General features: G+C 45.9%; 54 protein-coding genes and 2 pseudogenes (1 of these 56 running past the window's edge). 5 read left to right on the plus strand and 51 right to left on the minus strand.

Annotation, left to right across the window (positions count from 1 at the left end):
• Nucleotides 1-77 precede the first annotated feature (77 nt).
• The 3 genes and pseudogenes from Q1A70_RS01010 to prmB form a co-directional block, all read right to left on the minus strand.
• Nucleotides 78-335, minus strand: a pseudogene (locus tag Q1A70_RS01010) (protein adenylyltransferase SelO family protein); the annotation flags it as partial.
• 561 nt (nt 336-896) lie between these two features.
• Nucleotides 897-1538 carry a LysE family translocator gene (locus Q1A70_RS01015; RefSeq protein ID WP_299686095.1) on the minus strand — a complete coding sequence of 214 codons (642 nt, stop codon included), beginning with the start codon at nt 1536-1538 and terminating at the stop codon, nt 897-899.
• Nucleotides 1539-1799: 261 nt separating this feature from the next.
• Nucleotides 1800-2732 (minus strand): 50S ribosomal protein L3 N(5)-glutamine methyltransferase, encoded by a 933-nt coding sequence (prmB, locus tag Q1A70_RS01020; protein WP_299686100.1) that lies wholly within the window; start codon nt 2730-2732, stop codon nt 1800-1802.
• A gap of 62 nt (nt 2733-2794) precedes the next feature.
• Between prmB and smrB the strand changes: the two genes are divergently transcribed.
• On the plus strand, nt 2795-3325 hold the full coding sequence (gene smrB / locus Q1A70_RS01025; protein WP_299686103.1) for an endonuclease SmrB: 531 nt from the start codon (nt 2795-2797) through the stop codon (nt 3323-3325).
• A gap of 122 nt (nt 3326-3447) precedes the next feature.
• Here the strand turns inward: smrB and sixA are convergent, their stop codons facing one another.
• A complete protein-coding gene (gene sixA / locus Q1A70_RS01030; protein WP_299686108.1) occupies nt 3448-3912 on the minus strand; it encodes a phosphohistidine phosphatase SixA in 465 nt (154 codons plus the stop codon).
• 304 nt (nt 3913-4216) lie between these two features.
• Between sixA and Q1A70_RS01035 the strand changes: the two genes are divergently transcribed.
• On the plus strand, nt 4217-6994 hold the full coding sequence (locus Q1A70_RS01035) for an insulinase family protein (RefSeq protein WP_299686111.1): 2778 nt from the start codon (nt 4217-4219) through the stop codon (nt 6992-6994).
• A gap of 208 nt (nt 6995-7202) precedes the next feature.
• Here the strand turns inward: Q1A70_RS01035 and fadJ are convergent, their stop codons facing one another.
• Both fadJ and fadI read right to left on the minus strand, forming a co-directional pair.
• Nucleotides 7203-9419: a fatty acid oxidation complex subunit alpha FadJ gene (gene fadJ, locus Q1A70_RS01040; RefSeq protein ID WP_299686114.1), complete on the minus strand. Its 2217-nt coding sequence runs from the start codon at nt 9417-9419 to the stop codon at nt 7203-7205.
• On the minus strand, nt 9419-10726 hold the full coding sequence (gene fadI / locus Q1A70_RS01045; protein ID WP_299686116.1) for an acetyl-CoA C-acyltransferase FadI: 1308 nt from the start codon (nt 10724-10726) through the stop codon (nt 9419-9421). Before fadI ends, fadJ begins: the two co-directional genes overlap by 1 nt.
• 758 nt (nt 10727-11484) lie before the next feature.
• On the opposite strand from fadI, the gene Q1A70_RS01050 reads away from it, so the two are divergent.
• The 3 genes from Q1A70_RS01050 to Q1A70_RS01060 all read left to right on the plus strand — a co-directional run bounded on the left by Q1A70_RS01050 (nt 11485) and on the right by Q1A70_RS01060 (nt 14315).
• Nucleotides 11485-12033 carry a sigma-70 family RNA polymerase sigma factor gene (locus tag Q1A70_RS01050; protein WP_299686276.1) on the plus strand — a complete coding sequence of 183 codons (549 nt, stop codon included), beginning with the start codon at nt 11485-11487 and terminating at the stop codon, nt 12031-12033.
• Nucleotides 12026-12754 carry a DUF3379 domain-containing protein gene (locus tag Q1A70_RS01055; protein WP_299686120.1) on the plus strand — a complete coding sequence of 243 codons (729 nt, stop codon included), beginning with the start codon at nt 12026-12028 and terminating at the stop codon, nt 12752-12754. The genes Q1A70_RS01050 and Q1A70_RS01055 overlap by 8 nt, the downstream gene beginning before the upstream one ends.
• 304 nt (nt 12755-13058) lie before the next feature.
• A complete protein-coding gene (locus Q1A70_RS01060) occupies nt 13059-14315 on the plus strand; it encodes an OmpP1/FadL family transporter (RefSeq protein ID WP_299686123.1) in 1257 nt (418 codons plus the stop codon).
• Between the two features lie 101 nt (nt 14316-14416).
• Here the strand turns inward: Q1A70_RS01060 and Q1A70_RS01070 are convergent.
• The 45 genes and pseudogenes from Q1A70_RS01070 to flaG all read right to left on the minus strand — a co-directional run.
• Nucleotides 14417-15231, minus strand: a pseudogene (locus Q1A70_RS01070) (ISL3 family transposase); the annotation flags it as partial.
• A gap of 146 nt (nt 15232-15377) precedes the next feature.
• Nucleotides 15378-16163 (minus strand): MlaA family lipoprotein, encoded by a 786-nt coding sequence (locus Q1A70_RS01075; protein ID WP_299686130.1) that lies wholly within the window; start codon nt 16161-16163, stop codon nt 15378-15380.
• A gap of 130 nt (nt 16164-16293) precedes the next feature.
• Nucleotides 16294-17514, minus strand: a complete 1221-nt coding sequence (gene ccmI, locus Q1A70_RS01080; protein ID WP_299686132.1) for a c-type cytochrome biogenesis protein CcmI — start codon at nt 17512-17514, stop codon at nt 16294-16296.
• Complete coding sequence (locus Q1A70_RS01085; protein ID WP_299686134.1) at nt 17514-18002, minus strand: cytochrome c-type biogenesis protein; 489 nt, start codon at nt 18000-18002, stop codon at nt 17514-17516. The genes ccmI and Q1A70_RS01085 overlap by 1 nt, the downstream gene beginning before the upstream one ends.
• A complete protein-coding gene (locus Q1A70_RS01090) occupies nt 17999-18550 on the minus strand; it encodes a DsbE family thiol:disulfide interchange protein (protein WP_299686136.1) in 552 nt (183 codons plus the stop codon). The genes Q1A70_RS01085 and Q1A70_RS01090 overlap by 4 nt, the downstream gene beginning before the upstream one ends.
• Nucleotides 18550-20520, minus strand: coding sequence for a heme lyase CcmF/NrfE family subunit (locus Q1A70_RS01095; protein ID WP_299686138.1), 1971 nt, complete (start codon nt 20518-20520; stop codon nt 18550-18552). Before Q1A70_RS01095 ends, Q1A70_RS01090 begins: the two co-directional genes overlap by 1 nt.
• Nucleotides 20517-20999 carry a cytochrome c maturation protein CcmE gene (gene ccmE, locus Q1A70_RS01100; protein ID WP_299686140.1) on the minus strand — a complete coding sequence of 161 codons (483 nt, stop codon included), beginning with the start codon at nt 20997-20999 and terminating at the stop codon, nt 20517-20519. The genes Q1A70_RS01095 and ccmE overlap by 4 nt, the downstream gene beginning before the upstream one ends.
• Nucleotides 20996-21202: a heme exporter protein CcmD gene (gene ccmD / locus Q1A70_RS01105; protein ID WP_299686142.1), complete on the minus strand. Its 207-nt coding sequence runs from the start codon at nt 21200-21202 to the stop codon at nt 20996-20998. Before ccmD ends, ccmE begins: the two co-directional genes overlap by 4 nt.
• Before the next feature lie 14 nt (nt 21203-21216).
• A complete protein-coding gene (locus tag Q1A70_RS01110; RefSeq protein WP_299686144.1) occupies nt 21217-21957 on the minus strand; it encodes a heme ABC transporter permease in 741 nt (246 codons plus the stop codon).
• Between the two features lie 306 nt (nt 21958-22263).
• Nucleotides 22264-22932, minus strand: a complete 669-nt coding sequence (gene ccmB / locus Q1A70_RS01115; protein ID WP_299686146.1) for a heme exporter protein CcmB — start codon at nt 22930-22932, stop codon at nt 22264-22266.
• A gap of 1 nt (nt 22933) precedes the next feature.
• Nucleotides 22934-23551 carry a cytochrome c biogenesis heme-transporting ATPase CcmA gene (gene ccmA / locus Q1A70_RS01120; protein ID WP_299686148.1) on the minus strand — a complete coding sequence of 206 codons (618 nt, stop codon included), beginning with the start codon at nt 23549-23551 and terminating at the stop codon, nt 22934-22936.
• 500 nt (nt 23552-24051) lie between these two features.
• A complete protein-coding gene (locus Q1A70_RS01125; RefSeq protein ID WP_299686150.1) occupies nt 24052-24561 on the minus strand; it encodes a DUF2802 domain-containing protein in 510 nt (169 codons plus the stop codon).
• Nucleotides 24561-25055: a chemotaxis protein CheW gene (locus tag Q1A70_RS01130; RefSeq protein ID WP_299686152.1), complete on the minus strand. Its 495-nt coding sequence runs from the start codon at nt 25053-25055 to the stop codon at nt 24561-24563. Before Q1A70_RS01130 ends, Q1A70_RS01125 begins: the two co-directional genes overlap by 1 nt.
• 92 nt (nt 25056-25147) lie before the next feature.
• Entirely contained in the window at nt 25148-26221 is a 1074-nt protein-coding gene (locus tag Q1A70_RS01135; RefSeq protein WP_299686154.1) for a chemotaxis protein CheW, read from the minus strand.
• A complete protein-coding gene (locus tag Q1A70_RS01140) occupies nt 26208-26990 on the minus strand; it encodes a ParA family protein (protein WP_299686156.1) in 783 nt (260 codons plus the stop codon). Before Q1A70_RS01140 ends, Q1A70_RS01135 begins: the two co-directional genes overlap by 14 nt.
• Nucleotides 26991-26999: 9 nt before the next feature.
• On the minus strand, nt 27000-28160 hold the full coding sequence (locus Q1A70_RS01145; protein ID WP_299686158.1) for a chemotaxis response regulator protein-glutamate methylesterase: 1161 nt from the start codon (nt 28158-28160) through the stop codon (nt 27000-27002).
• 13 nt (nt 28161-28173) lie between these two features.
• On the minus strand, nt 28174-30411 hold the full coding sequence (locus tag Q1A70_RS01150) for a chemotaxis protein CheA (protein ID WP_299686160.1): 2238 nt from the start codon (nt 30409-30411) through the stop codon (nt 28174-28176).
• Between the two features lie 9 nt (nt 30412-30420).
• The gene (locus tag Q1A70_RS01155; protein WP_299686162.1) at nt 30421-31149 is read right to left on the minus strand and encodes a protein phosphatase CheZ; all 729 of its coding nucleotides are present in this window, start codon (nt 31147-31149) and stop codon (nt 30421-30423) included.
• Nucleotides 31150-31261: 112 nt separating this feature from the next.
• Nucleotides 31262-31630, minus strand: coding sequence for a chemotaxis response regulator CheY (gene cheY / locus Q1A70_RS01160; RefSeq protein WP_299686164.1), 369 nt, complete (start codon nt 31628-31630; stop codon nt 31262-31264).
• Between the two features lie 42 nt (nt 31631-31672).
• A complete protein-coding gene (locus Q1A70_RS01165; protein WP_299686166.1) occupies nt 31673-32407 on the minus strand; it encodes an RNA polymerase sigma factor FliA in 735 nt (244 codons plus the stop codon).
• Entirely contained in the window at nt 32400-33287 is an 888-nt protein-coding gene (locus tag Q1A70_RS01170; protein ID WP_299686168.1) for a MinD/ParA family protein, read from the minus strand. The genes Q1A70_RS01165 and Q1A70_RS01170 overlap by 8 nt, the downstream gene beginning before the upstream one ends.
• Before the next feature lie 12 nt (nt 33288-33299).
• Nucleotides 33300-34844 (minus strand): flagellar biosynthesis protein FlhF, encoded by a 1545-nt coding sequence (gene flhF, locus Q1A70_RS01175; RefSeq protein WP_299686170.1) that lies wholly within the window; start codon nt 34842-34844, stop codon nt 33300-33302.
• Nucleotides 34845-34871: 27 nt separating this feature from the next.
• Nucleotides 34872-36974, minus strand: a complete 2103-nt coding sequence (gene flhA, locus Q1A70_RS01180; protein ID WP_299686172.1) for a flagellar biosynthesis protein FlhA — start codon at nt 36972-36974, stop codon at nt 34872-34874.
• Between the two features lie 216 nt (nt 36975-37190).
• On the minus strand, nt 37191-38321 hold the full coding sequence (gene flhB, locus Q1A70_RS01185) for a flagellar biosynthesis protein FlhB (RefSeq protein ID WP_299686174.1): 1131 nt from the start codon (nt 38319-38321) through the stop codon (nt 37191-37193).
• Nucleotides 38322-38330: 9 nt separating this feature from the next.
• On the minus strand, nt 38331-39113 hold the full coding sequence (gene fliR / locus Q1A70_RS01190) for a flagellar biosynthetic protein FliR (RefSeq protein WP_299686176.1): 783 nt from the start codon (nt 39111-39113) through the stop codon (nt 38331-38333).
• Nucleotides 39114-39119: 6 nt separating this feature from the next.
• The gene (gene fliQ, locus Q1A70_RS01195; protein WP_299686178.1) at nt 39120-39389 is read right to left on the minus strand and encodes a flagellar biosynthesis protein FliQ; all 270 of its coding nucleotides are present in this window, start codon (nt 39387-39389) and stop codon (nt 39120-39122) included.
• An 11-nt stretch (nt 39390-39400) separates the two neighbouring features.
• Nucleotides 39401-40330: a flagellar type III secretion system pore protein FliP gene (gene fliP, locus Q1A70_RS01200; RefSeq protein ID WP_299686179.1), complete on the minus strand. Its 930-nt coding sequence runs from the start codon at nt 40328-40330 to the stop codon at nt 39401-39403.
• Complete coding sequence (gene fliO, locus Q1A70_RS01205) at nt 40317-40751, minus strand: flagellar biosynthetic protein FliO (protein ID WP_299686278.1); 435 nt, start codon at nt 40749-40751, stop codon at nt 40317-40319. The genes fliP and fliO overlap by 14 nt, the downstream gene beginning before the upstream one ends.
• Nucleotides 40752-40774: 23 nt before the next feature.
• Nucleotides 40775-41185, minus strand: a complete 411-nt coding sequence (fliN, locus tag Q1A70_RS01210) for a flagellar motor switch protein FliN (protein ID WP_299686181.1) — start codon at nt 41183-41185, stop codon at nt 40775-40777.
• A gap of 29 nt (nt 41186-41214) precedes the next feature.
• Nucleotides 41215-42258, minus strand: coding sequence for a flagellar motor switch protein FliM (gene fliM / locus Q1A70_RS01215; RefSeq protein WP_299686183.1), 1044 nt, complete (start codon nt 42256-42258; stop codon nt 41215-41217).
• A 7-nt stretch (nt 42259-42265) separates the two neighbouring features.
• Nucleotides 42266-42754 carry a flagellar basal body-associated protein FliL gene (gene fliL, locus Q1A70_RS01220; RefSeq protein ID WP_299686185.1) on the minus strand — a complete coding sequence of 163 codons (489 nt, stop codon included), beginning with the start codon at nt 42752-42754 and terminating at the stop codon, nt 42266-42268.
• 52 nt (nt 42755-42806) lie between these two features.
• Nucleotides 42807-44090: a flagellar hook-length control protein FliK gene (locus Q1A70_RS01225; protein WP_299686187.1), complete on the minus strand. Its 1284-nt coding sequence runs from the start codon at nt 44088-44090 to the stop codon at nt 42807-42809.
• Nucleotides 44091-44288: 198 nt separating this feature from the next.
• Nucleotides 44289-44726, minus strand: a complete 438-nt coding sequence (gene fliJ / locus Q1A70_RS01230) for a flagellar export protein FliJ (RefSeq protein WP_299686189.1) — start codon at nt 44724-44726, stop codon at nt 44289-44291.
• 14 nt (nt 44727-44740) lie between these two features.
• Nucleotides 44741-46060 (minus strand): flagellar protein export ATPase FliI, encoded by a 1320-nt coding sequence (gene fliI, locus Q1A70_RS01235; RefSeq protein WP_299686191.1) that lies wholly within the window; start codon nt 46058-46060, stop codon nt 44741-44743.
• A complete protein-coding gene (fliH, locus tag Q1A70_RS01240; RefSeq protein WP_299686193.1) occupies nt 46053-46853 on the minus strand; it encodes a flagellar assembly protein FliH in 801 nt (266 codons plus the stop codon). The genes fliI and fliH overlap by 8 nt, the downstream gene beginning before the upstream one ends.
• A 115-nt stretch (nt 46854-46968) precedes the next feature.
• A complete protein-coding gene (gene fliG / locus Q1A70_RS01245) occupies nt 46969-48030 on the minus strand; it encodes a flagellar motor switch protein FliG (protein WP_299686195.1) in 1062 nt (353 codons plus the stop codon).
• On the minus strand, nt 48023-49765 hold the full coding sequence (gene fliF / locus Q1A70_RS01250; RefSeq protein ID WP_299686197.1) for a flagellar basal-body MS-ring/collar protein FliF: 1743 nt from the start codon (nt 49763-49765) through the stop codon (nt 48023-48025). Before fliF ends, fliG begins: the two co-directional genes overlap by 8 nt.
• A 16-nt stretch (nt 49766-49781) precedes the next feature.
• The gene (gene fliE, locus Q1A70_RS01255) at nt 49782-50093 is read right to left on the minus strand and encodes a flagellar hook-basal body complex protein FliE (RefSeq protein ID WP_299686199.1); all 312 of its coding nucleotides are present in this window, start codon (nt 50091-50093) and stop codon (nt 49782-49784) included.
• A gap of 132 nt (nt 50094-50225) precedes the next feature.
• On the minus strand, nt 50226-51635 hold the full coding sequence (locus Q1A70_RS01260; RefSeq protein WP_299686200.1) for a sigma-54 dependent transcriptional regulator: 1410 nt from the start codon (nt 51633-51635) through the stop codon (nt 50226-50228).
• Between the two features lie 30 nt (nt 51636-51665).
• Complete coding sequence (locus Q1A70_RS01265; RefSeq protein ID WP_299686202.1) at nt 51666-52709, minus strand: ATP-binding protein; 1044 nt, start codon at nt 52707-52709, stop codon at nt 51666-51668.
• Between the two features lie 187 nt (nt 52710-52896).
• On the minus strand, nt 52897-54363 hold the full coding sequence (locus Q1A70_RS01270; protein ID WP_299686204.1) for a sigma-54 dependent transcriptional regulator: 1467 nt from the start codon (nt 54361-54363) through the stop codon (nt 52897-52899).
• Nucleotides 54364-54590: 227 nt separating this feature from the next.
• Nucleotides 54591-55001, minus strand: a complete 411-nt coding sequence (gene fliS, locus Q1A70_RS01275) for a flagellar export chaperone FliS (RefSeq protein ID WP_299686206.1) — start codon at nt 54999-55001, stop codon at nt 54591-54593.
• 12 nt (nt 55002-55013) lie between these two features.
• Nucleotides 55014-55319, minus strand: coding sequence for a flagellar protein FliT (locus Q1A70_RS01280; RefSeq protein ID WP_299686208.1), 306 nt, complete (start codon nt 55317-55319; stop codon nt 55014-55016).
• A gap of 3 nt (nt 55320-55322) precedes the next feature.
• Complete coding sequence (fliD, locus tag Q1A70_RS01285; protein WP_299686210.1) at nt 55323-57374, minus strand: flagellar filament capping protein FliD; 2052 nt, start codon at nt 57372-57374, stop codon at nt 55323-55325.
• A 22-nt stretch (nt 57375-57396) separates the two neighbouring features.
• Nucleotides 57397-57671 carry the 3' portion of a flagellar protein FlaG gene (gene flaG / locus Q1A70_RS01290; RefSeq protein WP_299686212.1) on the minus strand. Its footprint extends 151 nt past the window's final position, so the window shows 275 of its 426 coding nt (coding positions 152-426); its start codon lies off the right edge, out of view; its stop codon occupies nt 57397-57399.

Here is a 57671-nt window from a genome sequence, read left to right on the forward strand (position 1 = left end):
GTGAAGTACACCTAAACCCAGAAAGAGAAGCTGCTTAATAAGTAAGCAAATGATGACAACTACCTTGAAAAACGCCGGTTGTAAGACCCGAACTGATGGCCTGCGTATTTCATTGCGATAGGGAAAAATTGCTCAGGTTCAACCTGACCAGATAACGTATCAAGCAACTCCTCAGCGGCATTATCGAAAGGTGGTAAGCCAAGATCGCTGGCAAGGTTATGGTTCCATGCAAGCCATTGGACATTGTTTAGAGGCGTCGCTTGAACTGGGGTATAGAAGGGCTGAGGCAGTGTCGCAAATCGATTGTTAAATGAAATTGAATCCCAAACAGACATGAGAGGCACACGGTAGAGAAAAGATAACCTAAGATTATCACAACTTTATAACAACTTCAGACGCACGATGCAAAAGGCTTGTTAATAGCGGGTAACTTGGTGACACGACGAAGAGAAAGGTCTACGGGAAGCAGATGGATACGAAAAAAAGTGTAAACGAGAGAAAGCGGTGTCTAAGATAAAAACAAAACAGAAACTCAGAAAAGGTTAAGTGGCTAGACTGATGAGCAGAGCCACATTTAAAATCGGAAGAGTTCTAACTTTGAAAACGTTTTAACAAATGTATTCATAATAAAAACTAAAAATCGAGCCATAAAGCTGACTACATTAGAGCAAGAATACCCACAAGAGAAAGGGTAGAGAAAATCCAAGTACGACTAATAACGCCAAAATTACTGTGTTGAATCATTTCTTGATGCTGCATATATCTCTCCTAGAGAATGTGATGGTGTCACTATAATATATCGGCTTTTCGCCAAAATCAGCAAGCACATTAATGTTAACCTTTTATGACAACACCAAGAAATTTCCGCAACACTTAGCTATTGATAGCTCTATAATTTACGATCGACTGGTTGTAGAAAGCAGCGCTCCTGCCCCAATAAAAACACCGCCAGTGACACGGTTAAACACCTTGGCGCGACCTTTCGCAAACAACCAATTTGACGACTTCACGCCCAAGTAGCCGTACACCAGCAACCAAGAAAGTTCCATCACAGCAAACGTCATGGCAAACACCATAAACTGTGGCAACAGGGCTATCGACGGGTCAATGAACTGTGGAAAAAGTGCGGTAAAAAACAGGATAGCTTTGGGGTTGCTCGCGCCAACAATAAAGCCACTTAGGTAATGCGCAGCCGCGCTTTCTTTGGCAGGTTTACCCGCTGTATTTTGATTCGGTAACTGAGCATAATCTTGTTGATTAGAACGCAGAGATTTCCAGCCAAGGTAGATAAGATACGCAGCGCCAGTCCATTTTATGACACTAAACACCACTTCCGATGAAGCAATGATCACCCCTAAACCGGTGAACGATAACGTTAAGATTCCGGTGATCGCAGTTAAGCTGCCCAGCGCAGTAAATATTGATAATTTAAAACCCGATTGCACACCTTTGGTCATGCACAACAACGAACTTGGGCCGGGTGATGCCGTTAAGATCAGCACCGCCAATAAATAGTAAATCCATATATCAAAGCTCATCGAGAATTCTCCTTAACTCACGAAAATGATTAAACATTAAGCACCAATATGTAGTATCTATGACGATTAATCAATACAATCTTGAACAAAGCTTTTTTAGGCGAAATGGAAATGCCCTTTAACGTAGGCAATAAAAAACGCCATGCATTGCTGCATGGCGTTTAAATACAAACGTTTTAAATCGAATGTCTAACCCAGTTTCAAGCTCTAAGCTATAAGTCCTAAGTCCTAAGCTATACGCGACAAGGCTAAAAGTGCAAGCTAGTCTTTGTAAATAGAGAACTCATCAGCGCAAGCAAGAAGCTGCTCGCGAGTGATCATAAATACACCGTGACCACCGTTTGAGAATTCAATCCAAGTGAATGGGATCTCTGGGTACTGATCCATCATATGAACCATTGAGTTGCCTACTTCACAGATCAAAATACCATCATCGGTCAAGTAATCTGGTGCGTTAGCCAAGATGCGGCGAACCAATTTCAGACCGTCAGAGCCTGCAGCAAGGCCAAGTTCTGGCTCATGAGTAAACTCTTCTGGCAAGCTGTCCATATCTTCTTCGTCCACGTAAGGTGGGTTAGATACAATCAGATTGTAACTCTCTTTTGGCAAATCACGGAAAAGATCAGAGCGGATTGGGAACACCTGTTGCTCCATACCGTGATCTTGAACGTTCTGCTCTGCCACTTGCAATGCATCCGTCGAGATATCAATCGCATCAACTTCAGCATCAGGGAAAGCATGAGCACAGGCGATAGCAATACAGCCACTGCCAGTACAAAGATCCATGATACGTGTAGGCTCTTCTGTTAACCATGGTTGGAATTGCGCTTCGATCAACTCACCAATTGGCGAGCGAGGCACAAGAACACGTTCATCAACAAAGAACTCAAGCCCACAGAACCATGCTTTGTTGGTTAGGTATGCCGTTGGTGTGCGCTCATTGATACGCTTAATCACGCGCTCAACAATACGCAAGCGTTCACTGCTGGTTAAACGAGAGTTCATCACATGTGACGGAACATCAATTGGCAGATAAAGAGTTGGTAAAATAAGTTGTACCGCCTCATCCCACGCATTATCAGTGCCGTGACCATAAAATAGGCCCGCTGCGTTGAAGCGGCTAACAGTCCAACGAATCACGTCTTGAAGCGTGTGTAGTTCTGATACCGCTTCTTCTACAAAAATCTTATCCAAAATTATCTCCGAAAAGCGCTACAATACTGCCAATTCCGTTTCAAATTAGAATTGATAACCTGATGAGCAAAAAAGACACCGATTTCGATGACGATTTCGCCTTATTCAGCGATGCAGTAAAGGGCGTTAAAAAGTTGCGACAGGATACCATAGTCCAGCCGCCAAAAAGAAATACCAAACAAAAAGAAATTACTCGCACAGCAAGACAAGCCAGTGATAGCGAGTTTTATTTTTCAGATGAGTTCATTCCACATCTGAGTGAAGACGGTCCAACACGCTATGCGCGTGATGATGTCTCTAAGTATGAAGTCAAGCGACTGCGTCGTGGGGTTTACGTACCAGACGTGTACCTGGATATGCATGGTATGACCCAGCAAGAAGCCAAACGTGAGCTTGGCGCGATGATCGCACACTGTGTCAAAGAAAGCGTTGCGTGTGCTAGCGTTCAGCACGGCATCGGCAAACACATTCTAAAACAGAAAGTGCCGCTGTGGTTAGCACAACACCCAGACGTGATGGCCTTCCATCAAGCGCCTTTAGAGTTCGGCGGTGACGGTGCCTTGTTAGTGCTGCTTTCCATTCCTGAGAAGTAACACGGGGACTGACTACCCCACATCAAAAACAACAAAGGCCATCTCAATTATATTGAGATGGCCTTTGAGCTTATTTGCAAAGGCATGAGATTATCTAAGCAAGATCACGAGCGTTAGCTCGCCTATGGATTAATGTTCCAAAGTAACTCACCTTTTTGTGTTTCAAGGTCAAAGTCGATACACGCTAGTCCAGAAGTCGGGAACATCGGCGGGGCAATGCCTGTCGCAAACTCCGCAGTTAAATAGCCAACCAGCGGTAAATGAGACACAAATAAAATACTCTCCAGTTGCTCGACTTCAGCCATTGCTAAGGTCAAGTCGAACACATCGTCGGACATGCCATAAGGCGTGATGTCATCACAGCTTTCGACTTGCTTTCCAGAAAACGCCTGTGAGATCTCTAACCACGTTTCTTGTGCCCTTAAATATGGGCTCACAAGCACTTTATCGAATTGATGAATCCCTTGCTCATTGGCGGCTTGAGCCACCGCAAGAGAAGCCATTTTTCCGCGTTTGGTTAACGCTCGTTCTGCATCCGAGTTAGCAAAATGCTCTGCTTCTCCATGACGCATAATAAATATTTTCATGTTCAATCCTGTTTACGTAGCATGTCAAAGGTCGATATAGCCAATATCTCTGCGATACGCCACTTAGGTTTGGCTTCCAACTTTAAGAAACCGCAATCAATATTAATAATTATATCAAGTCACTTGCCAAAGACTTCGACTTTCTTAACAATCCTATTAAAAGAAAATAAATTACTGATAAAAATCGATAAAAGTGATTTAGACATCGCCAAAAAGCCCTTTATATCCCAAAATATGATCACAAGGTTTGCACGTCGAACCATCGGGTACATAATTTATAAACCCCCTTCTCTGGAGATGCCCCGTGCACTTAAGCCCAAATGATGAACATCAATACCGCTACCTAACCTTAAATAATGGGTTACGCGTACTGTTAGTTCAGGACGAAAATGCTCAAAAAGCAGCGGCTGCATTAGCCGTCAATGTCGGGCATTTTGATGATCCAGAAGACCGAGAAGGTTTAGCTCACTACCTAGAGCATATGCTATTTTTGGGCACTGAAAAATATCCAAAGATCGGGGGATTTCAAAGTTTCATCAGCCAGCATGGTGGAAGCAACAACGCTTGGACAGGCACCGAGCATACCTGTTTCTTTTTTGACGTCGAATTGAATGCCTTTGAAACAGCACTCGATCGCTTCAGCCAATTTTTCACCGCTCCCCTATTCAATGAAGAAGCATTAGATAAAGAGCGCCAAGCCGTTGATTCAGAATACAAAATGAAACTCAACGACGATTCGCGACGTTTGTACCAAGTGACCAAAGAGCTGGTCAATCACAACCACCCATTTTCGAAGTTTTCAGTGGGTAATCTCGAGACATTGGGTGACAGGAACGGAGCCACGATTCGACAAGAAATTTTATCCTTCCATCAACAGCAATACTCTGCTGATCTTATGACGGCAGTGCTTTCAGGCAACCAATCTTTAGATGAGATGCAAGCTTGGGTAGAACAGCTCTTTGATGCCATTCCCAACCATGACCTGCAAGGCAAAAAAGTAACGATGCCTATCGCGGGTGCATTGAGTACTGGCGTGCAAGTCCACGTTGAGCCAATAAAAGAAGTGCGAAAACTTATCTTAACCTTCCCAATGCCTAGCATGGATGAGCATTACGGCATTAAGCCACTGTCATTCTTTGCGCATCTTTTAGGGTACGAAGGTGTTGGCAGCTTGATGATGCAGCTCAAAGAGAAAGGCTGGATCACCTCGCTCTCCGCTGGCGGTGGCGCAAGCGGCAGTAACTACCGTGATTTTACGGTCAGTTGCTCATTAACCATCGCAGGTTTAACCAACACCGATCACATTATCCAAGCGGTGTTCCAGTACATCAAACTCATCGAGCAACAAGGTATTGAAGAGTGGCGCTACCTAGAAAAACGGGCGGTTTTAGAATCGGCGTTCCGTTTTCAAGAACCCGCAAGGCCGCTTGATGTGGTCAGCCATCTGGTGATCAACATGCAGCACTACCAAGAGCAAGACGTAGTGTATGGCGACTATAAAATGTCGCATTTCGATGAAGCACTGCAACGATCTTTGCTGCCCTATTTCGCCGTCAGTAATATGAGGGCGACCATCATTGCCCAAGGGTTTGAATATGACAAGCAAGCCAAGTGGTACTTTACACCCTACTCAGTTACCCCTTTTACGCCTGAGCAAACGCAATCGTTCCAATGTATTAATCCCGGTTGGCAGTTTGAACTGCCCGATAAAAACCCCTTTATATGCTATCACTTAGAGCCAGCACAGCTCGAAGATGATGCCGAGCAGCCACAGCTGTTACAAGAATTAGATGGCTTTAAGTTATGGCACCTACAGGACCATCAATTTAGAGTGCCAAAAGGTGTAGTGTACATCGCCATCGATAGCCCACACTCAGTAGCCAGCCCTAGAAACATTGTCAAAACACGCTTATGTGTCGAAATGTTTTTAGAATCGCTCGAACAAGAGACTTATCAGGCTGAAATTGCGGGTATGGGCTACAACATGTATACCCACCAAGGCGGCGTAACACTAACGCTTTCAGGGTTCAGCGAGAAACAGCCACAGCTACTCAATATGATCCTTGAACGCTTTCAAGCGCGTGATTTTAATCTATCACGCTTCGAAACGATCAAGCAGCAATTGCTAAGAAGCTGGAACAATGCCTCGCAAGATCGTCCTATTTCACAGCTGTTTAATGCGATGACGGGGATATTACAGCCAAATAACCCTCCCTATGCCGTGCTCATTGAGGCGTTGGAGACCATAGAAGTCGATGAATTGCCCTCATTTGTTCAATCGATATTGGCTGAGCTTCATGTTGAGATGTTTGTGTACGGTGACTGGAAAAAAGTCGATGCTCACAAGATGGCTGAAACGTTAAAAGATGCCCTTCGTGTTCAAGATCAAGCCTATGAAGAGTCACTTCGTCCGTTAATTATGCTGGGTGAAAATGGCAGCTTCCAGCGTGAGGTAAAATGCAACCAAGATGATTCTGCTATCGTGGTCTACTACCAATGTCCGGATGTATCGACGAAAAGCGTGGCGCTTTACTCCCTCGCCAATCACCTGATGTCGGCCACTTTCTTCCACGAAATACGTACTAAGCAACAGTTAGGTTATATGGTGGGTACAGGGAATATGCCGCTTAACCGCCACCCGGGGGTCGTCCTTTACGTGCAATCTCCCAACGCGGCACCAGCAGACTTACTGGCCTCAATCGATGAGTTCCTCAATGCCTTTTACATGGTGTTGTTAGAGCTTAACGATTACCAGTGGCACAGCAGTAAACGCGGCCTGTGGAATCAGATCTCAACGCCAGATACCACCTTGCGCGGGCGTGCTCAGCGTTTATGGGTTGCAATAGGCAATAAGGATGTTGAATTTAACCAAAGAGAGCATGTGTTAGAGGAGCTCAAAGGGCTCACTCGCTCTGATATGATGCGCTTTGTGGTCAACCAACTCAAACCACGTACTGCCAATCGCCTGATTATGCATGCTCAAGGCAATACACATGATGAAGCGAAGAAGCTATCAGCAGGTATCGAGATTGGCTCGATTGATGAATTTCAGTTGCGCCCGAAAGACTGCGAGCTAGGCTGATAAAGCTGCAATAAAAAAGGTTGATGTGAAAGCATCAACCTTTTTATTGAATGCAGCACAATAGCTTACTTTTATCTCTCGATCGTCATTTCCGAGAAGGGGAATGGAACGACTGAATCGGGAATCTCCCTCCTTTCGCCAGTTCCCATAAAAAATATAGCCCGCATCAATTGCCTGATACGAGCTTCGAAATCAGTAAGCCAGAGAGTTACTTATAAAAAGACTCGCCCAAGCCAGCACGTGTCAGTAGGCCATCACATGGCGCAAAACGATCACCGTACTTCTTCGCAAAGTCGTTCATCATCTCAACCAATGACTTAATGCCGATTTGATCCATATAACGGAACGGACCACCTAAAAATGGCGGGAAACCGATACCGAAAATCGCGCCGATATCACCATCACGAGGGCTGCGAATAATACCGTCGTCGAGACAACGAACCGCTTCATTCAACATAGGTAACACACAGCGCATCGCGATATCGTTATCGCTCAATTTAGGCTCAGGTTGCAGCTTAAGCAGTTTGTAAACTGACTTATCGACTTCCTTCTTCTTCCCTTTGTAAGTGTAGAAACCTTTACCACTCTTACGACCTTTACGATTGTCGTTCAAAAGGATGTCAAACACATCCGGACCTTGGAAACGAACGCCTAATTCATTGACCAGAATCGGAATGATCTTAGCACCGATATCCACCCCCACCTCATCTAGCAAGGTAATTGGGCCAACCGGGAAACCAAAATCTAGCAGTGCACTATCCAGTTTTTCAATCGGCTCATTCGCTAGTAGCAGATGTGCCGCTTCATTCATATATGGAGCAAGAATACGGTTTACATAGAAACCCGCCGTATCTTTAACCACAATCGGCGTTTTGCCTTGCTTCTTCGCTAATGCAACCACCGTCGAGATCGTCTCTTCTGAGGTTGTTTCATGAGGGATAACCTCAACTAGCGGCATTTTCTCTGCTGGGCTGAAGTAGTGAAGACCAACCACATTTTCTGGGCGCTGTGCCTTCTCTGCAATCTTATGGATTGGCAGTGATGAAGTATTCGTCGCGAAGATAGTCTCTGGCTTGGCGTTGGCTTCAATATCGGTAACCATCGACTGCTTAAGATCGAGATCTTCAAAGACAGCTTCAATCACCACATCGGTATGATTAAAACTGGTAAAGTCGATACCACCAGAAAGTTGAAGCATCTTACTTTCTAGGCCAGCACGGCTCAGAATACGACGCTTACGCTGCTTATCGAATAACTTGTAGTTGTAGTTAAGCGCGTTCAACACACCTTCATTGGATACGTCTTTAATTCGCACTGGTACCTTTGCTTTAGCTACACTGACATGGCTGATACCTGCGCCCATAAGGCCACCGCCAAGCACACCAACGCGCTTAACCGCTTTCGGTTCTGCATCTGCACCGTGTTCTTTCTTCATTTCAGTGGTTGCAAAGAAGATAGAACGAAGTGCTTTTGACTCAGAAGTCATTACTAACTCAGAGAAACGCTTCGCTTCGTACTGAAGACCTTTTTCAAAGCCGTTTTCTAGACCGTAGCGAATCACATCCAGAATCGCGTCAGCTGCTGGGTAGTTACCACGAGTTTTCTGATTGGTCTTCTTGGCAGCTTGTTCAAAAATCACTTTACGACCAACGCTGTTGCGAGAGATAAGTTTCTCTTTAGTAGATGCTTGGCTCTTAGAAGCAAGACGCTTACCTTTTTTGCTGCCAGTATTCTTCTCAACATAGCTTTTCGCTACTTCAAGCAAAATCGTATCTGGGACACAAGCATCTACAACACCAAGCGATTTCGCTTTCTTAGCGCGCAGCTGCTTACCAGTAAGAATCAGGTCGAGAGATGGCAGCAAACCAATTAAACGAGGCAGACGTTGTGTACCACCAGAACCTGGTAGTAAACCTAGCTGAACTTCAGGCAAACCAAGGCGCGTCTTATCTGAATCGCTACATACGCGGTAATCACATGCTAGAGCAAGCTCTAAACCACCACCTAAACATGGACCATGAATGGCTGCGACCACTGGGAAAGGTAAGTCTGACAGCGCTTGGAACATCTCCTGCCCTTGTCGTGCTAGAGATTGTGCTTCATCAGCAGTTTTACACGCATCCAGCATTCGAACGTCTGCACCCGCGATAAAGTTATCTGGCTTAAGAGAGTGAACAATTAGGCCTTTAACGCGGCTTTGTTTTTCTTTTAGCTGTTCAAAGATCGCTTTCATTTCTTCAGCAAAAGCCGCTTGTAGCGTGTTCATTTTCTCGCCCGGTACATCAATCGCTAGCCAAGCAATGTCTTGGTCATCGATGTTAAGAGAGAATGCGGTCGCTTTCTTTTTCGGTGCTTCAGTCACTGGAGTTGGCTCCGCGTTAGTGACTATCTCTTTTTCTGTTGTTGCATCAAGAGTCGTAGACATTATTCTACCTCCAAGATCATTGCTGCACCTAAACCACCAGCCGCACAAGCGGTGTTCAGTGCCAAGCCGCCACCGCGACGTTTTAATTCACGTAATGTTTGAGTCATCATGCGCGCGCCCGTCGCTGCGAACGGGTGCCCATAAGCAATTGAGCTACCTAGCACGTTAAACTTATCCATATCAATCTCCCCGATCGCTTTATCTCGGCCAAGATTTTTCTGAGCAAACTCATCGCTGGCAAACATTTTTACATTCGCCAACACTTGAGCGGCAAAGGCTTCATGCATCTCGATAAGGGTTAGGTCGGACAGTTCTAAACCGGTATTTTTCAAAACTTGCGAGGTCGCGTACGTCGGGCCCATCAACATATCGGTTTCAACACCAATGGCGGAGAATGCGTAGCCACGAATATAGCCAAGCACCTCTAAGCCTAGCTCTTCGGCCTTGCCTTCGCGCATCAACATTATCGCTGCACCGCCATCGGTCAACGGCGTTGCATTGGCTGCCGTGACGCTGCCGTATTTTCTATCAAATGCTGGGCGTAATTTCGCGTAGCCTTCAACCGTTGAGTCATGGCGAATGTTATTGTCTTCAGCTAAGTACTTTTTATAAGGCGCAGGGAATGCCGTCATCACTTCGTCTTTTATTTTGCCCTCTTTCCATGCTTGAGAAGCCAGAGAGTGAGAACGGTGGGCCAGTGCATCTTGATCTTCACGCGTAATACCGTGGGTCTTGGCCATCTGCTCGGCCGTTTGCCCCATAGATAAACCCGTCGAGTATTCAGCAACGGCTGGCGGTACTGGCATCAAGTCCTTCACTGAAAGCGTTTTAAGAATCTTGAGTTTTTGACCCATGGTTTTGGTTTTGCTCAACGCTAATAGGTTTGCCGCTAACTTTTTCGAAACACCAATCGGCAATACCGAAGAAGAATCCGCACCGCCGGCAATACCCACATCAATCGTGCCAGCCATAATGCTCTCTGTTACGTTGACAGCCGCTTGAAAACTGGTCGCGCACGCTCGCGTCACACTGTAGGCATCGGTATTGATGTCCATGCCAGTGCCTAACACAATCTCACGTGCAATGTTCGGCGCTTCCGACATTTGCACAACTTGGCCGAACACAACTTGTTCAATCAGCGCAGGATCGACATCCGTTCTTGCAAGCATTTCACTGACAACCATTTTGCCTAGGTCAACCGCAGGCACTTGACTAAATTCGGTGCTCTGACGAGCGAATGGGGTTCGTAATCCAGCAACAACGGCCACACGTTCTCCAGAACGCGTTTTGACTTCCTGTTTGCCCATGGTTTCTCCTTAAAGTTAAGAGGTCTGACCTGAAGTATTGTAAATGAATTGTTAATTAAATCAAACGGGTGTTTAAATAAACGTGATACGCGTTGCTTACCGCAGGCAATAGAAATGGTTATTCAGCGAAACCTTTTGGAGGGAACAAGTGATAGTTAGAAGCTATCCTCTAAGAGCTTAGACGCTAAAAAATTAGACCATAATAACTTAGACTATAAAGAACTATGCCTATAACAAGCCATGGTTATAACAAACTATAGCTATAACAAACTATAGCTATAACAAACCAAAGCTATAACAAACGACAGCTATAACAAACGACAGCTATAACAAGCTATGACCGAAAAATTGGTCGCTAAACCAGAGTATTGCTGTGGCGTGAACGGGGATGTTTTGTTACGGCAAAAAGCTTGTGGCAAAAAAAAACCACACAAAACTGTGTGGTCGGAATATATAAAGCAATTAACGTAACGCCAATTGAAAATAATCAGTTTCCTGATTAGGAGAAAGTAAAGTCAGCCTTCAAAAGGAAGTGCCGTCTTGCTCAACATGCTAGCCACGAATGACTAACTAGACGACAGGGTGTACTATAACTTGTTCGAAGGGTTAAATTTTGAAGTAGATCAATTTTAATGTGATTTTACGATTTCCTGCCTATCGTTGGCCCGAATAACAAAACCGAAGATCACAACAAAACACAACGTATAGAAAACCATTATACGCAGAGCAATATGGAGGCTCGTGTGTCAATAATTGAAATGTTTGGAAAGAAAAAAGCCAAGCGTCCGGTCAACTCTGATATGGACAAACAAAGAAAATATGAAGCACTTGTACGCGCCTATCATCGTGACCTGTTTCGCTATGCCTATTGGTTATGCAAAGACAAAACCATTGCCGAAGATTTAGTGCAGGAAACTTGCCTTCGAGCATGGAAGTCACTCGATAGCCTTCAAGATGAAAAAGCCGCTAAATCTTGGCTGATCACGATCTTGAGACGCGAGAATGCTCGGCGTTTTGAACGCAAACAGTTTGACCTGGTTGATATCGACGATCATGGTAACGATGCCAGTATCAGTGATGATCCGCACCATCAACACCAATGGTTACAAAACCAGATCATGAAACTTGAAATCGATTACCGTGAACCTCTCTTCCTACAAGTGATTGGTGGTTTTAGTGGTGATGAAATCGCTGATATTCTCGATCTTAACAAGAATACGGTGATGACCCGTTTATTCAGAGCTCGAAATCAGTTGAAAGAGATGTTGGACACAGAAGAGGCAGAGAGGGGGCAACATAATGGATGATTTGGAATTTCGTCGCCGTGTATTGTCGGAACCTAAACAGCGTACGCAAGACATTATAGATGCGGCAACAAACAGTGAAGCCAACCGTCATTTCTTAGACGATGTACTCTCGCTCGATAAACAGATCCACTCAGCGATGAATGTGGATGTGCCAGATGATCTGGCTGATCGTATTCTATTCAATCAGACCTCTAACGAAGAGAGCAAAACCATCAAACCGACGTTTGCTCGGCGTGCCATGGCTATGGCGGCTTCAGTGGCGTTCGTCGCAGGCTTACTGGTCGGGCAAATCAACTGGGGAAATGCGTTGGTATCGCCAGCACAAGCCAGCTTAGCTGACACCGCAATGCAGCACGTTGTTGATGAAAAGAGTTTTGTCAGTGCTTTAGATGAGAAAGTGACCGCTCAGCAGATCAATGCCAAAATGATTCCGTTTGCCTTCCAGTTTGATCAACCATTCCCTTACCATGTGTATTACTTAAATCACTGTGGTTTTGGGCAATCCAATGCTGTGCATATGGTATTCCAAGGCGAGAAAGGCAAGGTCACGCTATTTTTAACGGGCATTGCAACGGATAAACCCGTTCATTTTGATGAACAAGGGATGTCTGGCTCAGTCACTCCCCTTGATCATAGCAGCCTAATCTTAGTCGGTGAAAAAGATGAGAATGTGTCTAAAATCGCCGAAAAACTAACAAAAATGATTAAACCCATGGGCTAATTCGCTCTAAAAATTCCGTGACAACAAGCCCAGCAAGTATACTGTTGATATTGCTGGGCTTAATTTATAAATCCACCAGAAAACCATTCATCACATCAATATCACTAGAGTCAAAACTCTAAAAAAGAGCATTTAGCACCATTTTCCTGCCAGATAGACGTCATTTCCATAATTTTCCACTCAAAATCACCAATGGTCGGATTTGTATATCGTATACTTCCGACTAGGATCAGCCCCCATTGAGCAGTGGCTCAAATATATTGCCCATCTAGAGGCGAATATGACAAAAAAGGAAAAAGCAACTATGAACAATTCGCGTCTGTTTAAAAAATCTCTTCTCGCAGTCACTATAGCTTCTGCTTCTCTTGCTTCTACACAAGCAGCAGCAGCAGGCTTCCAACTTAACTCACAATCAGCAACTGGTCTTGGACGAGCAGCTGCTGGTGATGCAGTAATCGCAGATAATGCGTCAGTAATGGCTCGTAATGCTGCAGCAATGTCTCTATTTGACTCATCTGAATTTTCAGTTGGTGTAAACTACATTGATACTGATATTTCAGTTTCAGATATCGAGTATGCTGGCAGCTCTGTTGACGATGCAAGCAACGGTAGCGGCACACCCGTTCCAAACATTTATTACGTTCACCGTTTAAATGATAAATGGGCATTTGGTGCAGGCATCTATTCAAACTTTGGTACTACTAACAATTTCGATGATGACTTTGGCGGTTCAACACCTATTGGCTTGACGGCTAAACAATTTGGTGGAACGACTGAAGTTAAGAGCATAAACTATGCATTAGCAGCGTCATACCGTATCAATGATCAATGGTCTGTGGGTGCAGGTTTAGATATTATTCAAGGCAGTGGCAAACTAATCCGAGAGACTGGTTCAGAAATTGCATTTCCAGGAGTCGTTCCCAAGAAAGGCCTAGATGTCGATGCTGACGGTATCGGTTTTGGTTGGAATGTGGGTGCGGTATTCGAGCTAGACGAACGTAACCGTTTTGGACTGTCTTACCACTACAGTCCAGAAATTGAAGCGGAAGGCGATATGATCTACTTGGATCAAGATATTAGTGACCAAAAACTTCTAATGCCTTTACCTAGCATGGCTGAATTTTCTGGTTACCACGAGATCAAAGATACCAAATTTGCAGTTCACTACTCTGTTCAATGGATCGGTTGGAGTGTATTTGATGAGCTGAACACCTCTGGTGGGACAACACTTAACAACTACGAATGGCAAGATGGCTGGCATTATGCCATTGGTGGTACATATTTCCTAGACGATTCGTGGACACTACGTGCCGGTTATATGTACGATACAGCGGCGCAAAATGAGAAAAAATCTATTTCTGTACCAGATTCAGACCGTCAATGGTTCTCTGCTGGTGTGAGCTATGCATTCGAGAAACACCACACTATTGACTTCGGTTTCACTTACCTAATGGGTAAAGATGCTGATGTTACGGAAATCGATCCATTAGGAAGTGCACTAACAGCAACAACTAGAGCAGACGCTTTCTTAGCTGGTCTTCAATATAGCTACAGCTTCTAATATAAGCTAAGTGATAAATCCCAAAGGGTCGCATTATGCGACCCTTTTTTATGGTTCATCGCGGCTTTCCGGGGAAAGCCGCGATGAACCTTTTAATTACCTCTGTTCTTCAGCAGTACCCAGCGTGAGCGCTTGACCCATTGTCTCGCTTTTTTATCTTGCTTGAGTTTGTTGGCTTTGTCGACTCTGACTCTATCCATCACTTCACGACCGAATTTAGCGACAACATGGAACAAGTCGTAAACGATTTTTGCGTTCGGGCAGTGCGCTTGAACTTCAAGGTCAAAGCCGTATTCATGTCCATCGCGACCGCCTCGATATTATTGCCATGCTTACTTAACTGCTCGAAGAACGGTCGTATGTCCTTGCGGCTACGCCCTAACCTTATCCAAATGACTTGGTGAATCTTAGCATCAGCGATGACAGTGGCATACCGATGTCCTTTAAAGATGGCGAACTCATCCATGACGAGTTGTCTTAGTCCCACCCATTTCACTGGCGGTACCACTTGTCTAAGTCGGCGTTTATCTATCTCTTTAATGGTGTGCCAATGAACGCTAGTTAGCTGAGAAATATGTTTAATGGGAAGAAGGGGTAAAAGTTGTTCTATATAGCTTTTTAGGCGCTTCGTTATACGAACATAAGGCTCTAACCAAGATAGCGACTCTGTTTTTATACCGCAGTTACGACACTTAATCCTTCGTGTTTGAACGGAAAGTTCAACAGGAACACCGAGTAACATGGCCTCCTTCACATGGAGCCATTGATACTCATGGATGGCTTCGGCTTCAAGACCACAAAGGCATTTAGCCTCAGAGTTAGGTTTAAGAGTCAGGGTAATAAGTGATGCTGTCTGGTGAGACTTTACTATTTGAAAGCCTTCCCAGAATGAAGATAGGAAAGTATGATTCGGCATGAAAACGGTAGTTTTTGTTTTTAGTTCCCGTTAATCCGCGATGAACCTGAAAAAAGCTCGATGTTCTACTGACATCGAGCTCCTTACATAAAAATCCTACATTAAACTCCCGGCATCGAGCCTGGTCTATCGGTGATTCACTGTCGTTAGTAGTCTTCTAAATAGCCATCAATGAAGTCTTCTTCTTCAAGGTCGACCTCTTCAGGCTCGATCTCAGCTTTGAAGTCACGACGCTGAATATACACATCACGAGTCAAGGCGTATGGGTCAGGCGAGTCATCCAACAAAGCTTCTTGCGAGACTAACTGAGCACGCGTCTCCATCCCTTCAAATGCCCACTTTCCAGCACTAGCCCAGAAGTTCAAAAACGACAGTGGGACATACATACCATCGACGGTTTCCGTCAATTCACGCGTGGTCAGCGGCCCATACCCCGGCACCACAAAGTAAGGGCCATTCCCTACCCCATAGTGGCCAATTGCATCAGAAAACGACTTGTCATCGTATTTGGTGATGCCCGCTTCGGTCGCGATATCAAGCAAGCCCAGTAAGCCAAAGGTTGAGTTAATCCAAAATCGATTGAAGTGGTCGAGCGCTTTATTGCCGTTGCCCATAATGAGGTTGTTCAGCATACTAGAGGGCTCATCTAGGTTGGATAGAAAGTTGGAGATGCCCGTGCGAATAGGAACTGGCGTATAGTCAACATAGGCAAGAGAAACCGGACGAACCAGATAAGGATCTAGGTATTCATAATTGAGATCCCACATTGCCCGGTTAAAGCCCTCAAAGGGATCATTGGGGTGCCCTTCCTCGGCATATTCATAACTTGCTTGGTTCTCTTCGTTGCCGTCCTCTTCGGGCACGCTGGAACAGCCCATGCCAAAGCTTGCAATGAAAAGTAAACTTGAGAGTCTTAAAACACTAACAGCCATATCACCTTGTCCATAAGGATTTGACATCATAAAAAAGGCCAGCAATCGCTGGCCTCAATTGTTTGCGTAAGTTTATACCGTTTATTGCTAAACAGGAATAGCTAACGCCTATGCAAGGTGATGATTATTATCAATATTGCTTATTGATATTAATGGTCACTGGAGAACCTAATTTAACCACTTCACTCTCGCCGTACCAATCTCCACCGCGAGTTGACACGTTGCCATCAGTATCAAGTCTAGCTCTTACCATCAAAGTCTCAAGGCTAGACAGCTCTTGTCCCTCTAGCATGCTGTTGCCATCATCGAGCACAACCGTACGAGGGAAAGTGCCTAATGGGTAGCGAGCCGCTGCAACAGGCATTGGTGAACCATCGGCTCTGTGCACTGAAACAACCAGCACAGACTTAGGATCCGCATTAACATCCGCTGCAAGTTCAAGTGTTACTGCAACACTCTTACTTTGATCAGCCCCCATGACATTACCCATTTTCTGCTGCGCACTTTCAATACTGCGTGACAACATTTCATAACGACTGTCTTGTGGTCCAATCATCTGTTGCATGACCCTCCAGTACTTAACGGCACCCGCGTAATCTTGACGCTCGAAGGCATCAAACGCTAGCAAAGAGAATACACGCAGATCAACGTAATCGTTTTGAATCAAACGGCTTAAGATCAAGCGAGCTTGGTTCTGTTCTGTCTCGTCAGGTGACAGCATAAGCGCTTGAGCAAAGCCTAACTGCACATCTTCATTATTCGGCTCAAGTTTGAAGGCTCTTTCCATCGAGTCGATTGCTGTTTGCGCATCACGGTTTGCTAAAGCAATACGACCAAGCAGCAACCAGCCCGTTGAATCTTCTGGGTGATAGTGAAGACGGGTACGCAGTGCTAACGTTAGATCTTCAAGTTCATCATCCGTTAGTGAAGCCCCTTCCTCAGACATCAGCTTTTTAGATAGCTCAGGCAGATTAGCACTGACTTCCTGCCAGTGTTGAACTTTATCTAACGCACCAAACTTAAAGTACATTCCGTAGCTCACAACCAGAACCAGAATCACCGATGGCACAACCACGCCCATTGTAGAAATGTGCGTCTTCTTGGTCTCTTGCTGCGTAGGAATATCGTCAAGCAAAGATTGCTTCAAATCTGCGATCAACTCTTGCTGGTTATCAACAAGGCCTTCTTCAGTTTCAACCTCAAGCTCTGTCAGACGATCTTTATAGAACGCTTTATTCAACTCATCACGAAGCGCTTCGTCATTGTTTACCTTCTTATTAATAAAAGGCAAAACAACAAGTAGAATCGCTGCTAACGAAAGGACAATTGTAGAAATCCAAAATAGAGTCATTACTTCTTATCTCCGTCGTTCTCTTCGTCGAGTAACGCTTGTAAACGTGCTTCTTTGTCTGCATCCCAGTCTTTACCTGACTCTACAACGTTTGATTTAGACTTTCTGCTTCGTAAAATGATCAGGCCAAAACCCAGCACAATAACCGCGAACGGACCGACCCATAGGACCGCAGTCGCTAAGGTCAGTGGTGGGTTATACGTTACAAAGTTACCGTAGCGAGCAATCATGTAATCGATAATTTCTTGCTCGGACTTGCCTTCTTTTGTCATCTCATATGCCTTTTGACGAAGATCGACAGCCAGTTCCGAGTTTGAATCACCGATAGTATTGTTCTGACATTTCGGGCAACGGAGGGTATTGCTCAAATATTTAAATTGCTGCTCTTGTTCAACCGTATCAAACTCATGAAGCTCGATAGGGACCGCGTTCACTGTCGCAGAAAGGGCGAATGCAGCAAAGAGAGTCACTAATGCCTTTTTAATCATTTCGCTTCCTCCAACAGGGCTTGATACATAGGCTCGAGCGTCGATGCCCAATTGGTCGGGTTAACATCACCAACATGTCGGTAACGCACTACCCCTTGAGCATCAATTAAGAAGGTCTCAGGCGCGCCATACACACCAAGATCTAGCCCTAACATACCGTTGCCGTCAAACAGGCTGATGAGATAAGGATTGCCAAGTTCGTTTAACCAACCCACGGCTTTGTTACGTTCATCTTTATAATTCAGACCAATAATCTTAACGCCTTGATCGGAAAGCTTGTTTAGGTATGAGTGCTCGGCATAACAGGTCGGACACCAAGTCGCCCACACGTTCAAAAGCAGCGGTTCACCTCTAAAGATCGCTTGATCATGAAGCTTACCCGGTTGCTCTAAATCTTCTAAACGAAACTCAGGAACTGTTTTACCAATTAGTACCGACTCAAGTTTAGTAGGATCATCGCCCGACTGGTTTCTTACCAATTGAGTTGCAAATACCCCCGCAAGAATCATGAAAGCGAGCAGCGGAATAAATAAAATCTTCTTGTTCATTAGGCCTCCTGCTCTTCAACCGATTTTTTTGTTGGCTTGCGGAAACGGTAGCGACGGTCACTGATAGCGATAGCACCACCAATTGACATGATCAAAGAGCCCGCCCAGATCCAACGTACAAATGGTTTGTAGTAGATACGTACCGCCCAAGATATGTTGTCGTCTAAACGCTCACCCATGGCAATGTAAAGGTCGCGCGTTACGCCGCGATCAATCGCCGCTTCTGTCATCATAGACTTCGCTGTGGTGTAGAAACGTTTTTCGGCGTGAAGCGTGTTGATGTATTGACCTTCTTTAGTAATTTCAAAGTCAGCAATATAACCATCGTAGTTCGGACCATCTTTGTCACGTACGCCAGTAAACTCGAAGCTGTACTCTTCAAGTTGGTAGCTTTCACCCGGAGCTAAACGTACATCACGTTCAATGCTGTAGTTTTGCACCATCGCAATACCAATCACGGTTACCGCTAAACCGATGTGACCGCACATCATGGCCCAGTGGCTACGAGGAAGCTTAGTGAGACCTTTGAGGAAGGTATGACGGTGAGTCGCACGTTCATGCAGCTCAAAGCCGTGCATGAAGATGATCCAGAATGCCATGACCCAACCAGCAAACGCAGTACCACTGAAGCGGTCAGCCAGCAGTGTCACCATCAGAGCACTTAGACCAAGCGAAAATACGCCTGAAATCAGCATGGGTTTCACTAGCTTAGATAGGTTGTCGCGTTTCCAACGGATCAGAGGACCGATACCAAGCAGGAACGAGAACGGAATCATCAACCAGAAGAACAGCATGTCAAAGAATGGCGCACCGATAGAGACCGAGCCCAAGCCTAACTGTTTGTGAACGAGTGGTAATAGCGTACCTACTAACACCACCACTAGAGCAGCCATCAATAAGATGTTGTTGCCAAGCAGTGCGTTTTCACGAGACACCAGATCAAAGTTACCACGCACACGAACCGCTGCGCCTTTCACCGCAAATAGTAGCAGTGAGCCACCGATAACGAAGACAAGGAAACCAAGAATGAACATACCGCGAGCCGGATCCGACGCAAATGCGTGAACAGACACTAAGATACCCGAACGAACTAGGAACGTACCCAATAAGCTGAGTGAGAATGCAGAAATAGCCAGCAATACTGTCCAAGCTTTAAATGTGCCGCGCTTTTCGGTTACCGCCAGTGAGTGCATTAACGCAGTACCAGCCAGCCAAGGCATGAATGAAGCGTTTTCTACTGGATCCCAGAACCACCAGCCACCCCAGCCAAGTTCGTAGTAAGCCCACCATGAACCTAGTGCGATACCAACGGTTAGGAATAACCAAGCTGCGATAGTCCAAGGACGTGACCAACGAGCCCAAGCCGTATCTAAACGACCACTCATTAGAGATGCAATAGCGAAAGAGAACGCAACAGAGAAGCCAACATAACCCATGTAAAGCATTGGTGGGTGAATAATCAAACCCGGATCTTGCAATAATGGGTTTAAATCGCGTCCATCAACCGGGAAGAAAGGCAGAGTGCGTAAAAATGGGTTAGACGTTACGATAATAAATAATAGGAAGCCGACAGTAATCAAGCCCATAATCGCCAGTACGCGAGCCACAGACTCTTGAGGCATACCACGACTAAACGTCGCGACGGCAACGGTCCAACCCGCTTGGATAAGCACCCACAACAGCAATGAGCCTTCGTGTGCGCCCCAAACCGCCGTAATTCGGTAATACCAAGGAAGCTGACTGTTCGAGTTACTTGCTACGTATTGAATCGTAAAATCATTTGTGTAAAACGCATAACACAGAATAAAGAACGAAATCGCTAAGAACCCGAACATCCCCCACGACAACGGTCGTGCACTGTTCATCAGTAATGTGTTATTTCGAGCGGCTCCATACAGTGGGAGCACGCTCAATAGCAGTGCTAACCCCAAGGACAGGATCATCGCAAAATGGCCGATTTCGGCTATCATTGAGCATTTCCTTCTTTTTGTTCAGTCGTGTATTGCAAAGGCTCATGGGTTTTCTCCATTGCTTCCGCAAGTTCAGTCGGCATGTACTCTTCGTCATGCTTTGCCAACACTTCAAACGCTTCGATTGTCGTTGCATCTTTAAGGACACCTTGAGCAACAATACCTTGGCCTTCACGGAAAAGATCAGGAAGAATGCCATCGTATAAAATTGTTACTTTAGGGCCAACATCGGCTAAATCGAAGCTAACACGCAATGACTCAGTGTCGCGGCTTACAGAACCGACAACCACCATGCCACCAATACGTAAACGTTGACCGACTTCAGGTTTGTAACCATCTTTGCCGTTGACCAACTCAGTGGGTGTGTAGAACAGATCCATGTTCTGGTTAAGTGCATAGACCATTAATCCAACAGTCGCACTGATACCAATAAAAATGGCTAAAACAATACCTAGCCTCTTTTTACGCCTTGGGTTCATAGAGTGTTCTCCATATTTTTAGCTGCATCGATACGAGCTTGACGATCTATCTTTGCTTGTACTTCATTTAGTAATTGCTTACCACGTCTAACGCTTACCACCAGTAATACCAACATCGCGAGGAATGTGATTCCAAATGCACTCCATACGTATGGCGCGTAGCCACCCATGGCAAAGAAATCACTCAGAGATTCAAAATACATAATTACCTACCCTACTATGCTTTTTCGGTCGCAAGCTTGCGAACCCATGGACGGTGACTCTCTTTGCTAATGATTTCATTTCTGAAACGCACCATGGTCACAGCGCCAAAGAAAAAGGCAAAGCCGAAGATGTTAAGAAGAAGCGGCCAAAGCATGTCATTTGATATAGAAGGTTTGTCGAATTTGGTGATAGTGGCACCTTGATGAAGCGTGTTCCACCATTCAACAGAAAAATGAATGATCGGAAGATTAATGACACCGACAATCGCCAAAATACCCGCCGCTTTTGCTGCGGTTTTTTGATCGTCAAACGCATGGTGCAGGGCAATCACACCCAAATATAGGAATAGAAGGATCAGTTCTGAGGTTAAGCGCGCATCCCACACCCACCAAGCCCCCCACATTGGCTTGCCCCAAACCGCGCCCGTTAACAGCGCAATAAAGGTAAATACAGCGCCAATGGGAGCCATGGCTAGTGCTGCCATATCAGAAAGCCTAACTTGCCATACCAAACCAATAAAGGCCGCAATCGCCATCGACATATAAACGCCCATTGACCAAATGGCAGACGGAACATGGATGTATATAATTCTAAAGCTATCCCCCTGTTGATAGTCAGAAGGCGCAAATGCTAGCCCCCATACCGTACCCACAGATAAGCACAACAACGCTAGAATAGAAAACCATGGCAGAAGTTTACCAGCAAGCTGATAAGAGGTTTCTGCTTTGGCGTAGGGATGGAGCCATTTCCACATGTTTATAATCTCACTCTTACTTCATATGACTTAAAGCTACCATACCAATCGTAGTAAATAACGGGTTCCTCTAGCTGCTTAAAACGCTCGATAACTGCGTTAGAATTTTTGATTGTAGAATCACTACTTATCGAAAAATTCTGCCTTGTTCTCAAGCTTATTTCCTGAGCTATTTCTGAACACTTACTGTGATTGGTATTACAGCTATAATTATTATAATTTAATTGTCTGATATCTCTTTCAATGACTCTATGAGTTTGAAAGTTCTCATTGGTTCACTCTGAATCGATAAAATCTGCTGAACGGTTAGTTCACACTCACTCTCAGTGCTGCGCTAATGGCAAATGGGGTCAGCGTCATTGCCCCCATTAACATTGCCCCTAGTACGGCTAATTGTCCGTTATACGCAACGCCTAGTGCTGCCGCATCAATCGCGGATGTCGCAAAAATAAGAATTGGGATATACAACGGCAAGATAAGTAGGCTCAACAGTACACCACCTTTTTGTAGCCCAACCGTTAAAGCCACGCCAATCGCACCAATAAAGCTTAATGCAGGCGTACCAATCAATAACGTTAACACCACCGATAACCAAGTATCGAAATTCAAGGATAGCAGTACCGCCAACAGCGGGCTGATCAAAATTAATGGTAACCCGGTCAACAACCAGTGCGCTATGACTTTGGACAAGACCACCAACTGCAATGGAATGGGCATCAACATCATCTGTTCAAGGGCGCCATCTTGAAAATCATCACGGAATAATCGCTCTAATGAGAGCAACGCAGCCAGCAAAGCCGCGACCCAAACAATACCCGCAGCAATACGGGCAAGTAGATTAGGCTCAGGACCGATACTTAATGGAAAGAGGGTAATTACAATGATAAAAAACCACAAAGGGTTAAATATATCGGCTTGACGACGAAATGCGATCAACAGCTCACGTTGAATGATCGTGGTCATTGAAGAGATCATACTACTCACCCAATTTAATTTTTCTTAGTTTCGGGCTGTCAGCAAACATGTCTTGATGTGTGGTTAATAACACTATGCCACCATTATCTGCATGCTGAGAAAAAAGGGACTCAAGAACTTTCACACCCTGCTTGTCAATAGCAGTCAGTGGTTCATCCAAAATCCATAACATTTGCTTACTTAACCAAAGACGTGCAAGTGCCACTCGACGTTGTTGCCCTGCGGACAGCTGCCCTGTTGGTACGTCTTCTCGTCCAGCGAGACCGACTTGAGCCATAGCCTGGTAAAGCGCTTCCTTGGTGGTTCCACCACTATGAATCGACTGATAGAAGCTGAGGTTTTCATAGGCACTCAGCTCGCGTTTCACGCCAGTTTGGTGCCCAAGAAACAGTAGGTTCTGATGATAGACGTCTCGACTCGACTCAATCGGCTCACCTTGCCATGAGATAGAACCTTCATCACGATCGCCCAAGCCAGTAATGATTCTGAGGAGAGTGGTTTTCCCAGTACCATTTCGACCTTCAACTTGTACCAACTCACCGGGTTTAAGTTGAAAAGACAAGGATTCAAATAGAACCCTGTCGTCACGAATAGCTGTTAAATTAGAGACGTCTAGCATAGATAAATTTAGTCGAGAAATTAGGGACGTATAGTAGCACACGAAGATAGCAACAAAACAGGAGTAGGCGTTTTCGATACAACAAACTCAGTAAGAAATGATTACGGCTGCATCACAAATTACACATGTTTATATATTCCTTAACCATTCGCTGTCGATACTAGGGCGTGTTGATCATTCGAGCTGATTTTTGCAGCGAGTTGCTGAGTATTTATACAAGGCAGAGGCGTCGATGTGTAGCTAGCCTACATGAGAAGCCGATAACGTAGTAGAAAAAAGACTGAAAACAACGCAGAGTTATTCGGTAAGTTGTTATTTCACAATCAAAAAGCCATAACAAAGTTATCGATTTTTTAACAAGTTTGCGTGCCCAACTCTTGACTATGGTTGCTGCAAGTTTCATTTAGCAATGAAATCCACGTAATAAAAAAGAAGCCGAAGCTTCTTTTTGAACCGTAGACGATCAACCGATGAACGTTAATCTGTTGTAAGGGCAAAATCTAGCGGCGTCGAGTGGGAGCTCTTCGCTCGTGAGCATCAGATGGTTCATCAAAAGAAGAAGGGTTGCTTCTCAGTGGAGGAATCTTCTCTTTGCCAGCCAGTTTATTCTGCAGAGACATCATCAATTCCGCTTCCGCTTTAGGTAGCTCGCACTCTTCGATCAGCTCGTTAATCCCAGCGCCAAGCTGAACCATTTTGGTGGCACGCGTGTATAAGCGTCCATCGTTATCCGCATGCTCCAACTCAACAATACGCTCATTAAGATGTTTAATCAGATCTTGCTGTTCAGTCACTTTTTGCCCGAGGCCAATCACAACAGAACGGACTTCAAGTAACTGCTTGCTCGACTTCTGCAACTCTTTGTCCAAGTTACGAACTTGTAAGCGAGATTGATCCAACTGCTTTTGGATTGCACTCTTTACTTTGCTCAGCAGCAAAATAATAAATAATGTAAAAACCCCGACTCCGACAATCAAAGCAATGGGGCTAATAGGAAGCACTTCAAACATTACAGGTGAGCCATCTCATCCCATTCGTCTTCGCTTAGCAATTTATTTAAATCGACTAAGATAAGCAGCTTGCCATCACGGTTGCTGACACCTTGAATGAACTTAGCACTTTCATCCGTGCCAACACTTGGTGTCGTGTCGATTTCAGAAGAACGTAAGTACACCACTTCAGCCACGCTATCAACTAAGATACCGATCACTTGGCGTTCAGATTCAATCACAATGATCCGGGTATTATCTGTGATTTCACCTTGCATCAAACCAAAGCGAGAACGCGTGTCGATAACCGTCACTACATTGCCACGTAAGTTGATAATACCTAGCACGTAATCTGGCGCACCCGGTACCGGAGCAATTTCACTGTAACGCAATACTTCACGTACCTGCATCACATTGATGCCGTAAGTTTCTTCTTCTAACTGGAACGTTACCCATTGAAGTACTTCATCATTGGTTTGTTCTTTTCTTACTTCAACTTCACTCATTTGAGACATATTTAACCCTCTTGCCGTCGATATCGACCACTGTTATTAACTCGATACGTTCTGATTAATTCGATACTTTATAGCCAGTTAATGCTTTGTAGCTAACTTAATGCTTTTACATCTAGTCCTGCATTTAGCATGACGATCAATGCTTCGACATGAATCAAAGCGCACATTTTTTCTTTTACCATACCGGCGAGCCAAGGGCGTTTCCCTGCCATTTCTCGCCAACGTACTTTCTCTGTATTGAGCAGCTCAGTGCCTTTCAGTTCAGTGCACGCAAGCCCCCACAAGCTTTCGCCAAGCATCACTATATACTGATAATTGTCTTTGTATTCGTCACCTGATAGCTTCTCTGACATCACCCATTTAGCAGTGTCGACCACATCTAACTGGCTATCTCGGTTGGTTTGCAAGCCTAAATACCACCCAGGCTTACCAACAATGTGATTGACGGCTTCAAGGCGATGGATCCCGCCCAACTCATCAAGGGGTACCGCAAAGGTCACACCGTTCACATCGAAATACAATACTTGAAAATCTTCGCTCCGAGCCGTGTTTTCCCAAGACGCAAACTGATCACCACCACCCGGCTGGGTGTCCGGCTCTGCTTCCGCCCCTGATTCAATCTCAAGCGCTTTACTTCTCGTCGCTTCAATTAGCGACTGCTCAATAAAGTCTTCAACGTAAGGCGCTTCCGTTTGCTGTGCGTGATCTTGTGACTCTACAGTCATCGATAAATCGGTTTCGGGAAGATTCCAATCTTGAATTTCTGGCTCAACCAACGCTTGAACAGACTCAACGGCAGCATCAAACATCTGCATGTCAGCTTGCTGAGCAATTTTCTGCGTGTTCTGATCCATCAGCTCATCAAGGTCGAGCTCATCAACGATATTAGTCGCTTCTAAGCGACTCAACAGCTTTTGGACACCCTCAAGATTTGGCGCTTCAAATTCGGCAACGGGTAGCTCAGAATACGTCGAATAGATGGCACTTTCTGGCTCTGGCTCTGGCTCTGGCTCTGCAGTACAAAATAACTCATCACTAAATTCGTCAACAAAAAACTCAACCACTTCTAAGCTGTCGTCACCCAACAATGCGGTAAAGTAATCATCCAGTGCCTGTTCACTGGATAGGCTGGATCCCGCGATCGTCAACTCTTCATTCGCGCTCATTTATCACCAACCTCTCTAGATAAATTAGCAGCTGCTTGTAAGCAAATACACCACGGCTGCTCGATGCAAAGTGAGAGGCAGGTAAACGCTTTAAACTGGCGTCTCTAAACTTGGTATCAATAGGCACTGCCGATGTCCAAACTTGTTTCGGGTAGTCATCTTTAAGCTGGGTCAGTGTTTGTAGTGATGCCTTGGTTCGCTTGTCGTACATGGTTGGGACAATCGTCACCTTAAACGGTGTTTTGCGTGATTTTTGCATAATGGCCAAAGTGCGAATCATTCGCTCTAAGCCCTTCATTGCCAAAAACTCAGTCTGCACAGGAATCAAGATACGATCGCTCGCCGCCAGTGCGTTGACCATCATCACACCCAAGATCGGCGGACAATCGATAAGCACATAGTCATAGTCGTCTTTCAACGCAGCTAACGCACGCTTCAAAATCAACCCCATGCCACTTCGATTTCCCATCACACGGTCTAACGTTGCCAATGACATGTGGGCAGGAATGATATCGATGCCTTCAACTTGCGTTTTTAACGTCAGCGGCCTGACTGTCTGCTCGGTAAACTGGCGTAGCTGAAACAGATCAAACAGACTTGATTCAACGGTATCTGAGTCGTAACCCAGATAAGTCGTCAGTGAGGCATGTGGGTCTGTATCAACCAACAACACGCGGTGCCCTTTCAAGCTAAGTAGACCTGCTAAGGTCACGGTGGTGGTGGTTTTTCCAACACCACCTTTTTGATTTGCAACACTCCAAACAATCATTCGATTTACCTAAGCTAACCCAACTTCAACCAAAATCCTTTCCGCAATACGCTCTAAGGGTAGGTCTTCAGTAGAAATGCCAGCTTTTGCGACCGCTTGAGGCATACCATATACAACGCAGCTCTCTTCGTCTTGTGCCCAAATCGTCGAGCCCGCGGCCTTTAACATGCGCGCACCTTCTCGGCCATCTGCGCCCATACCCGTCAGTATCATAGACAGGACTTTATCGCCGTAGATCTTCGCAGCAGAGCCGAAGGTGACATCCACACACGGCTTGTAGTTCATTCGGTCACCGCCATCGATGATTCTTAACCGTGCCGACCCTGCGCGGCCATCAACCATCATCTGTTTACCACCTGGAGCAAGATAAGCCACTCCCGGTTTCAATACATCACCGTCTTGCGCTTCGCGAACTTCGATCTTACACAAGGTGTTCAATCGACTAGCAAACGCAGCGGTGAAGGTAGCTGGCATATGTTGAACTAACACAATCGGCTGTGGGTAATGGGCAGGGATGCGCGTCAAAATTTTCTGGAGCGCCACCGGGCCACCGGTCGAGGCGCCAATAGCAGTAAGTTGATACTTCTTACCTGAAGCTCTGAATTTCGCCTTTGATGTCGCACTAGGCTTGGTCGCTGTCGATGGTGCAGTTGCAGTTGCAGTTGCAGTTGCCGATCTTACACCAACGACCGGTTGGCGTAACGATGCTGAACTGGTTGTCGCAGCCGATGCTGTAGCTCTTGGCGAAACGGGAGTTCGGCGCATGAAGACACGCTTTGCAGCTATCTGAATCACGCGCTGTTGAAGCAATGCAACGGCATCGTCACGATTACGTGCAATATCTTCAAACTTCTTCGGTAGAAAGTCTAACGCTCCGGCATCCAATGCATCTAACGTTGCTCTCGCGCCATCATGCGTAAGTGATGAAAACATTAAAATAGGCGTTGGAGACGCTGCCATAATTTCACGGACGGCGGTAATACCATCCATAACAGGCATTTCGATGTCCATCGTGATCACGTCAGGTCTAAGCTGTTTCGCTTTTTCTACCGCTTCTTTACCGTTGACGGCTACATCGATGACTTCTAGGCGAGCCTCCGAGTTGATGATTTCGCTAACTCGACGACGAAAAAAGCTCGAATCATCAACGACTAATACTTTAATCGCCATATTTATCCTTAAATTAAATTCTTGACGCAGCTGCGTACTGCTTCAACAGATCCGGCACATCTAGAATCAATGCAATGTGTCCATCACTTGTAATTGTCGCCCCTGCCATTCCTGGCGTGCCCTGCAGCAGTTTATCAAGCGGCTTGATCACGACTTCCTCTTGACCAATAAGCGTATCGACAACAAAACCCACGCGTTGGCTACCCAGTTGTACAATCACAACATGACCGTGCCCTTTGCGTTGCTCCACACCACCAGCAGTAGGTGCAAGCCAGTTTTGCAAGTAGAACAGTGGGATTGATTTATCACGAACAATAATCGTCAACTGACCATCAACGACGTTAGTGCGGCTTAAATCTAGGTGGAAGATCTCGTTGACAGAAGCCAAAGGTAAGGCAAATGGGTAACCCGCAACACCAACCATCAAGGTTGGCAGAATCGCTAGCGTTAGTGGAACCTTGATGGTGATCTTGGTGCCTTTACCCATCTCTGAATCGATATCGATTGAACCATTGAGGGTGTTGATTGCAGTTTTCACCACGTCCATTCCGACCCCTCGCCCAGAAATATCTGAGATTTGCTCTTTACTTGAGAAGCCAGGCGCAAAAATTAGGTTAAAGCATTCTTTATTTGATAGACGAGACGCGGCATCTTCATCCATCAGGCCGCGTTTAACCGCGATAGCGCGAAGTTTGTCTGGGTCCATACCACCACCGTCATCAACGATAGCCAGTTCAATATGGTCACCCTCTTGAGAAGCCGACAGAATCACTTTACCGGTTCTTGATTTGCCCTCTGCAACGCGGTCTTCCGGCATTTCAATGCCATGATCAACCGAGTTTCTCACCAAGTGAATCAGCGGATCAGCCAGTGCTTCAACCAAGTTTTTATCCAGATCCGTTTCTTCGCCACGCATTTCAAGAACGATGTCTTTTTTCAAGCTACGAGCAAGATCACGAACCACTCGTGGGAAGCGACCAAATACTTTCTTGATCGGCTGCATACGAGTCTTCATTACTGCACCTTGTAGGTCTGCAGTGACGACATCTAGGTTAGATACCGCTTTCGACATCTCTTCGTCGCTGCTGTTTAAACCAAGACTGACAAGTCGGTTACGTACCAATACCAATTCGCCGACCATGTTCATGATGGTATCCAGTGTTGATGTATCAACGCGAACGGTCGCTTCAGCTTGCTGCTTCTTAGCCGGCGCTTTAACTTCAGCTTTTGCTGGAACGCTCAGTTTCGGTTCGGCTTGAACGGCAACTGGCGCGGCAGCCTGTGGCTTAGGCATGGCTTGCGGCACAACAGGCTCAGGCTTCACTTGCGCAGGTTTGGTGGCTACATCTAGCTCTTCGGCCGATGGGCCATTGCCAGAGCCATGTAACTGATCCAATAACTTTTCGAACTCTTCGTCGGTCATGAGATCATCACCTTCAGACGTCGCCGAAACGGTTGCAGCAGGAGGTGTTGGCGGAGCTGGAGGCGTTGAACTCGCGGCCGTCGGGCTATTACCCGCTCCATGAAGTTCATCTAATAATTTTTCAAATTCATCGTCAGTGATGTCACCACTGTCAACGATAGACTGAGGTGCAATGGATGCTGGCGGTAGTGTTGAAATTGGTGGTAGTGTTGAAATTGGTGGTATTGAAGCTGGTGAAGTTGGGGTAGAAGGCGCTGTCGGTGAACCGCCCTTACCATGCAGTTCATCCAGTAGACGTTCAAATTCATCTTCAGAGATATCATCAACAGAAGACGCGCTAAGAATAGAATTTTCGACAATCAGTTCAGGGGCCGCTGGTGCTTCAATAATAGACTCAGTGATAACGGGTGATGGAGCTGCCACTGGCACATCCGCAGACTCTGGTTTGCAGAGGCGGTGAAGCTCATCCAATAAAGCTTGGTCAGCGGGTACTAAAGGCACCTGGTCTTGCACTGCTTGAAACTGTACATTCACGGTATCTAAAGCCTGGAGCATGGTGTCCATCAAACCGGATGTTACGCTGCGTTGGCCGTTTCGTAGAATATCGAATACATTCTCTGCACCATGACAAGTATCCACCAGCTCGGTCAATGCTAGAAAACCAGCACCACCTTTAACTGTATGGAAACCACGGAAAATAGCATTTAATAGGTCTTTGTCTTCAGGGTTATTCTCAAGCTCTACCAACTGTTCTGATAGCAGCTCCAAGATCTCCCCTGCCTCGACTAAAAAGTCCTGAAGAATATCTTCGTCTAAATCGTAGCTCATACGTTACCTTTAAAATCCAAGACTGGATAACAAATCGTCGACTTCATCTTGAGATGCAACCGCATCTTCACGCTGTTGTGGGTTCATAATGGGCCCTTCAGGCGCAATCGATGCTTTCTCCCGCTCTGGAGTGGGCTTTATCTGATTCGCACCAAATACTGTGAGAATCTCGACTAAGCGCCCTTCCACTTCATTAACCAAGGTAATAACTTTGCTGATGATCTGCCCAGTTAAATCTTGGAAATCCTGAGCCATCAAAATTTCAGTCAGTTGCCCACGCAGTTCGGTGCTATCACCCTCTACCTGAACCAGTAATCCATCAATGCGGTGACATAAAGCTTTAAATTGTATCAGCTCAATGCGGCCATGCATCAGTTCATTCCATTGAGGCCTTACTTGAAGTAAACACTCGTGTAGGTTGTCTGCTATTGGCATACAGAGATCGACAGCGTCCATCGTCTTGTTTGCTGCAACTTCCGTTTTATCAATGACATACTGAAGGCGATCCCTAGCATCGGGGATTTCATCATTTGCGATCACGCGAATGCGCTCGTCAAAATTGAATTGTGTCAGAGAGTCATGGAGGTCGCGAGTCAGACTGCCTATTTCTTGAAGCACTGGGTTGTCTTGAAGATTAAAGTTATCTTCATAAATGCTTCTGACAAGAGAATCAGCGTCTTGCTGCTCATCATTTTCAAGCAGCTCTACTAATTTTTTTGCTTGTTCTAATGAAATCATCCTGAATGTGGCCTTACTCCGCAGGTTTTTGTGGCGTTTCAACGTTAAAGAGAAACTGGAACTAAACGTTGGTGCCTCCCTAGAAGCGCCTAAAACCGATTATTATTAATGTTTATAAGCGCTCAAAAATCTTATCAAGTTTCTCTTTCAGAGTTGCGGCAGTGAAAGGCTTTACAATGTAACCATTCACACCAGATTGCGCAGCTTCGATGATCTGCTCACGTTTCGCTTCAGCTGTGATCATTAGCACTGGAAGGTGCTTCAGTTCCGCGTTTGCACGAATGTGCTTGAGTAGATCGATACCTTGCATGCCAGGCATGTTCCAGTCGGTTACCACGAAATCAAATTCGCCTTTTTTCAGCATAGGTAATGCGGTCAAGCCATCGTCTGCTTCTTGAGTGTTGTTGAAACCTAAATCACGAAGTAGGTTTTTAACAATTCGGCGCATCGTTGAAAAATCATCAACAATGAGAATTTTCATGTTTTTGTTCAAATTAGCCTCCACTGAATAAAATCAGTGTTGTTAGTCGTTCTGTGTCCAAGCACTTAACTTAGTGCGTAAACGCTGCATAGATTGGCTCAGTATTTGACTGACGCGAGATTCACTAACGCCTAATACTTCCCCAATCTCTTTTAAATTGAGTTCTTCGTCATAATAAAGCGAAAGCACAAGGCCTTCTCTTTCCGGAAGCTGTTTTATCGAATCGATCAAAGCTTGTCGGAAATACTCATCAGCGACCCCTTGAAAAGGCGTGTTATCGTGAGAGTCTTCATTCGGAGAGATTGCGTCATCTGAAACGCCTAAATCTTCGATCCCGACCAGTCTTGAGCAATTAATATCCGTTAAAGCACTGTGATACTGTTCTAAACTGAGGTCCATGTGCTTTGCCACTTCGGCATCACTTGGGTCTCGGTTGAGAATACTCTCTAATTCCGCAATTGCACCACTGATTTCTCGATTGTTTTTATGAACCGATCTTGGTACCCAATCTCCGCGACGAATGTCATCCAACATCGCACCCCGAATTCGAATACCAGCGTAGGTTTCAAAGCTTGCGCCTTTGGTGCCATCGTAATTGCGCTGTGCTTCAATCAAACCAATCATGCCAGCTTGAATTAAGTCATCAACTAATACATTTGGCGGTAATCGCCCCAACAGGTGATGAGCGATACGTTTAACCAACACGGTATACTTCTCAAAAAAAGCCTGTTGGCTATTGAGATTAGCATGTTGGTCGTAAGTAAGCGCTTTATTCACCAAATGGTTCCTCTACAAATTCAGTACGATTCAGCAGTCTCTCAAAAAAAAACTCCAAGTGTCCACTTGGTGTGGGGGGTATTGGCCACGTTATTGCTTTATTTGCTAATGAGCTGATTGCCAATGCAGCAGGAGAGCGAGGAAACGCATCAACTACAATTTTCTGTCTCTTGACCGATTGACGTACTTTATCATCTAAAGGAATACATGCTACGAGTTCGAGGCTCACATTCAAGAAGCGCTCTGTGACCAAAGTCAACTTTGCAAATAATTCTCTGCCTTCGCGGTAACTTCTGACCATATTTGCAACGATTTTAAACCGTTGAACTTGATGTTCTCGGCTCAAAAGCTTAATCAGCGCGTAAGCATCGGTGATTGAGGTCGGTTCATCACACACCACCACAACCACATCTTGCGCCGCTCTTGAGAAGCTGACCACCATGTCCGAGATACCCGCAGCGGTGTCTACTAATAAGATATCCATCTCATCTTCAAGCGTACCAAATGCGCGAATCAAACCGGCATGCTGAGCGTGTGAAAGTTCTGTCATGCTCTGTGTACCAGACGTCGCGGGAATGATCTTGATTCCGTGCGGGCCTTCTACAATTGCATCCTTAAGCTCACACTCACCAGCCAACACGTGCCCTAGGTTTCGTTTCGAGCGAATACCAAGCATGATATCGACGTTAGCGAGCCCTAAGTCGGCATCCAATACCATAACTTTTTTGCCTTGGCGAGCCATGCAAATTGCCATGCCTAACGTCACATTAGATTTGCCAACGCCTCCCTTACCACCGGTGACAGCGATAACTTTTGTTAGTGAAGGTTTGGTTAAGCGGCGGAGGCCGCTCGCTTGATCATGTATCATATTGTCATTCATATTTATCGCCGCCTAGAGCCCTTCAGAATCGCTGTTCCAGTAATGAGGTTCATTCTCTTTTGATTGTTCTAATAACTCATTAGCCTTAGCAATCATATACTTTGGCTGAGCTATAACGATATCTTCAGGAACTCGTTGACCATTTGCTATATAAGCAACGGGTAATGCATTTTGTATTACGACACTAATAAATTCACCAAGACTTAGCGATTCATCGAGCTTTGTCAAGATGCACCCCGACAACGGGATTCTTCTAAAGTGTTCTATGGTTTCTTGCAGCACTTTGCGTTGCGCTGTAGCAGGCAGCACAAGGTAACTATTGATAACGGAACCACTCTCTTGCATCAAGGTGTCTAGCTGCTCAGATAAGCGAACATCTCGCTGCCCCATGCCTGCCGTATCCACCAAAATGAGGCGACGATTACGTAACTGGTATATTACATCGGCCAATTCACGGGAATCTTTAGCGACTCTTACCGGACACCCCATAATTCGACCATAAATCGATAGCTGTTCATGAGCACCGATTCGGTAGGTATCCGTAGTCACGAGCGCAACATTGTCTGCGCCATACTCCATCGCAGCGCGAGCCGCAAGCTTTGCAACGGTCGTGGTTTTACCGACACCAGTTGGACCAAGCAAGGCCACAATACCGCCGCGTTTCAAAATATCGGTTTGTGTTACGGCGATTTGGTCAGCAACTAAGGCCAGTAACGCCTTCCATGCACGTGCTGGCTTGGTATCTTCAGGGATGTAGCACGCCATCTGGTCGGCCAGCTCAGACGACACACCCATTCGTTCAAGGCGCTTGATTAGCATCGCTCTCAGGGGTTCACGACGTTCGACTTCTTGCCACATTAACCCAGACACTTGATGTTCTAACAGGCGACGAATTGAGGCCATCTCCTCACGCATCGTATCCATTTCGGTATCTGAACCTTTGGATTTTGCGCTGTCACGACCGCGATCATAACGAGTCGGGTCTAGGCGAGGTGCCGGACGCTCAATTCTACGATCTTCAGCAATTAACTTGGATAAACCAGACTCTCGAGCAAACGCTGAATCGATATGGCTTCGCGGTTGCTGATGCCCAAGAGACTGCTGATTGCTATTGATCTGCTCACCATGAGGCTGATGGTTGCCACTAGACTGACGGTTTAGCAAGGCAGACAGTGAGTCTTTGTTTTCAGCACGATATTGCGGCTCTTCGCTTGCACCATGGCTATATTGCTTGAGCATGTTCGAAAAACGCTTGGTCATCGAACGCCCATCTTCAGTACTTGACTGTAGACTAACTTTGTCATCGTCTAACTGACGGCGTCCTGCCGGTGCAATGGAGGCCGCCATTTGCGTATACTGGCTTGGCGCAGGCTGCTGAGTGGCATTGGGTCTAGAGCTCTCCGTCGATTGGTTCGATTCGCCCTCAATAGCGGCAACAATTTCTACGCCACCTGCGACCTTTTTGTTAGACATGATCACAGCCTCTGAGCCAAGTTCTTCCTTAACTTGGAGCAGAGCACTTCTCATATCTTTTGCAAAAAATCGTTTAATTTTCAATTCGATCGTCCGTTCTAATTAGGCGGCTTAATTACCAACAGCTTGTACTATACGTATCTGCTTTTCGTCCGGTATCTCTTGGTAAGATAGTACTCTCAAGCTTGGAATCGTATTTTTCACGAACTTCGCCAGAGTCGAGCGTAATACCCCAGAAGTCAGTAACACCGCTGGCTCTCCTTTCAGCTCTTGCTCTTGTGTGGCGTGACTGAGGGAGGTCTGTAAACGTTCGGCCAAACCGGGTTCAATACCAGCAGACTCTCCGCCGGATGCTTGCATAGTTTGATGCAATATTTGTTCCAGCTCAGGGATCAAGGTTATAACGGGCAGTTCCGGCTCTATACCATTGATTTCTTGGACAATTAAGCGTTTCAAAGAGATTCGAACTGCAGCTGTTAAAATGTCAGGTTCTTGACTCTTGCTTGAGTACTCCGACAAAGTTTGCACTATCGTTCGGATATCACGAATTGGAATGGCTTCATTAAGGAGGTTTTGTAGTACTTTCACGACCACACCCAGTTGAAGTTGCTCAGGGACAAAGCCTTCGACTAGTCTAGGTGTTGAGCGGCTTAACATTTCCAATAGGTTCTGAACTTCTTCATGCCCAATGAGCTGCGACGCATTGTTGGTTAACAGTTGGCTGAGATGGGTTGCCAGCACAGTAGAGGAATCGACAACGGTATAGCCTAAAGCTTGTGCATGCTCACGCTGCTCTTCTCGAATCCAAACAGCTTCAAGGCCAAAAGCGGGATCGATCGTTGGCTCGCCATCAATCATGCCGTAAACTTGTCCTGGGTTGATCGCGAGCTCCATATCAGGCTTGATTTCAGCCTCACCCACCGCAACGCCCATTAAAGTAATTCGGTAGCTGTTTGGAGTCAGCTCTAAGTTGTCGCGGATATGTACTGCTGGGATCAAAAAGCCAAAATCTTGAGATAGCTTTTTACGTACCCCTTTTACACGCTCCAACAATTCGCCACCTTGGTCTCTATCGACCAGAGGGATCAAACGGTAACCCACTTCTAAACCAATAATATCAACAGGTTGCACATCATCCCAAGACAGTTCTTTTTGCGCTGTAGGGGCATCTCCATTGGCATCGATAGAGGCTGGAAGGTGTTTATCTTGCTCTTTTTTCTTGCTCTTTTTGTCGATAAAGTAAGCCGTTGCTCCCGCAGCAATGGCAAGGCTCAAGAAAGAGAAGTGTGGCATACCGGGAACAATTCCCATCACGCCAAGGATACCTGCGGTGATCATCAAAGCTTTTGGGTTATCAAACAACTGGAACACAAGCTGTTGTCCCATGTCTTCATCGGTATTTTGACGCGTTACCATCATCGCAGCCGCGATAGACAGAAGTAGAGAGGGTATTTGTGCAACCAGACCATCACCGATAGTCAGTAGTGTGTAGATTTCAATTGCTTCACGAAAGCTAAGGTCGAACTGAACCATACCAATGCTTAAGCCACCAATGATATTGATGAATAAGATCAAGATACCGGCGATCGCATCGCCTTTAACAAACTTGGAAGCACCGTCCATTGAACCGTAGAAATCGGCTTCCTTAGTCACTTCAAAGCGTCGCAAGCGAGCCTGATCTTGGTCAATCAAGCCTGCATTCAAATCGGCATCGATGGCCATCTGTTTACCCGGTAAGGCATCCAATGTAAAACGTGCGCTCACTTCTGAGATACGGCCCGCACCTTTGGTAACAACCATGAAGTTGATGATCATCAAAATCAAAAACACCACTAAGCCAACCGCATAGTTCCCGCCGACAACGACGCTACCAAAGGCCTCAATAACGTTACCTGCCGCGTCACCACCGAAGTGACCATTGAGTAATACCACACGTGTCGAAGCAACGTTCAGGGCCAATCGCAACAGGGTCGCGATAAGCAGTACGGTCGGGAAGGCAGCAAAATCTAACGGCCTGCGAGTATAAACCGAAACCAATAGCACCACCATCGACAAGGCAATATTGAAGGTGAAGAACATATCCAACAAGAAAGCCGGAATAGGCAATACCACCATAGCAAGCGTTGCAAGCACCATAACGGGCGCACCAATTGCGGGCATGGCACGGTTAGGAATTTTCGGTAGCTTGTCCGCAAAAGGCAGGGTGAATTTCATAAATCTAGACAGTTTCACTATGTTGTAGCTGTCTCTCTAAGCAAATAAATGCGTAGGTTTCAGCTTTGTGGGTTGCTATAGGCTTAGGTGTTTGGGGTTGATACAGCAAACAGTATACCAAGATATCGCGTCAATTTATCGACACAGCTGCAATTAGTATATGAGCCGTCATGCCGCTATTATCAGGGTTGATGATGATCAACTCAAGCAATTGATCTAATGACGTAAATCTGGAGGGATCGGCATATTAGAATCTTGTAGTTTTGGTCGCTCCCCACCTCGCTTTCGGTACTGCTTAAGCTGGAACACATAGGCAAGCACTTGAGCGACAGCGGTAAACAGACCGTCAGGAATTTGTTGTTCTAACTCAGTGGTATGGTATAGCGCCCTGGCTAAGGGTGGCGCTGGAACAATGTAGATATCATTGGCGCGCGCAATTTCACGGATCTTCATCGCCATGTGATCGACCCCTTTCGCGACCACAACTGGCGCTTTGTCTTGCCCCTGCTTATAACGTAGCGCTACCGAAAAGTGATCCGGGTTGGTGACGATCACATCCGCTTGGGGCACATCAGCCATCATACGACGCTGCGCCGCTTCACGTTGCAGCATACGAATTCGGCCTTTCACTTCTGGCTTACCTTCGGTATCTTTGAATTCGTCTTTCACTTCTTGCTTGGTCATCTTCAACTGATCGGCGTGTTGCCAAATCTGAAATGGGATATCAATGGCGACCACAATGAGTAATGAGCAGCTGATCAACAGAATAAAGTTAAGCAAGATATCCAAGGCATGGAAGATATTCTGAGGATATACATCCATACTCAGCTGCATTAAATCGTGCTGGGAAGCCTGAATAAGATAAATCGCCATTCCCGATACTAAAGCCACTTTCAAGATAGATTTCACTAACTCAACCCAGCTTTGCAAACCAAACATTCGCTTGATGCCACTCAATGGGTTGAGCTTAGATGCCTTCGGCATCGCTGCTTGCATCGAGAAGTTAATCCCGCCCACACCTGCAGCGCCAATAACAGCTGCAACAAACAAGGTGATCAGAATTAGGAACAGCGGAAACAACAGGTTCACCAGTGCGCCACCAGCAATTTCAAGCAGCTTATTGGTATCAAAGATCTCGTCGCGACTTAAAGAGAACAAACGCTGCATTGCCTCAAACAAAGCTTTAGCGATCGATTCACCGAACCACATTAACGCAATCGCGCCGACTATCAGTACCGACGCCGATGCCAGCTCTTTTGACCTTGCAATCTGCCCTTTTTCTTTGGCCTGTTGCAAGCGTTTGGGCGTGGCGTCTTCTGTACGTTCTTGACCGTCTGACTCTGCCATTACTGTCTCCTAGCAATCTAACCGGATTAGACGACACATCTGTTGCTCACCTTGTATCCAGAACAGTTCATAGTGGCTGAACAAGCCGCCAAGCAGGTACCAGCAAAGCAGCAAGCCCACCAGCAGTGCAAATGCAAAACCCAAAGAGAAAATATTCAGTTGCGGCGCGGCGCGCGTCATGACACCAAATGATAGATTAATCGTAAGTAGCGCGATGATGCCAGACAACGACATCGCTAACGCCGTTTTGAACATAATGCCGAGCCACAAGGCAAGCTCTCGATAATCCACTGCCGTTAATGAGCCGCTGCCAATGGGTAAAGTTTTAAAACTGAATATCACCAACTGCATCATTTTCAAGTGGCCATCAGTCACTAAGAAAAACATGGTTGCGAGCATCATAAACAACTGACCAAGGACTGGCGTATTTTGGCCATTTGCAGGGTCAACCATAGAAGCGAAGCCCAAGCTCGATTGCATACCTAAAATTTGACCGAGCATGACAAAGGTTTGGATCATAAACTGAGTCACAAACCCCATGGCAACTCCAATCACGATTTGCTCAAATACGGTTAAGAAACCTTGAAAAGACAGCAGTTCAATCTCTTTAGGAGCCGCAGGGATCACTGGCATCACCGCCAAGGTGATCGCCAAACCTAAATACAAACGAATACGCGGCGACACAAAGCGGGCACCGGTTACTGTCATCACCATCAGCATCGCTGAGATACGAGTGTAAGGCCAAAAATAATTGGCTAACCACTCTAGTACAAGGCTTGTTGGGTACTCCATAACCGTTTAATACAGCACTTGCGGTAAGCGTTCGATGAGCTCGAAAAAGAACTCCATCATCATCTGAGTCATCCAGTGTGCGAACAGCATCAACGCCAATAACGTTACGATCAAACGGGGCAAGAAACTCAACGTTTGTTCGTTGATAGAGGTCGCTGCTTGGAAAACCGCCACGACCAAACCGATCAACAAACTGGGAATGATAATAGCGCACACCATGACCAATACCATCCACAGTGCGTCTCGGAATAAGTCTACGAATATTTCAGGATTCATTATTCCCCCAGCTACAAGGCAAAACTGCCGGCGAGTGTGGAGAGTATCAAGTTCCAACCATCAACGAGTACAAACAACATCAGCTTGAACGGCAGCGATACAATCATAGGTGACAGCATCATCATACCCATCGCCATCAATACCGATGCCACGACTAAATCTATGATCAGAAACGGCAAGAACAGCATAAAACCAATCTGAAACGCTGTTTTTAGCTCTGAGGTGATAAACGCCGGAATCAACACCGCCATTGAGACATCTTCCGGGCGAGTGACTTCCGCTCCAGAGATCTCAACAAAGGTCTCAAGATCTTTGATCCGAGTCTGCTTCAGCATAAAGGACTTAATCGGCTCTTGTGCTACATTAAAAGCTTGGCGCGCCGATATTTGTTCGTTGAGGTATGGCTGAACCGCTTGCTCATTAACCTGATTGATCACCGGCGACATAATGAAGAAGGTTAAAAATATCGCAATACCAATAATCACTTGGTTAGAAGGTGTTTGTTGTAGGCCCATCGCCTGCCGCAAGATAGACATCACCACCACAATGCGGGTAAATGAGGTCATCAAAATCACCATCGCTGGCAAGAAGCCAAGCATGGTCATTAAAGCGAGGATTTGCAGGTTGACGGAGTAGTCTTCACCGCCATTGGCATTGGTGGTCATGGTAAAGGCAGGGATCCCGCCACCATTACCGGTTAAGCTCCCCGTCGTCATGGTTTGCGAAGTGGTTTGGTCATTTTCCATCGTGCTGAAGGTAATCGATTCAGAGCCCGCCGTATTGGCTGGGATGACAGTGCCATCTTCCGCTTGCGCCAATACCAAGCCACTGAATAAGATTGAACAGAGGAGAATAAGTAGGACCAACACTACTTTCATCACACGCAAAGGTTCGCTTTGGTAAAAGTTAGATGGGTCCAAAAGTCCGTTACTTGTTTGCATCTTTTTTGATTAGCTGGGAAAGCTGACTTGAAAAGGTACTTTTTTCCAGCATCTCCTGAGTAATAGGTTTATCGAGCTTAGAGATTAGCTGAATCGATTGAGTGGTAATGCCAAGCAAAAACTGTTCATCTCCCGCTTGCACGATCACAATCCGCTCTTTAGTCCCAACAGGGATTTGCCTAACAATGACCAAACCTTGTTGGTTCGACATCGCAGGCACTTGCATTCGCTTCAATAACCAAGCAATAAATAAGATAAAGGCAATAACGAAAATTAGCGACCCAAAAGTGGTCGCTAAATCAAGAGAAGGAGGCGCAGCTAAAGCGACAGAAGGCAGCGACAATAGCCCAAACCCGACGACTGCACGTGATAAGCCTGCGACTCCACAAACGCCATTCGTTATTTGACGCAGTAAGCCCATCAAACGTTGAGGCGAAAAGATCATTAACGCAGCTTCTTAATTCGTTCGGTTTGGCTGATAACGTCAGTCAAACGAATACCAAATTTGTCATTCACCACAACCACTTCGCCATGAGCTATCAAGGTGCCATTGACCATCACATCCAGTGACTCACCTGCAATTCTGTCCAGTTCAACAACCGAGCCTTGGTTGAGCTGAAGTAAGTTTCGAATGCTGATCTGAGAGCGGCCAACTTCCATTGAGATAGTCACTGGAATGTCCATGATGGTATCCAGTTTACGACGCTCATCTTCAGAAATCGGAGACGATGAATCAGTTAGCTCATCAAGCGGTGCCGCGAGCACATCATCAACATCCACTGATGGCGCTAAAGGATCTTCACCAAGTGCAGCAGCCCATTCGTCTGCTAGCTTTTGATCTTCACTAGGTTCCATTACCCATTCCTATACTTTTATCTATTTTGCTATTCGTCATCATCGCTGTTTTCCAGTTCAGACATTAAGTCTTTACCTAGAAAAGCAAGATCAGTTTTGACCACATGCGGTCTTTGAATTTTTTCAGAAATTTGTACCGCAAGCTTCTCCCCCGAACGCCCCATTTTCACACGATAGGTCGGTAGTTCTTCGACAAACATGGTCGCGTGCTCTGGCATATTCATTGGGATAACATCACCAGGGCGCAGCTCCATCAGATCACGTAGGGAAATATCTTGCTCGAGCAAATTAACACGAAAGTTAACGGGCACATCCATGATCTCATCACGCAGCGCAGTACTCCAACGAACATCGGCTTCCATCTTGTCAGACTGAACACCAGCATCGAGCAATTCACGGATCGGCTCAACCATGGAATACGGCATCACTACGTGGAAGTCACCACCGCCGCCATCGACCTCAATATGGAATGAACTCACCACGATCACTTCGGTTGGGCTCACAATGTTCGCCATACTTGGGTTAACTTCTGCGTCCAAGTATTCAAACTCAACCCCCATCACTGGAGACCAAGCTTCTTTATAATCTTCAAATACGATTTTCAGCAGCAGCTGGATGATCCGCCTTTCGGTCGGAGTGAATTCACGGCCTTCAATTTTGGCGTGGAAACGGCCATCACCACCAAAAAAGTTTTCGACTAAAATGAAAACCAGACGCGCTTCCATAGTGATTAGGGCAGTGCCTTTTAGCGGTCGAAAACGAACCATGTTTAAACTGGTGGGTACATATAAGGTGTTTTGGTATTCACCAAATTTCATCATCTGCACGCCATTGATCGACACTTCAGCCGTTTTACGAAGCATATTAAACAAACTTATCCGCATATGACGTGCGAAGCGCTCGTTAATCAGTTCAAGGGTCGGCATTCGACCACGGACGATTCGGTCTTGAGATGAAAAATCGAAATTGACCGCACTGTTAATCTCGGTTTCTAAGACATTTTCAACGTCTTCAACATCATCAACACCATGCAATAGTGCATCTATTTCATCTTGGCTTAATAAATCGGTCACAAATTACCTATTGAATTACAAAATCAGTGAATAACACTTTTTCAATCACAGGCTGGCCAACGACTTTACCAAAGGTTACTTTAATATCTTCTGTCGCCTTATCACGCAGCTCTACGCGCCCTGTCGGTGAACGTAGCTGCTCAACCGTTGCTGAAGCAAACGTTGCGAGTAAGGTACTTTCGGCCAGTGGAGAGTGATAGCGAGCGAGATCTCCATTCTTACTATCACGAACCATCAACTGTACTTTGATCTGCACTAATCGTTCTTTTTTATCACCTGTCACATTAAACAAGAAAGGCTGAGGAATATTAACATACATCACTGTATCTGCCGCGACCACAGCAGTTTCTGGTTGAGATGAAGGTTCCGAGGGGCCATCATTTGACCCTAAGAAAAAAAATAACGCCCCACCAACACCAAACAGTAAAACAACCACAGCAATAATGATGATTAGGATCTTGCTTTTCTTTTTTGTTGGATCTTGTTCTTCTGGCATACCACCCTCTAACTTCCTTTTATTCCACTAAAGCGCTGCTACAAACCTGATATTAGGCATAATAACTGATTCCATCACGCTTTGATGCGACATTCAATTCAAGATTACTGCCGCTATCAAGGTTTTCATCACCTTGACTACCATTTGCGCGATGAGCGGCGAATTGTTGTTCACCATGACTGTAACCATCTTGCCCTTGCCCCGCACTCTGCTGTTGAACGGACGAATCAGTAAGCTGCATGCCTTGTTGAGCAAGCATCTCTCTTAAACGAGGTAAGGTTTGCTCAATCACGTCTCTCGCCTGCTGGCTACTCACCGTAAAATGCACATTCGCCACGTCGTTATTCATGGTCATTCGAATCTTCATATGCCCCAGTTCTGGTGGGTCGAGCCGGATGTCCAAATTTTTAAGATTCTTCGACATCATCATTTGTACTTTTTCTGCCACCTGCTCGTTTGCTAGCTCTTTAGTGAGTTGCAAAGGAACCTGCTGAGCAGCTTGAATTTCAGCTCGTGTTGGGACAGAGCCTGCAGTTGTCACCCCCTGAACACTCGCTGCCGAGGCAATTTGCTGAGCAAAAATCGAGTCGTTAGAATCTTCTTTACCACCAGCCTTACCTAAGCCAGACAGTGCAGCTACGCCAACTCCCGCATTGAGAAGCGCATCAGTAGAGCCAGCCTTTGTCGTTTCTGGCGTCGCCCCCATCGCTATCCTTGAGGCCGCCAAGCTAGGATCCAAAGCAGTTTGCTGCTGAGGCAAGCCTTTGCCGTTCGCCGATTGATTCAACGTTTTGTTTGCCTCATCTAACTGACCAAGTAGTTTGTTGCCTTCACTCATCGCCGCATTGGCTTGAGAGGCCCCTTGACGTTTCCATTCATTGGTTATTTCATTTGAGGTTTTATCGGCTTCAGCTTGCTCATCTTTCTGGCCTTGGGGGGGAGCCTTACCCTGAGTCGATGGCAAGGTATTATCATCAGACGGATTCGACAAAGCTTGATCTTTCGACTGAGCGTCTAAGGTATCAGTGGATTGAGCATCGACTTTTCCTATCACTGTGGTGTCAGCTATTGCTTCAGCCGTTTGCTTGGCGTGAGTTTCGTTAATCGACTCTTCACTCTCAGCTTCAGCAGAGGTCTGTTTTTCAACAGATTTCGTATCACTTTCAGCTTTATTTACCGTTGCTTTAGCGTTACTTTCTTCAAAGCCAAACGCTTGTTTAAACGACTCAAAAAAACCTTTTGACTCATCCGACTCTTCTACCTTTGCAGAAGAGTCGGAGTCCTGCAAGGATGACGTTTTGTTGGTTGCTGAATTTGAGGAAAGACTAACATTCATATATATAAGCTCTATCTGCTAGCTTTGCTGCCAGGTATCAGGCAACAAAAAGAAAGTCGGGTGCTTTTCATGCTCGGAATGGGCACAACGCACAATTTTATAGAAAGCGAGCAAGAAACATGCCTATAAACACAGATATTACCGTCAGCTCAACAGCACCGCCCGCTCAATAACACCTATGTCATACGTGGCTTAGGATCACACCTTCTTTCGACTGTATAGCAGCGTCGAGAATTCATCCATTTGCTTTTGCTCTCTCTGATCTTGCAGCCTGGCTTTCTCTTTGTGCTTTTTTTCCATCAACCACTCGTAGGATTTTCGTTTTTTACGTAGCTCCATCCAGTAGTCCTGACAGTTATCAACCTGATTTTTAAAATGGTGTTCCGCTTCTCTCTGCTTGGATAATGTTTCGTCTAATTGAGTTAAGAAACGATTCAAGTGACCATATTGACTCGCCGTTAACCCCTCTTTGCCTCGGTCGACAAGTTGCTGGCAGTAATCCAATCTATACTTTTCAATCTGCGCGACCTGTTCATAGTAGCCCTGAAGCTCCGCATTGGCTTTGTTGAGCGCTAACACAGCTTGATTCTCTTGATCTTTGGCTTGCGCGAGCAGGAGCTCTAATGCGTTATCCATGACTAACCTTCACCCTAACCGCCCAACACATGCTTGAGCATATTGACACACATGCCGTATGACACGGTTTCTTTCATCTTCTGCTGCAGGTACTCGTCCAGTTTCGGCTTCAAAGTAAAGGCGCTATCAATCGCAGGGTCAGTACCCGGCTTGTATGCACCAATCGAAACCAAATCTTGGTTTTTTCGACAGATAGACAGCACTTGCCTGACCGCTTTTGACATCAATAGATGCTCTTCGGTGGTGATTTGAGGCATAACACGACTGACGGACTTCTCGACATCGATCGCAGGGTAGTGACCCGCATCGGCCATCTCACGCGACAACACAACGTGACCATCAAGAATCGCTCGCGATGCATCAGCGATTGGGTCTTGTAAGTCATCACCTTCGGTTAACACGGTAAAGAAAGCAGTGATTGAACCTTGCTCATCGTTGCCGTTACCTGCACGCTCCACTAGCGCAGGAAGCTTAGCAAACACAGAAGGTGGGTAACCTTTGGTTGCTGGTGGCTCGCCAACAGACAGGGCAATTTCACGCTGAGCCTGAGCAAAACGCGTCAGTGAATCCATCAAAAGCAGAACATCTAAACCTTGGTCACGGAAGTATTCCGCCACCGTCAATGCCGTTTGACAGCCTTTCAATCGCATCAATGGCGATGAGTCTGCAGGTGCAGCGACCACCACCGATCGTTTACGACCATCTTCCCCGAGAATCTCTTCGATAAATTCTTTTACTTCACGTCCACGTTCACCGATCAAGCCCACCACAACCACTTGTGCGGTTGTGCCTCGGGTCATCATGCCTAGTGTCACGGATTTACCGACACCAGAACCCGCAAACAGACCAATACGTTGCCCTTTACCCACGGTCAGCAAACCGTTAATCGCCTTTAAGCCAACATCAAGCGGCTCGGAGATTGGTTTACGTGCTAACGGGTTAATAGGCTCTGCGTTAAATGAAGCGCGTTGCTCGGTATAGATTGGGCCTAGCCCATCCAGAGGATTACCGACACCGTCGATGACACGACCAAGCAGTTCCATCCCAACAGGAATGCCACTTTCAGAGGTCAATGGTGTAACACGAGCACCGGGTAAGATCCCAGTGATTTGTTCACTCGGCATCAAAAATAGGTTATCGCCAGAGAAGCCAACGACTTCAGCTTCCATCTGACCAGACATAGTTTCAACCAAACACAAGCTGCCAATCGGCGCTTTACAGCCCGTAGCTTCAAGGGTTAAGCCGACAACTCGCACCAATTTACCGGAGGCAACTGGTCGTGATTTTAGCCCTTCGACCTTGTACTGGCTGAGACGATTCACTAACTTACGCATGACCTTGATGACGATTTGCGTCGCAGAAGCTTTGAATCACGTTCTTCACGCGCTCTTCCATTCGATAGTTAACGCTCGATTCACCCGCTTCGATTTGGACATCACCACGGTTGAGTGCAGGCTCAGCAACTAACGTCCAATTACGGCAATCCAATTCAGATTCCCCATATGCAGAGCGGATGATCACAACGTCTTCAGGATTAAGCTTTAAGGTGATCGCGTGACCAGAGATTGGCAGTGACTCTACCGACTCTTTCACAGTATCTAAGATGATTTGTGGGTTGGTTTGCACTTCAACATGCACCACTTCTTTGACCATGGTCAGTACCATGTCGACCAGTTGCTTCTCAACTTGTGTGTTCATCAACTCTAATGGTTGAGCGAACTGGTTGGCGAGTCCCATAAAGATGGCGACCTGCTGCTGGATATACTCTTGACCAGCGGTTACGCCTTCAAGCTTCCCGGCTTCGTTGCCCTCTTCATGACCTGCGGCAAACCCTTCTTCTTTGCCTTTTTCATAACCCTGTTTAAAGCCGACCTCTTGCCCTTGATGCAACCCTTCCTGATAAGCCCCTTGTTTGATCAGTTCGATTTGTTCTTCAGTAAGAACCAGCTCTTCATCTTCAATGGCTTCTTCAACCGTTGGCATCCAACTCGGATCGTAATTAAAAGCCGTTTCTTTGGCTTGTTTACTCACGTCAGAGGTATAATCCGGCAGCCCCCATTTCTGAGGTTGGGCAACCGTATTATCTTCTTCAGGGCGAAGAAAGCCCCGTTTTCTCTCACCTGACATATCAGTACCTATCTATGAGTGCGTCAAACTGTATTGTCAATTCAAACTGTTAAACTGAGTCAATCGGTCGTTCGAGATTAGATAAAAAAAGCCCCAACTGAATGGAGACTCTGTCTTAAAGGAACTCGTCAGCAACACCAGACAACATGATCTCACCACTGTCTGCCATTTTCCTCGCAATGCCCAATATCTCTTTTTGCGCCGCTTCCACATCAGAGACTTTCACAGGCGGCATAGCCTCAATATCGTCTCTCATCATATCGGAAGCACGTTTAGACATGTTCTTGAAGATCTTCTCACGCAGACCGTCATCAGCCCCTTTGAGGGCTTTCTGTAGAGTGTCTTGTGGTACATCACGCAATAATCGTTGAACACCTTTGTCATCAACTTCAATAAGGTTTTCAAAAACAAACATAAGATCTTGAATCTGGGTTGCCATGTCTTCATCTTGATCACGGATTTGATCCATCAACACACCTTCAACATTGTTGTCCATGTAGTTCATGATCTCAGCTGCAGCTTTCAGGCCACCAATTTTGGCTGCTTGAGCTCCCGCTTGGCCCGCAAACTGTTTCTCCATGATCTCGTTCAACTCGGCCAATGCCGAAGGTTGCACCTCTTCAAGATTCGCAATACGCATCATCAGATCTAGGCGTACACGCTCTGGGAACTGCGATAAAATCTCAGCCGATTGATCAGCATCGAGATATGACAACACAATGGTTTGTATCTGAGGGTGCTCGTTGATAATGATACTCGCTACTTGACGAGGATCCATCCACTTAAGAGAGTCTAAGCCTTTTGAGCCTGTTCCAAGCAGAATTTGATCAACTAAGTTATTCGCCTTATCTTCACCCAATGCAGCCACTAATGCATTACGCATGAAATCTTCACTACCCATACCAATGTTGGTGTACTTCTGAATATCATCTAAGAAAGCGCGGTGAACCGTACCCACTTTTTCTTGGGATAGATCACTCGCTCGCGTCATGGCACTACCCACACGCTGAACCTGCCTTGGCTCTAAGTGACGAATAATACCCGCAGCATCTTCTTCATTTAAACTGAGCAGTAAGATCGCCGCACGTTCGTCGCCGGAAATAGAAGCGATATCCATGCTAGAAGCATCAAGCTCTTCACCGCCATCAGTTTGTTGTGGAACTATATCGTTAGCCATCTGCCATCCAATTTTTAACTACTTGAGCTGCGAGCTCTGGTTCATTTGTTACGAGTGCACGTACTGCTTTGAGCACATCTTCATCTTTATGAAGGTTCGGTAAATCAATACTTGAACCAAATTCAAATAGCTCACCACCTTCAATATCCCCCCCAATTAAGCTGGTTTCGCCATCGGCACCAATAGCTATGCCGTCAGGGCCGTAGGCTTGTTCATCGTTATCCGCCGCTGGGTTAAGAAGTTTCTTCATCGCTGGACGAACGAGTACCAGCACCACCACAATAATCACTAATGCACTGGCGAACCAACGTATCCAATCGTTAAAGTTTGGATGCTCCCAAATAGGCACTTCAGGCATAACATCCGCAATTTGTGGCGCGAACTGCATGCTTAATACATTCAGTAAATCGCCTCGGTTTTCATCAAAACCAATTGCACCAACCAACACCTGACGAATGGCATTAATTTCGCTCGCTGGGATTGGGGTGTGAACAACCTCACCCGTATCGGGGTTCAGTGATTGACGGTCTTTGATCGCGACAGAGACGGTCTGACGATTCACCGTACCACTCTGTTTACGTTCATGGCTGATGGTGGTATCTAATTCGAAGTTTCTGGTCGCCTCTTTATGCACTGATCCCTTTCCAGTTATCGCGCCATCTTTCATTTGAGCGACATCTTGAGGAATAGAGGCATCGGCAGGAGGCTGGTTACTCAGTGCTCCAGGAATACCCACCACAGTATTACCGTTGTTGTAATCTTCTAACGTGTACTCACTTCGCGTTGCGGGAGTATTTGGGTCAAAGCGCTTTCGCGTTTGCTCTAATGCACTAAAGTCGAGCTCAATATCAACCTGAGCAGTATAGTTACCAAAACCAATAATAGGAATAAGCACCGAATCAATTTTTTCACGCAGCGCTTGCTCTTGATTAAGCTCTAACTCGTGCTCTTTACGGCGTGCTGATGATATTGAGTCTTGAGAACCTGAACTCAAAAGCCTACCGTGTTGATCGGTTACCGTAATACGTGAGGTTTTCATTCCAGGAACAGCACTTGCCACCATATCAACGACAGAGTCGGTCTCTTGCTGCCTAAGATTGGTACCCGTTTTTAGTGTCAGGAATACAGAAGCTGACGCTTCTTGATTGTGGCGAACAAAGACACTTTGCTTAGGTAAGGCCAGTAAAACCTGTGCTTTACGTACCTGTTTCATCTGTTCGATAGCTTTCGCAAGTTGCCTTTCACGACTTAATTTAAGACGCTCTTGCTCTAAACGCTGAGAGACACCAAAGCCCATGTCCTGCATGAGAATATCATCACCGGCGTTTCGCTCTTGGTTCAAGCCCGCTCGAACCATATTAAGCTTTAGCGAGTTGTACTCACTCGCAGGCACAGAAATGGTGTTACCTTCAAGGGAGTACGCGATCTTTTGCTGATCTAAGTAATCCAGAACGGGGATCAGCTCTTCGGTCTCATAGGCACCTAGTGGCCGCATTTCTGGCTCTTTCACCCAGAAAAACAGCATCACAATCAGTGCAACACAGATTGAAATAGAAAGGACTAACACAACCTGACGAAGTAAATCGAGATCTCCCACCGCCATATCGAATTTCGATGAACTGCGCTCACCGAGATCGGGGTTTTGTCCTTCGCCGTCTAGCTCTGAGCCCGCCATGAGTGCGTGGTCATTGCTATCGCTCACGGTTAAATCTGTTGTTTGACTATTATCTGCCACTATTTAACTACCCAACTTATACCGGCATGTTCATCAGCTCTTTGTACGATTCGACCAATTTATTTCTAATTTGGATCGTCGCCTCAAAAGCTACACTAGATTTATTACGAGCAATCATCACATCAGATAGCGATACACTTTGATCACCACTATCGAAGCGAGCTTGAAGATCACCTGAGGTCTTTTGCAATGAGTTCACATTATTAATGGCTTGAGTCAGCATATTGCCAAAATCTGCACCGACCTTCTGGCCGGTTGCAGTCGGGCGCGCGCTGGCAGCTTCCACCATCATTGCCTGCATTTCACCTTGTAAGCCATCTATTCTCATTTATCACCTCAGGAGTCAAAATTATGACCATCTATTTAGCTGTATTATTGACATAGCAATTTACGTGCCACGCATTATTTTGACTGGATATCGTACTACAGCAGTCAGAAATCTGACACTGCGAATCTAGCCTCAGTTTGGGATATCGATTCCAGCATCACGCATTTTTGCTAGCTTATAACGCAAAGTGCGCGGACTAATGCCGAGTTTTTCTGCCATATCTTTACGGCGACCATTACACGCGACTAAGGTTTCAAGAATGATCGCGTACTCTTGATCTCTCAGTTCATTACCCAGCCCTTCACTGCTCACTGGCACTTTATTGACTGTACTCGTTTCAGCAATAGGTTTGATTTCTGGCGTGGCTACATCATTGTCCTCAACCAGCTGCTGAAGGCCACTGGCATCCTGCCAATCGACGCCTTCAAGCAAGATATGCTCACCAGAGATCATATCTTGTTCGCTTAAGATTAACGCACGCTGTACTACATTGTCTAATTCGCGAACATTCCCTGGCCACGGATAATGGACGAGTTTCGCAATGGCTTGCGTAGACAGAGTAGGAACCGGCATGCCAAGCTTAGTACAGTGGCGCTCAACTAGATGCTTGGCTAAAGGCTCAATATCGCCCTTACGCTCACAAAGTGCTGGCCAAGAAATTGGGAAAACATTCAGCCTGTAATATAAATCTTCACGGAAATTCCCCTCAGCAACATACTGTTTGAGGTCGCGGTTACTGGTCGCCAATACCCGAATATCCAACTTGATGCTTTTGCGGCTGCCTAAACGCTCGACCTCACGCTCTTGTAACACGCGCAGTAATTTGGCTTGCAGGCTAAGATCCATTTCACTGATCTCATCCAACAAAATAGTTCCGCCTTGCGCTTGCTCAAATTTGCCCGGGCAAGCTTGTATCGCGCCAGTAAATGCGCCTTTTTCATAACCAAACAGCGTGGCTTCAAGCATATTGTCAGGGATAGCGGCACAGTTAATCGCAACAAACGGCCCATCTTTACGGTTGGAAGCGTTATGAATGTAGCGAGACATCACTTCTTTGCCCGAGCCACTTGGCCCCAGCACCATCACATTAGCGTCGGTTTTGGCGACTTTGTCAGCTAGCATCATTAACTTGATACTTTTTTCATCGGCAACGATGGCGTCACCATTATCGTCTGACTTGACCGGCGCGTAACGGCTGACCATATTGAGCAGCACTTCTGGTGCAAATGGCTTTGCCATGTAGTCGATAGCGCCCTCTTTCATTGCCGCGACGGCATCTTCAATGTTAGCATACGCTGTCATCAACAATACCGGTAAATTTGGCCAATGTAGCTTGATGTTTCTTAACAGCGCCAAACCGCCCATACCCGCCATCTGAACGTCAGAGACCACAATATCAACATCGTTAGACTTTAATTTAACCAACGCATCTTCTGCACAATCGGCTTCCAGCCATTCATAGCCCGCAAGAGCGAGAGTATCAACAAGGGCTTCGCGTAGACCTTCATCATCTTCGACGATTAACACTTTGCTTTGAGCCATAGGGTTCTCCAGTGTAAATTCCGTTAAAACTTATTTATCTTTAGAAGAAGCGGCTCTTTCGAGCGGTAAACACATGGTAAAGCATGCACCGTCGCCCTCTTCTGATATCAATTCCAGCCTGCCTTCATGTGCTCGACACACCATTTGCACAACTGCTAAGCCAAGACCTGTACCTTGTGAGCGAGTAGTAAAGAAGGGTTCCATAATTTTACCTTGAAGCTCTTTCGCTACGCCGGGGCCGCTGTCTTGTACCGAGATCTTAAGCTCGCCGTTGACTGGCCGAAAGAAAACATCGATTTGCGATTCCTTTCCTGCAATTTGTACCGCATTCAAAACCAGATTACTTAAGGCTGAGGCAATGGCATTGGCATTACCAAACATTGGTGTTTCGGCGCCCTCGACTTCCTGACAATAATCAATCTTATTGGATTTTAATGCCGCTTCAACCATAGGTTGGAATTCTGTGATCAACTCAGACACGGTAAATGGCTTGACCACTTTATTGTCGCCACCTTTAGCAAACAACAGCATATCGTTAACTTGTTTCTCTAAGTCATGAAGCCTGTCCATAAGCTTAGATTGAAATCGTGTTTTTGTTGCCGGCGGTAAGTTTGGCGCGGCAAGGTTGGAGGCATACAGCATGGCGCTAGAGAGTGGGGTACGAACCTGATGCGCCAACGAAGCGACCATTCTGCCGAGTGAAGATAAGCGCTGTAGATCACTAACACGAGACTGCAGCAAGCGCGTCTCGGTGAGGTCGGTGATCAAAATCAGTTGGCCAGTGGTAGACGCAGAGATCGCTAAGCGTACTTTTCGTCCATTTTTCAATGAGATCTCGTGCCCATCGTCGTCTTTTGGATCGAAAGCACTTTGAATCACTGAAAACCACTTCTCACCAACCAACTCGACCCCGAGAATGCGGTGTGCTTCAGGGTTGGCTTCTCTCACTTCACCATGTGTATCTAACAAGATGACCCCTGCTGGCATCACATCGAGTACTTGCTTGTAACGCTCAACCTGTTGCTCAACAGAATCTAGGTGTGATTGATTTTCTGGTTCGTTAGATAGGTGCATGTCAATAATTTGCCTCAAATACTAAAACAGCCTGACACGTACAACACGAGCCAGGCTATTTAATATTTTTATCACATAGTTAAGCAAGCAACAACTCGACTATATCTTCTCTATACATTGAATTTAATCGTCACTTCGATTAACCAGCCGAGCCAAAATTGAATAGTGATTAAGCTTCAACCGATGACTAGCGCTGAAGGTTATATTTGCGCATTTTCTCGACTAACGTAGTCCTACGCATCCCCAACATATCAGCGGCGCGCGCAACGATTCCGCTTTGCGCTTCTAATGCTTGATTGATCATATTCACTTCCATATCCGCCAGCAGCTCTTTCAGGTTAACCCCTTCTGGTGGTAACTCTTGAGGTGCGTTGACGTTGTCAGCCATATCATCTTGTAAATCAAAACTGAAATCTTCTGAGAACAGGTCCGTAAGAGCATCGCGCTCTTGCTCTTCTTCTGAGGCAAAGCTATTAAACTCAGGCTGAAACTCAGGGATATCACTGTATCGATACTTGGTTGGAAGATGGTTTACATCAACCAAGCTATTTGGATATAGGATCACCATTCGCTCAACTAAGTTGGCGAGTTCACGGACATTACCCGGCCATGAATGCTCCATCAACGAATTGATAGCTCGTGCCGTAAAACAGATAGGCATACCGCCTTCCGCTTCCATTCGGGTCATCAGCTCTTGAAGCAACAGCGGTATATCTTCGTTGCGTTCTTGAAGCGCTGGCATTTCAATCGGGAATACGTTTAGGCGATAGTAAAGATCTTCACGGAACGCCTCATCGTCGATCATGTCTTCAAGGTTGCGGTGTGTTGCTGCAATCACCCGAACGTTAGCTCGAATGGTGCTGTTGCCGCCCACACGTTCAAAGCATCGCTCTTGCAGTACTCGCAGCAACTTCACTTGCATCGCCATCGGCATATCGCCAATTTCATCAAGAAACAGGGTGCCACCTTCTGCCAATTCAAAGCGGCCTTTACGTGCGGTAATCGCTCCGGTAAATGCCCCTTTCTCATGGCCAAACAATTCACTTTCGAGTAAATCAGGAGGAATAGCACCGCAGTTCACGGGGACGAAAGGCCCATTGCGACGCTTAGAGTGATAGTGAATATTACGCGCGACGACTTCTTTACCGGTACCTGATTCACCAAGAATCAGTACGTTAGCTTCCGTTGAAGAGACTTGTTCAATCAAATGACGAACTTCTTGAATACCAGCACTTTGCCCAACGAGGCTACGAAACAGCGTATTCTTACGCTCTGAAGAGGCAACTTGAACGCCTTTACGACCTAAGAAGTCTTTGCAATGCCTTAGTGCATCGCTTAATTGAGGATAGTTAAGAGGGAACTCTAGCTCACCCACAAAGTGCGTCAGCTCTTCAACAGCAGGGTTGTTTTTCCCAATAACCAGTAACGGGATATGATTCGCGTGAGCAAGCTTATCATTGAGCAAAGCATTAAAGCCTTTACCCTTAATTGAGCCAATAATGCAGCCTGCCCACTGAAGTGACCAGTCTACTTTACGCGCTTGTTCAGAGCTTACAACTTCGCAGCTCTCTCCTACAAACTCTAATATTGTGCTTAAATTGTGACGATCTTGCGCGTTATCGTCGACGACTAGCAGTTTTGCCAAACCTTGCATAAGTAGGAATTATTGCCTTTATTTTGGTGCGATGCGGAAAAATGGTGAGCGACGTAAGCCAAAAAACAGAGACACTATCTATGATTATGGTTTACGTGGACAAATTAATGAAATCAGCAACGAAAAAAGCCATTAGGCTAACTAATGGCTTCTATTTTATTTGATTAAAAAAATAAGGCAACCAACCAATTTCCCAATGTGAACTTGGTTGAAAGTTCGAAATTGCTTTAAATTCCGACCTCTGCAGCGGTTAAATTGTGATATTCGTTCGGAATTTGGTCCCAAGCGCTCTTAATTTCGCGAATAATATCAATAACATCATCAATAGGCTGTGGATCATTTTTGTGATTTGCCGCAGAAATTTGCGTGATCATGAACTCATAAAGTTGATCTAGGTTTTTAGCGATATCACCGCCATCGTCCATAGAGAGGCAACTACGTAAACTAATAATGATATCTAGAGCCTTACCAAGGCGCTCACCTTTCGCCGGAATGTTGCCCGCTTGCATCGCAGCTTTGCCTTGAATCAAACGCTCTATTGCACCCGCCATTAACATTTGCACAATTTTATGCGGTGAGGCAGCCGTTAGCTGACTATCCACTGATACCTTTTTATATGCCTGTAAAGAACCGCGCATCGTAAACCTCTTCTATAAAAACTTTTTGTATTGTTGAACTGACTTGGCACCATGTCGGTATTTATGTAAATGTTTGGCTACTCGACCCGTTTCCGACTGCATCAATTCGACCAATTTTCTTGTTCTCGAAATAGCTTCAAACCACTCGGAACTTTGCTTAACGTCAGGATGTGAATCGATTATTTGAAGCACGTTATTCAACAACTGTTCTCTGTTATCGACAAGCTGAGCGATTTCTTCAGCATTTATTTCACTAAATTCAAGCTTAGAGGTAATTAGTTGATCCAGTTCACAAAGCTCTTTAAGTTGACTGTTCATCTACTAACCCAACGCATTCATCATACTGCCCAGTTGAGATTGCATCTTGCTGGTCGCATCTTGCATTGCGGTAAACTTAGAGTGGGTGCGGCTCTCTAAGCTATCCATGCGCCGATCAAGCGCACTTTGGTCATCAAACAAACGATAATTTTGTTCAACTAAACTCTTTTCCCGGGTACGGATGGAACCGGTAATACCGGTAATGCCTTGAATGGCATCTTCCACTTTTTTAGCAAATCCTTTATTACCGCCAAAGAACTCACCCAACTTATCAAAATTATTATTAAGTTGACGATCAAGCATGTCGTAGTTGATTTCTAACGAGCCTTGTCTGGTGGTGGTAATACCAAATTCAGTCAAAGACTTTAGGTTATCAGGCGCACCTTCAACACTTGATGAAAACACACCTTTCAATCGCGAGTCGGCATTACGTACCGTGCTGTCACCAGAAAGCGGCCCTTTTTGTCCTGTGGTAGGATCCACGCCCGCTAAACTTTTAGAAACTTGGTAAAACTGATTATAGGAGTTAACAAAGGCTTCAATATCTTGACGTACACTATTACGGTCGTACTCAACGCCAATTTCGGCTGGTGGTTTATCTTTTGGCGTTTCACCTTTCACTGTAATATCAATACCTTCAACAGCATCTTCAATCACATTATTATTGCTAGAGAGCTGAGCGACACCGTCCAAAACCACCATTGAATCTTGCCCTGATTGGACCTCAACCATGCCGCTGTAGCTGTCAAAAGACTGCTGTGCGAGAACAAGGTCGGCTTGTGCTTTATCAACGCCCTCCAAATACTCTCGCTCTTCTGGCGTGAGTTTAGCGCGCTCAATGTCTTTCGCTTGCTCAGCCGTCAGCTCACCTTTTTGTACTTTCTCTGCTAGCTCGGCCTTGTCTTTTGCGGTTTTCTCTTCGATACGCGCTTGTTCAGCCTCTAGCTTTTGCTGAGCTTCTTTTGGTGTCACGTATGAATCGGTCAGAGTACCCGATGCGGTATTTGACCAACCCGGTACATCTGGTGCCTTTGCTATCGCTTCTTCATCGAGTTCGAGTTCTGGGTTGTGGTAGGAATCTAACAGTGTGCCTGAAGCCGTTTCGGTCCAACCTGGGATCCTATCTTCAGGCATGACGGAATTTTCCGCTTGAGCGGCGTCTAAAGCAGCCTGACCATCAGCGGCAGCTTGTTCGCCGTAGCTAAGGCTATCACTATTGCTTGCCTCTAGATCATCCCCATCTAGGTCATCTCCACTTACGTCACCCTCATCGGCTTCAGTGCTTTGTTGCGGAATAGGTTTGCCGTCGGCATCGACTTGCGGTGCTTGCTCTTCACTAGGGATGGCTAAGGGTGCTACATCTTGCCCGGGTGCGGGCTTAGAAAGGATCTCTTGAGCAGAAGCGCGCGCTTTCTCTAGCGCTTTAACACGCTCTTCAAGAGTTTTGTATTCGAGTTTCTTTAGAGGATTCGACGCATCAGATTCAACATTGATACTGATCTGCTGATCAGCACCTGACTGATTGGAGGCAACAATAAGCCGCGGGCCTTCGACATCATTAATAATAGATGCTCGAACGCCAGGGTTATTATTTGCACCGTTAATGCTGCGAACAACATCGATAAGTTTCGATCTATCGCTAACTTGTATATCAAAGCGGTTATCACCGAGTGAAACCTGCAGCTTACCTGGGCCAAATTTCATGTCCTCTGATAGCACATCAGAAGCCACTTTATGGCTCTGGGCAAGCTGCAACACATCGATGGCGTATTTACCCGCGATCGCTTCGGTAGTCGCGGTTGCAGAAACAAGGCCTTCATCGGTACTTTCCACTGTTCGCACAGCAAAAGCTTTTTCCTGACGAAAGTTTGTCATCAGGCTTTTCATCGAATCGAGAGATTCTCTGAGTCTTCCATAGGCACTAATGCTGGTGTCGATTCGCGTTCGTTCATTGTCGATCCGCTGCTGTTTAGGCACGCGCTCCGAATCAACAATTTTGCTGACCATGGAATTGATATCCATGCCAGACGAAATCCCCATTGGGCCAAAACTCATTAAACCACCTCAATAATACGACTTAAACCTTTGCCTCCAATATTCCACTATTAGAGGTTTGGGCTGCTAGGCGTCTTAGAATTTCAAGCATTTCTTCGTCGGGTATTTGGCGAATAATATCACCGGTAGTGGTTTCATAAATAGTGACCACATCCCTCCCCGACTCTTCATCGACCTTGAAGGCAACCCCTTTATTGAGAGAGGAGATAAACTCGTTTACCTTCTCTACCATCTTGACTCGCTCTTCATCATTTAACTCTTTTCGATCTTGAGCTAATTGAATCGCCGCCTCGGTAG

Origin of the sequence: uncultured Vibrio sp., from assembly GCF_947488985.1 — a bacterium.
In the GTDB taxonomy this organism is placed as follows: Bacteria; Pseudomonadota; Gammaproteobacteria; order Enterobacterales; family Vibrionaceae; genus Vibrio.

What these genes read in the sequence shown, in the direction of transcription:
- Q1A70_RS01155 (WP_299686162.1), bottom strand. Translation starts at nt 31,149, where the DNA reads ATGATTTCATTAGAACAAGCAAAAAAATTAGTAGAGCTGCTTGAAAAT.
- fadJ (WP_299686114.1), bottom strand. Translation starts at nt 9,419, where the DNA reads ATGTCTACGACTCTTGATGCAACAACAGAAAAAGAGATAGTCACTAAC.
- fadI (WP_299686116.1), bottom strand. Translation starts at nt 10,726, where the DNA reads ATGGGCAAACAGGAAGTCAAAACGCGTTCTGGAGAACGTGTGGCCGTT.
- Q1A70_RS01090 (WP_299686136.1), bottom strand. Translation starts at nt 18,550, where the DNA reads ATGAACAAGAAGATTTTATTTATTCCGCTGCTCGCTTTCATGATTCTT.
- sixA (WP_299686108.1), bottom strand. Translation starts at nt 3,912, where the DNA reads ATGAAAATATTTATTATGCGTCATGGAGAAGCAGAGCATTTTGCTAAC.
- Q1A70_RS01265 (WP_299686202.1), bottom strand. Translation starts at nt 52,709, where the DNA reads ATGCACCTATCTAACGAACCAGAAAATCAATCACACCTAGATTCTGTT.
- fliJ (WP_299686189.1), bottom strand. Translation starts at nt 44,726, where the DNA reads ATGGATAACGCATTAGAGCTCCTGCTCGCGCAAGCCAAAGATCAAGAG.
- Q1A70_RS01085 (WP_299686134.1), bottom strand. Translation starts at nt 18,002, where the DNA reads ATGATTAAAAAGGCATTAGTGACTCTCTTTGCTGCATTCGCCCTTTCT.
- fliS (WP_299686206.1), bottom strand. Translation starts at nt 55,001, where the DNA reads ATGCGCGGTTCTTTACAGGCATATAAAAAGGTATCAGTGGATAGTCAG.
- Q1A70_RS01135 (WP_299686154.1), bottom strand. Translation starts at nt 26,221, where the DNA reads ATGAGCGCGAATGAAGAGTTGACGATCGCGGGATCCAGCCTATCCAGT.
- ccmA (WP_299686148.1), bottom strand. Translation starts at nt 23,551, where the DNA reads ATGCTAGACGTCTCTAATTTAACAGCTATTCGTGACGACAGGGTTCTA.
- Q1A70_RS01130 (WP_299686152.1), bottom strand. Translation starts at nt 25,055, where the DNA reads ATGTCTCAAATGAGTGAAGTTGAAGTAAGAAAAGAACAAACCAATGAT.
- Q1A70_RS01260 (WP_299686200.1), bottom strand. Translation starts at nt 51,635, where the DNA reads ATGGCTCAAAGCAAAGTGTTAATCGTCGAAGATGATGAAGGTCTACGC.
- fliP (WP_299686179.1), bottom strand. Translation starts at nt 40,330, where the DNA reads ATGCAAACAAGTAACGGACTTTTGGACCCATCTAACTTTTACCAAAGC.
- fliH (WP_299686193.1), bottom strand. Translation starts at nt 46,853, where the DNA reads ATGTCAGGTGAGAGAAAACGGGGCTTTCTTCGCCCTGAAGAAGATAAT.
- cheY (WP_299686164.1), bottom strand. Translation starts at nt 31,630, where the DNA reads ATGAAAATTCTCATTGTTGATGATTTTTCAACGATGCGCCGAATTGTT.
- ccmI (WP_299686132.1), bottom strand. Translation starts at nt 17,514, where the DNA reads ATGACTCTATTTTGGATTTCTACAATTGTCCTTTCGTTAGCAGCGATT.
- fliG (WP_299686195.1), bottom strand. Translation starts at nt 48,030, where the DNA reads ATGGCTAACGATATAGTTCCACAACAAACTGATGGCGGTGAAGAGCTT.
- Q1A70_RS01150 (WP_299686160.1), bottom strand. Translation starts at nt 30,411, where the DNA reads ATGAGCTACGATTTAGACGAAGATATTCTTCAGGACTTTTTAGTCGAG.
- Q1A70_RS01050 (WP_299686276.1), top strand. Translation starts at nt 11,485, where the DNA reads ATGTTTGGAAAGAAAAAAGCCAAGCGTCCGGTCAACTCTGATATGGAC.
- fliO (WP_299686278.1), bottom strand. Translation starts at nt 40,751, where the DNA reads ATGGGCTTACTGCGTCAAATAACGAATGGCGTTTGTGGAGTCGCAGGC.
- ccmB (WP_299686146.1), bottom strand. Translation starts at nt 22,932, where the DNA reads ATGATCTCTTCAATGACCACGATCATTCAACGTGAGCTGTTGATCGCA.
- Q1A70_RS01140 (WP_299686156.1), bottom strand. Translation starts at nt 26,990, where the DNA reads ATGATTGTTTGGAGTGTTGCAAATCAAAAAGGTGGTGTTGGAAAAACC.
- fliL (WP_299686185.1), bottom strand. Translation starts at nt 42,754, where the DNA reads ATGCCAGAAGAACAAGATCCAACAAAAAAGAAAAGCAAGATCCTAATC.
- fliN (WP_299686181.1), bottom strand. Translation starts at nt 41,185, where the DNA reads ATGGAACCTAGTGAAGATCAAAAGCTAGCAGACGAATGGGCTGCTGCA.
- fliD (WP_299686210.1), bottom strand. Translation starts at nt 57,374, where the DNA reads ATGAGTTTTGGCCCAATGGGGATTTCGTCTGGCATGGATATCAATTCC.
- smrB (WP_299686103.1), top strand. Translation starts at nt 2,795, where the DNA reads ATGAGCAAAAAAGACACCGATTTCGATGACGATTTCGCCTTATTCAGC.
- Q1A70_RS01060 (WP_299686123.1), top strand. Translation starts at nt 13,059, where the DNA reads ATGAACAATTCGCGTCTGTTTAAAAAATCTCTTCTCGCAGTCACTATA.
- Q1A70_RS01170 (WP_299686168.1), bottom strand. Translation starts at nt 33,287, where the DNA reads ATGAATGACAATATGATACATGATCAAGCGAGCGGCCTCCGCCGCTTA.
- Q1A70_RS01145 (WP_299686158.1), bottom strand. Translation starts at nt 28,160, where the DNA reads ATGGCGATTAAAGTATTAGTCGTTGATGATTCGAGCTTTTTTCGTCGT.
- Q1A70_RS01125 (WP_299686150.1), bottom strand. Translation starts at nt 24,561, where the DNA reads ATGTTTGAAGTGCTTCCTATTAGCCCCATTGCTTTGATTGTCGGAGTC.
- Q1A70_RS01015 (WP_299686095.1), bottom strand. Translation starts at nt 1,538, where the DNA reads ATGAGCTTTGATATATGGATTTACTATTTATTGGCGGTGCTGATCTTA.
- fliQ (WP_299686178.1), bottom strand. Translation starts at nt 39,389, where the DNA reads ATGAATCCTGAAATATTCGTAGACTTATTCCGAGACGCACTGTGGATG.
- flhB (WP_299686174.1), bottom strand. Translation starts at nt 38,321, where the DNA reads ATGGCAGAGTCAGACGGTCAAGAACGTACAGAAGACGCCACGCCCAAA.
- Q1A70_RS01075 (WP_299686130.1), bottom strand. Translation starts at nt 16,163, where the DNA reads ATGGCTGTTAGTGTTTTAAGACTCTCAAGTTTACTTTTCATTGCAAGC.
- Q1A70_RS01095 (WP_299686138.1), bottom strand. Translation starts at nt 20,520, where the DNA reads ATGATAGCCGAAATCGGCCATTTTGCGATGATCCTGTCCTTGGGGTTA.
- fliI (WP_299686191.1), bottom strand. Translation starts at nt 46,060, where the DNA reads ATGCGTAAGTTAGTGAATCGTCTCAGCCAGTACAAGGTCGAAGGGCTA.
- Q1A70_RS01055 (WP_299686120.1), top strand. Translation starts at nt 12,026, where the DNA reads ATGGATGATTTGGAATTTCGTCGCCGTGTATTGTCGGAACCTAAACAG.
- Q1A70_RS01280 (WP_299686208.1), bottom strand. Translation starts at nt 55,319, where the DNA reads ATGAACAGTCAACTTAAAGAGCTTTGTGAACTGGATCAACTAATTACC.
- ccmE (WP_299686140.1), bottom strand. Translation starts at nt 20,999, where the DNA reads ATGAACCCAAGGCGTAAAAAGAGGCTAGGTATTGTTTTAGCCATTTTT.
- fliR (WP_299686176.1), bottom strand. Translation starts at nt 39,113, where the DNA reads ATGGAGTACCCAACAAGCCTTGTACTAGAGTGGTTAGCCAATTATTTT.
- Q1A70_RS01110 (WP_299686144.1), bottom strand. Translation starts at nt 21,957, where the DNA reads ATGTGGAAATGGCTCCATCCCTACGCCAAAGCAGAAACCTCTTATCAG.
- Q1A70_RS01270 (WP_299686204.1), bottom strand. Translation starts at nt 54,363, where the DNA reads ATGCAAGGTTTGGCAAAACTGCTAGTCGTCGACGATAACGCGCAAGAT.
- Q1A70_RS01225 (WP_299686187.1), bottom strand. Translation starts at nt 44,090, where the DNA reads ATGAATGTTAGTCTTTCCTCAAATTCAGCAACCAACAAAACGTCATCC.
- fliE (WP_299686199.1), bottom strand. Translation starts at nt 50,093, where the DNA reads ATGAGAATAGATGGCTTACAAGGTGAAATGCAGGCAATGATGGTGGAA.
- flhA (WP_299686172.1), bottom strand. Translation starts at nt 36,974, where the DNA reads ATGAAATTCACCCTGCCTTTTGCGGACAAGCTACCGAAAATTCCTAAC.
- ccmD (WP_299686142.1), bottom strand. Translation starts at nt 21,202, where the DNA reads ATGTATTTTGAATCTCTGAGTGATTTCTTTGCCATGGGTGGCTACGCG.